We start from the raw sequence: 55,861 nt of genomic DNA on the forward strand, positions 1-55,861 counted from the left end.
ACGCAGCGCCGCGCTCCTTCAGCGATGCGCTGCAGAGCCGGGCCCCATCTCTCAACAGTGTACCGTGTCGCCCGTCTGGGTCCCGGCTCTGCGCCGCATCGCTTTCGCGCTGCGGCTTGTCCGGGACACGAGGTTTACTTCTTCTTCCGGCTGTCGAGTGCCGCCTTGCAGGTCGCGCTGAGCTGGTCGCGTTTGGCGTTGAGGCATGCGACGATGCCGCCGCCCGGCGAGATGCCGGCGCAGAACTTGTCGTAGTCCGCCTTGCACGCGCCGCGCGTTTCGGCCGACTGTGCCGTGGCCCCGGAGTACGCGACGACGAAGGCGATGGCGGCAAAGCTCAATTTGGACATTGTATCTCCGGAGACGGAAGGCAGGAGCCGGTAGCTCTACATGAAGATCGCGACATTCAACATCAACAACATCAACCGCCGCCTGCCCAATCTGTTGGCATGGATGCGCGTCGCAAAGCCCGATGTCGTCGCGCTTCAAGAGTTGAAGGCAAGTGATGGCGAATTTCCGGCGGCTGCGATCGAAAAGGCCGGCTACGGTGCGGTCTGGTGTGGACAGAAGACATGGAACGGCGTCGCCATCCTGGCCCGCAATGCCGAGCCCATTCTCACCCGCGACCGCTTGCCGGGAATGCCTGGCGATCGCGAAGCCCGCTACATCGAAGCCGCCGTGCGCGGCATCATCGTCACCAGCATCTACTTGCCCAACGGCAATCCGCAGCCGGGGCCGAAATTCGACTACAAGCTCGACTGGTTCGCGCGGCTCAAGCGCCACGCCAAGACGTTCATCAAGCAGGATCTGCCCGTGGTGCTCGCCGGCGACTACAACGTCGCGCCAACCGAGATCGACATCTACCTGACGCGCTCGTGGGACAAGGATGCGCTGATCCAGCCGAAGAGCCGCGCGGCCTTTGCATCGCTGGTCGAACAAGGCTGGTGCGACGCGATCCGCGAGCTCCATCCAAGCGAGCGCATCTACACGTTCTGGGACTACAAGCGAAACCGCTGGCCGCGCGACGCAGGCCTGCGGCTCGATCATCTCCTGCTCAGCCCTGCCCTCGCCCTGCGCCTGGCAAAAGCCGGCGTCGACAGGAAGATCCGCGGCGAGGACGGCGCCAGCGATCACGCGCCGGCGTGGGTGGTGCTGCGGTGAGCCAAGTGGCCGTCAGCAGCGGGTAGCCCGACGAAAACATGAAAAACAACCCCATGCACAGTAGCCGACCCCTATCCGGTCAATGGCTTACGGATAACCCGAAATCAAAGTTGATCTGTCGGGCAAAACACTGGCATGATGTCACCATCGAAGGCGTCCACGTCGCCGCCGAGGGCTCTTCAGATCGCCCCTTCATCGGGAATATTGAGAATCTTGCCACAGGCCTTGCAATGCACGGCGTCGGCGTCATGCCTCTGGAGCCCGCAAGCCGGACACGGAAATCGCACCTTGTTGGGACTGAGGAGCGCGCGGGCGAGATTGAAGAACAGCGTTACGCCGAAAATCATGATCACGACGGTTATCAAGCGACCGACCGTGCCCGACAGGGTAATGTCGCCAAAGCCGGTCGTCGTCAGCGCCGTGACGGTGAAATACAGGGCGTCGGCATAGTTCCTGATCTCGTCGTTGCGAAATTTCTGAGTCTCGTAAACGATCCCGGTCATGACGAATATGAAGACTGCCAGGTTCGTGACGGCGAAGATGACGTCTTCGTTGCGACGAAAGAACGGAGAATCGACGCGCAACCTCACCAGCATCTGGTAGTCACGAAGCAGCCCCAAGGTTCGCAGGATCCGGAGAAAACCGCCCGCCTCGCCGGCAAGCGGCGCCAGGAAGGATACGATTGCAACCATGTCGGCCCACGTTGCGATTTCAGTGAATTTTCGAAACGGATGCCGAGCGACGAGGAGCCGAGCCGAGAAGTCGGCAAGCAGCATGACGCCGAACAGGACATCGAGCGTTTCAATGATCTCACTGGGCTGCAGGAACGAGGTTGCGATGATGAACAGCACCGTCACGATGTCGAAGACGAGCAGCGCATAGCGGAAGCGCACGCCGCTCGACGTCGCACCCTCGTAAAGGTCGCGCACGTTGCTTCTGAGAGACGTGAGGGTCACGGCATCATGATCCCGGTTCGCACCGATGATTGCAATTCGAAAAGCCCGCGGCAAGCACAGGTTCCCTCGCCCGGCGCGAATCGCCGGTACCGCTGCCAGGCGCTAAACTCTCCCGATTCGTGGAGACTGTCTTGGCCTTTCTCTTCGTCCTCAGCGTCGGCCTCGTCGCCGGCACCATCTCCGGCATCGTCGGCACCGGCTCGTCGATCATGCTGATGCCGGTGCTGGTCTATGCCTATGGGCCGAAGGAGGCCGTGCCGATCATGGCGGTCGCCTCCGTGATGGCGAACTTCTCGCGGATCCTGGCCTGGTGGCGTGAGGTCGATTGGCGGGCCTGCGCGGCCTATTCGGTCACGGGCATTCCCGCCGCAGCGCTCGGTGCGCGGACGTTGCTGGCGCTGCCCTCGCACGTCGTCGATCTCGCCATCGGTATCTTCCTGATCGCGATGGTGCCGGTGCGGCACTGGCTGGCGCGGCACGACCTCAAGGCCAATCTCTGGCATCTGGCTGTCGGCGGCGCAGTCATCGGCTATCTCACGGGCATCGTGGTCTCGACCGGCCCGCTCAGCGTGCCGCTGTTCCTGTTCTACGGGCTCAGCAAGGGCGCCTTCCTCGCCACCGAAGCGGCCTCTTCGCTCGGCCTCTACTTCGCGAAATCAGTGACCTTCGAGCGTTTCGGCGCGCTGACGGCCGATGTGTTCTTGAAGGGCCTGATCGCGGGCTCCTCGCTGATGTCAGGTGCCTTCATCGCAAAACGCTTCGTGCTGCATCTGAGGCCGGACGTGTTCCGCCTGGTGATGGACGCGATCATGATCGCAGCTGGCCTTTCGATGCTCTGGAGCGCAGCCCAGCCGTAAGACAGCCGCGTTCAGGCGGCGAATTCCGGCGCGATCGATGGGCTCCCGGTGGTGCCACTTCTCGGCGCCGCCGGCTGGCTGTTGAGCCATTGCAACAGGACCTCGAGCGGCTGCGGCCGCTGATAGAGGAAGCCCTGCCCCAACCTCACGCCCATATCACGCATGGCCTCGGCCTGCTCGGCGCGCTCGATGCCTTCTGCGACCAGGGTCAGCCCCAACGTGTCGGCGAGCGAGGCGATCACGCCGACGATGGCCTTGTCCTCCGCGCTCTCGGGAATCTCCCGGATGAACGCCTTGTCGATCTTGACCTTGTCGAGCGGGAAGCGCCTGAGGTGAGCGAGCGAGCTGTAGCCGGTGCCGAAATCGTCGAGCGCGATCGTGGCACCTAAGCGCCGCAGGCGGTGCAACGTCTCGGTGGCGCTGGCGATGTTGTTGATCAGCGATCCCTCGGTGATCTCGAGTTCGAGAGATGAAGCCGCAACGTCGAAGCGCGCACAGGTCGCGCGCAGCTCGGCGGCGAGCGAATGGTCGGCGAGCTCTGACGGCGGCAAATTGATCGCGATCCGGATCTGCGGCCTGCCGGCGGCGGCCAACCGTTGCAAGGCCCAGCAGGCATCGGTCAGCACGTAGCGGGTCAGCCGCGCATTGTTGCCGCTGCGCTCGATCAGCGGCAAGAATTCGCCGGGGCCGATCACGCCATGTTCAGGATGGCGCCAGCGGATCAGCGCTTCCAGACCGACGATGTCGTGGGTTTCGAGATCGACCTGGCTCTGGTACCAGACCTCGAACTGCCCCTCGGCGAAGCCGGTGGGAATGGCGAGCTCGAGATCCCTGCGGCGGCGGTAGTCGCGCTGGAGCGCTTCGTCCAGCACGGCGACCGTGCCCGGCGCTTTGCTCTTGGCATGATAGAGCGCGATGTCGGCGAGCGTCGGCAGATGCGACAGCTCCGGATCGTCGGCGCGGCGCACGGCAAGGCCGATGCTGGCACGCGGCACCACTTGCTTGTCGTGGAGGCGGATCGGCTCGGAAATGGCCTCCAGCACATGCTGAGCGAACGCGTGCGCCGCCTGCTCGTGGCTCACCTCGGGACGAATGACGACGAACTCGTCGCCACCGAGCCGTGCAACCCAGTCCTCCGCTTCGACCGCGCTACGAAGACGCTCCGAAATCTGAACCAGGAACTTGTCGCCGGCCTCGTGACCGAAGGTGTCGTTGACGCCCTTGAAGTCGTCGAGATCGATGAAGCAGAACGCGACCAGCGTATCCGGCGAGCCTCCGTCCCGGCTCGCCACGGCCAGGCGCTCGGTCAGGGAGCGCCGGTTCGGCAGTCCCGTGAGCGGATCGTGCGTCGCCATGTGCCCGAGCCGGTCCAGCGCGCCTGACGTCGTGTGCTGCATGGCGTTGAAGGCGCGCGCGAGCTGGCCGAATTCGTTCGAGGACGTGACGTCCGCCGGATAGGCGCGGCCATCCTGCTTGCTGCGCTGTATCGCCGACATCATGGCCGCCAGCGGCCGGCCGATGAAGATGTTGGCGGAGATCCGCATGGCGATCAGGGTCGCAAACGTCGCGAGCAGGCCGACCACCAGCAGCAACACCAGGCGGCTGCCCGCATCCGCGTACAGCGTCGCACGCGAATAGGCAATGGCGATGCGGCCGGCCTCAACGGCCATGTTGCCATTGCTGTAGTGGATCGGGCGCGAGACTTCCGCGACCGCCTGGTCTTCGGCCCGCGCGACCACGCGGGCAATGGCGGCGCCGGTATCGTCATAAACCGCCGCCGCGGCGATGGTCTCGTCGTGCATGATCTCGTTGAGCACGCCGGTGACCTGGTCGTAACGCATCTTCCACAAGGGCTCGGCGATCAGCTCGGCTCGGCTCTCGGCGACGCGAGCGATGCGGGCGTCGAGCTGCCTGACCTGCGACCAGAAGCTCGATGCCTCGACGCCGGCGGAGGCGAGTAGTTGCACCAGCAGCAGAACGGGCACGGTGGCCCAAATCATCGCGTGGACGACCGAGCCCAGGCGTGCTGGCGCCGCCTGCTCGTTGCGATCCGGCTCAGTCACCGCCTCATCGTTCCGCATCAGTCGGCAACGCCTTCGGGAAGCGGCAGCGACGAGATGAGCGCATCGAGGGAGAAGTCATATTGGCCGCAGCGTCCGGCCTTCGCCCTGAACCGCGCAAAGTCGATCCGATCGAACGTTCGCGTCCTGATGAGGTCGCCAATCGAAGCGAGGTTGTCGCGCGTGATCGCAGACGTCTTGACCTCGACGCGGGGGGAAACGGCTGCGAAATCGCAGCCATCGGCATAATCGCGCAGGAGAACGATCGACCAGCCGCCGAGCAGGAAATGCCCGCCGTCGGTCAGGAGCAGACGACCCGCCTTGATCTCGCGCAGGGCGTCCTCGGACCAGTTGAGACCCACCACCTGGATGTTTCGACCGGGCACAAGGCCGGCAGCGATCGCCGCGCGGAGCGCGCCGAGCGCCATCGGATCGTTTCCGGCCCATATGCCGGCGGGCCGGATTCCCTTGCGAGAAGCCCAGCCCAGGTAATTCGCCGTGACCCGCTCGGCCTCCGACTGCGTCCAGTTGGCGAACAGCAGCCGGTCCACCACGACGTCAGGCGCGGCATCCACGGCCAGCTTGAGACCGGCGTTGCGGGCAATCGAGGCCGGTGTGATCTCGTCGCCGCCGATTCCGAGAATGTGGATCTTGCCGTCGGGGCTCTGCGATTTCTCGGCACGCGCCACCCCGATCAGCGCATTGGCCATCCGTGCACCCGCAGTCTGCAGATCGGTCGTGATGTCGCCGAGCCAGGTCTTGAGCTTCTCGCGCGGCGGTCCAAGACGCGCCGCATCCTCGCCGATCAGCGTGTTCGAGAGCAGCAGCGTCTTGACGCCCGCAGCCTCGGCCGCCTCCAGGATCGGGACGGCGGCGGACTCCTCGTTCGACAGGATGAGGAAATCGGGCTTGTCGGGACGTGCCACCACGCCGAAGCCGAGCTCCTGCATGGTGCGGTAATTCCGCTCGCTGGTCAGCACCTCGACATGCGCGTCGAGCCGGCGGCCGGCGGCCTGCATGGTCTGCGCGACCATGTCCCAGTAGACCTCACCGGTCTTGCCGGGATTGACGAAGACGATGTCGAGGGGCTTTGCAAGGCTCCCGCCGGCATACGCGAAAATGCTGCAGGCCATGCCCGCAGCGAGCAATATTCGTCGGAATCTCGGCATTTCCATTCCCACCCCGATCGGTTCCGAGGTTGGACGCGCGTCGGCTAACACTTTGCAAAATCAACCTGGCCACAGCGGCATAGAGCTAATGAACGGTATATCTGTCGTGTCGGATTGAGATAATCGAAGCGTTGGCGATCAGGCGCCCCTTCCGTGCCCTCAGCCATCGCTGGGTGGCCGCGAGCTCTCAGGCGTGCCACCTTGATCGACGCTCCGTGCACGATCGCACGATCTGATGTTCGACCGGGGAGATGTGTCTTGAGCGCACTGGCGGAAGCGGCCGATATCACAAATCTCCGAACCAATGCGGCCGGGCGAGCCGATGCCAAGCAAGACACCCTGAAGTTCGCCGAAGCTGCCCTTGCCGACAGCAAGCGAGATGGCCTGCTGCTGGCCGTTCGCGCCCGCTGGGCCGCGCTCGCGGTCACTGCCATTACCCTGCCGATCATCGCACCGAACTGGGACGTCATCTATTACATCCTGATGCTGGGGCTTTTCGCCGTCATCGGCTGGGCGCAATTGAAGGTCGGCAAGGTGGGCCGCTCGCGTCCCGAGCTTTTCCTGATATTTTGCGACCTGGCGCTGATGACCTTCCTTAGCGTCGTGCCCAATCCCTGGACCAACGTTCACTGGCCGATCGGAATGCAATTCCGGTTCGACGGCTTCATCTATTTCTTCATTTTCCTCGCCACCGCCACCCTCGCCTATTCCTGGCGAACGGTACTCGCGATGGGCATGTGGACCGGAGTTCTCTGGGCCATTGCCGTCGGCTGGGCATATCTGCAACCGGAAACCCATGCCGCGCTGTCTGAGCGCGTCAGGGAGGCGATCGGGGCGGATATTCGCATGTTCAATATCCTCGATCCCTCGTCGATCGGTTTCGGCGAGCGTTTCCAGCAAGTGATCGTATTCATCATTGTGGCCGCTATCCTGGCGCTGGCGGTGCGCCGTTCCAATGCGCTCTTGATCAGTCACGCCGGACTCGAGCGCGAACGTGCCAATCTGGCGCGTTACTTCTCCCCCAATGTGGTCGATGAACTCTCCGGCAATGACGAGCCCCTCGCGAAGGTCCGAACGCAGGACGTCGCGGTGCTGTTTGCAGATATCGTGGAATTCACCGCCTATGCCGATGGACGCGACCCGAAGGACGTCATCGAGACGCTGCGGCAATTCCATGAGCGAATGGAACGGGAAGTGTTCCAGCACGGCGGAACGCTCGACAAATATCTCGGGGATGGACTCATGGCGACTTTCGGCACGCCGTTCGTCGGCGATTCCGATGCGCTGAACGCCTTGCGTTGCGCGAGGGGCATGATCGCCTCGATCGCCAAGTTGAACAGAGAGCGTAGCGATCGCAACGAACCGCCGATCCAGGTCAGCGTCGGCCTGCACTACGGGCAAGTGGTGCTGGGCGATATCGGCCTCAACCGGCTCGAATTCGCCGTAATCGGGACCACCGTGAATGCGGCGAGCCGCCTCGAAGCGCTGACCCGCGAATTCGGATGCGCTATCGTCGTCAGCGACGCGCTGGTACAACAGGCCCACGCCGAACCGAATCACTCGAGTACCGATTTCGCAGCGCTCGTCGAGCGGCCGGCACAGACCGTTCGCGGCCTCGAGCGACCCGTCGGCATCTGGACATGCGCCAACGTCGACCCTTGAAGCTTGCGGTGGATGCATCGGCACCCATCGCCCTTATTCGTGCTAAGAACCGCTCGCCCGCCACACCGAGACCGCTATTTCCCCCATGGCCAAGAGCACTCTCTCCTTCGTCTGCCAGAACTGCGGCGCAGCCTACAACCGCTGGCAGGGCAAGTGCGAATCCTGCGGCGAGTGGAATACGCTCGCGGAAGAAGACACCAGCGGCAGCGTGCCGGTGTCGATCCGCTCCAAGCGCAAGGGCCGAACGTTTGCGCTGGAGAGCCTTGCCGGGAAAAGCCCCGATGCGCCGCGCCTCTCCTCAGGCATGACCGAGCTCGACCGCGTCACCGGCGGCGGCTTCGTCCGCGGCTCGGTGCTGCTGGTCGGCGGCGATCCCGGGATCGGCAAGTCGACGCTGCTGACGCAGGCGACCAGCCTCTTGGCGCGCGCCGGCCACCGCGTGGTCTACATCTCCGGCGAAGAGGCGGTGGCCCAGGTGCGCCTGCGCGCCGAGCGGCTCGGGCTGTCGGACGCGCCGGTCCAGCTCGCCGCCGAGACCTCGGTGGAGGACATCGTCTCGACGCTGTCGGAAGGCGCGGTGCCGCGGCTGATCGTGATCGACTCGATCCAGACCATGTGGACCGACACGGTGGAATCGGCGCCCGGGACCGTGACACAGGTGCGCGCCTCGGCGCAGGCGCTGATCCGCTTCGCGAAGAAGACGGGAGCCGCCATCATCCTGGTCGGCCACGTCACCAAGGACGGCCAGATCGCCGGCCCCCGCGTGGTCGAGCACATGGTCGACGCGGTGATGTCGTTCGAGGGCGAAGGCTCGCAGCAATTCCGGATCCTGCGCGCCGTGAAGAACCGCTTCGGCCCGACCGACGAGATCGGCGTGTTCGAGATGACGGGCCTCGGGCTGCGCGAGGTCACCAACCCCTCCGAGCTGTTCCTGTCCGAGCGCGATCTCGGCACGCCCGGCACCGCAGTCTTTGCGGGCATCGAGGGCACAAGGCCCGTCCTGGTCGAATTGCAGGCGCTGGTGGCGCCGACCTCGCTCGGCACCCCGCGCCGCGCCGTGGTCGGCTGGGACCCGAGCCGGCTCTCGATGGTGCTGGCGGTGCTGGAGGCGCATTGCGGGGTCAAGCTGTCCGGCCATGATGTCTATCTGAACGTCGCCGGCGGCCTGCGCATCCACGAGCCTGCGGCCGACCTCGCCGCCGCCGCGGCGCTGGTGTCGTCCCTGGTTAATGCGCAGTTACCCACCGATGCCGTTTATTTCGGCGAAATCTCGCTCTCCGGCGTGGTGCGTCCGGTGGCGCAGACCCCGGCGCGGCTGAAGGAGGCGGCAAAACTCGGCTTCCAGCGCGCCGTGCTGCCCGAATCGGCCCGCGGCGAGACCGGCGGCGATGCCGGATTGTCGCTTAATGCGGTGAACAGCCTGACGACATTGGTGGCCGAGATCGCCGCCCGCGGCTCCCGCCGAGGCGAATCGAACGCCGCGGCAGAGAAAAATGCCACACCGGCAAGATTCCGCCGCGGAGAGGGTTAGGTGGAGGTGACGCCGGGGGCCCCCGCCGCTATACAGCCGTCACAAAAGCAGCATGGGATTGCGTGGTTGCGGCCTTGCCGGGAACGCCGTCTGCCCTTCTTTTAGGGCAGCGGCCAAACACCGATTCGCTGAGCGCCTTTGACAGTACGAGCGGACCAGACCAGCCGATGCCAGTTACACTCCTCGACCTGATCCTGCTCGGTGTGATGCTGATCTCGGGCCTGCTCGCGATGGTCCGCGGCTTCATGCGCGAAATCCTGTCGATTGCGGCCTGGGGCGCGGCGGCAATCGTGACCTTGTACTCGTTCTCGAAGCTGCTGCCGACCGCCAAAACCTATTTCAACAACGACACGGTCGCGAGCGTGGTCGTCGTCGCCGGCGTGTTCGTGGGCACACTGGTCGTGGTCTCCGTGATCACGGTCCGGATCTCCGACATGATCCTGGATTCGCGGATCGGCGCGCTGGACCGCACCCTCGGCTTCCTGTTTGGCCTGGCTCGCGGCCTTTTGATCGTCGTGGTCGCTTTCCTGTTCTTCACCTGGCTGGTTCCGGACAAGCAGCGTCCGGACTGGGTTTCGGGGGCCAAGTCCCGCGTGGTGCTCCAGGGAACCGGGGACTGGCTGATGGCCCTCTTGCCTGACGACCCCGAGAACACCATCTTGAAGAGATTCAAGAAAAACAAACCAGATGATGACCAAGCTGAATCCGAGCAGCAGCCTTCGGGCAGTGGCGACGGATACAGTAAACCTGCTCGTGACAGCCTGAAAAAGCTGATCGAGAAACCTGCGGCGCGTTGATTGAGCCCTAAAGAGAGGCGCGGACGAGATGCGACACCCTGACCAGGACGCCCAACTTGATCTCGATCCCGACGCCGGTCCCGGCCCGGCCGCGCTGGAGCTTCAGGACGATCTGGAGGGGGATACGCTGCGCGAGGAATGCGGCGTGTTCGGCATCTACGGTCACCCCGATGCGGCCGCCATCACCGCGCTCGGCCTTCACGCCCTCCAGCACCGCGGCCAGGAAGCCGCCGGCATCGTCTCCTACGACGGCAGCCGCTTTCACTCGGAACGCCGCCTCGGCCTCGTCGGCGACACCTTCTCCCGCCGCGAGGTGATCGACCGCCTGCCCGGCAATGTCGCGGTCGGCCATGTCCGCTATTCCACCACCGGCGCCACCATCCTGCGCAACGTGCAGCCGCTGTTCGCCGAGCTCAATGCCGGCGGCCTCGCCGTCGCCCATAACGGCAACCTCACCAACGGCCTGACGCTGCGCCGCGAGCTGGTGCGGCATGGCGCGATGATGCAGTCGACCACCGACACCGAGGTGATCCTGCACCTGGTCGCGCGCTCCAAACGCGCTCGCTTCATCGAGCGCTATATCGACGCGCTGCGGGAGATCGAGGGCGCCTATGCGCTGGTCTCGCTGACCAACAAGAAGCTGGTCGGCGCGCGCGATCCGCGCGGCATCCGCCCGCTGGTGCTCGGCGATCTCGACGGCTGCCCGATCCTGACCTCCGAGACCTGCGCGCTCGATATCATCGGCGCGCGCTTCGTCCGCGACATCGAGCCCGGCGAGGTCATCGTGTTCGACGAGAACGGCCAGGACATCCACAAGCCGTTCCCGCCGATGGCACCGCGTCCCTGCATCTTCGAATACATCTACTTCTCGCGGCCGGATTCCATCGTCCACGGACGCTCGGTGTACGAGGTGCGCAAGGCCTTCGGTGCGCAGCTCGCGCGCGAGAGCCACGTGCCGATCGACGTCGTCGTTCCGGTGCCGGATTCCGGCGTGCCCGCTGCGGTCGGCTACAGCCAGCATTCCGGCGTGCCGTTCGAGCTCGGCATCATCCGCAACCATTATGTCGGCCGCACCTTCATCCAGCCGACGCAGGCGATCCGCGAATCCGGCGTGCGCATGAAGCATTCGGCCAACCGCGCCGCGATCGAAGGCAAGCGCATCATCCTGATCGACGACTCCCTGGTGCGCGGCACCACCTCGAAGAAGATCGTGCGCATGATGCGCGATGCCGGCGCCAAGGAAGTCCATTTCCGCCTCGCCTCGCCCCCGATCCTCTATCCCGACTATTACGGCATCGACCTGCCCGACCGCGGCGGCCTGCTCGCAGCGACGCATTCGCTGGAGGAGATGCGCGAGATCATCGGCGCGGACTCGCTCGCCTTCCTGTCGATCGACGGCATGTACCGCGCCATGGGCGAGCCCGGCCGCGACCCCGCCAACCCGAAATTCTCGGACCACTGCTTCACCGGCGCCTATCCGACCCACCTCACCGACCAGACCCAGACCGAGCCGCAACCGCGGCAACTCTCGCTGCTGGCCGAGGCGAGCTGACGAAAGGGCGTCCCGGGGAGCTCGTCAGAGGCTGCCTTTTTCGTCATGGCCGGGCTTGTCCCGGCCATCCACGTCTGTAATACCCGCCGCAAAGAACGTGGATGCCCGGGACAAGCCCGGGCATGACGGAAGTATTCGACGATGACAAAGTCCCTCGCTGATCGCATCGCTCTCGTCACCGGCGCCTCGCGCGGCATCGGCTTCGCCGCAGCCAAGGCGCTGGCCAAGGCCGGCGCGCATATCGTCGCGGTGGCGCGCACGCAGGGCGGGCTGGAAGAGCTCGACGACGAGATCCGGAAAGATGGCGGCAGCGCCACCCTGGTGCCGCTCAACCTCACCGATTCCGACGGCATCGCGCGGCTGGGGGCCAGCCTGCACGAGCGCTACGGCAAGCTCGATATCCTCGTCGGCAATGCCGGTGTGCTCGGCCCGTCCTCGCCGCTCGGCCATATCGAGTTGAAGACGTTCAACGACGTGATGGCCGTCAACGTCTCCGCGAACTTCCAGCTGATCCGCTGCATGGAGCCGCTGCTGAGGCAGTCCGACGCCGGGCGCGCCGTGTTCGTCACCTCCGGCGCCGCCAACAAGGCGACCGCCTATGTCGGCCCCTATGCGGCGTCCAAGGCCGCGCTGGAAACGCTGGCCCGCGCCTGGGCGCAGGAGACGGCGAATACGAAGCTGCGCGTCAATCTGTTCAATCCCGGTCCGGTCCGTACGCGCATGCGCGCAACGCTGATGCCGGGCGAGGATCCGGCGACGCTGGACACCCCCGAACAGGTCGCCGAATTCATCGTGCCGATGTGTGGGCCTGACTGGACCGAGACCGGCAAGTTCTACGACTACAAGACCCGCACCCTGATGAGCTTCCGCGCGCCCGCCTGATGGACACCATGGCGATTGATGTCAAGGGTAACGCCTATACCGCCGAGGCCGACACCGGAAAGCGCATCCGGAAATTCAAGCTGACATCGGCCGCGCTCAAATAGCGTCTCAACGCATTTTGCCCAAAAGTTAACCGACGGATGACGCTACGACGCAGCGCCATCCGGCTTTAGGCGCATTGCCGCCGGACCTGGGACAGGCTAGAGCCATCAGCCGGAACAAGGCTCCGCAAGAGAGTCGTCCGCATATTTGACAGTGGAGGAAATCTTTCATGACGACGACGTTCGTACGCCGCTCCGCGGCCCTTCTGGCCTGCGCCGCTTTCGGTTTTGCCACATCCGCCTACGCCCAGGACAAGACCGTCAAGATCGGCGTGCTCAATGACATGTCGAGCCTCTATGCCGACATCGGCGGCCCCAATTCCGTGGTCGCCATCAAGATGGCGGTCGAAGACTCCGGCCTGCTCAAGAAGGGCTGGAAGATCGACGTCATCAGCGGCGACCATCAGAACAAGCCCGACGTCGGCGTCAACATCGCCCGGCAGTGGATCGACAACGAAAAGGTCGACGCGATCGCGGATACGCCGAACTCCGGCGTCGCGCTGGCGGTCAGCAATCTCGTCAAGGAAAAGAATGCGGTGCTGCTGAACTCCGGCGCCGCCTCTGCCGACCTCACCGGCAAGGCCTGCACGCCGAACACGGTCTCCTACACTTACGACACCTACATGCTGGCCAACGGCACCGGTAAGGCGCTGACCAAGGCCGGTGGCGATACCTGGTTCTTCCTCACTTCCGACTATGCCTTCGGCCATGCGCTGGAGCGCGACACCTCGGCCGTGGTCGTAGCCAACGGCGGCAAGGTGCTCGGCAGCGTCAAGCATCCGATCAATACCGCGGACTTCTCGTCGTTCCTGCTGCAAGCGCAGTCTTCGAAGGCCAAGGTGGTCGGCCTTGCCAACGCCGGCGGCGACACCACGAACTCGATCAAGCAGGCCGCCGAATTCGGCATCGTCTCCGCGGGCCAGAAGCTCGCCGCGCTGCTGCTGTTCATCAACGACGTGCACTCGCTGGGCCTGAAGACCGCCCAGGGCCTGACCTTCACCGAATCCTTCTACTGGGACTTGAACGATCAGACCCGCGCCTGGTCGAAGCGCTTCTCGGCGCTCGCCAACAAGAATGCGATGCCCTCGATGACCCAGGCCGGCAATTACGCCATGGTGCTGCATTATCTCAAGGCGATGGAAGCGCTCGGCGGCAATCCGCATGACGGCGCCAAGGTCGTCGCCAAGATGAAGGAACTGCCGACCGACGATCCCCTGTTCGGCAAGGGTCCGCTGCGCGCCGACGGCCGTCGCCTCATCCCGGCCTATCTGTTCGAGGTGAAGAAGCCCGAGGAGTCGAAGGGTCCGTGGGACTATTACAAGCTGGTCGCCACCATCGCGCCGGAGGACGCGGCCAAGCCGCTCAAGGACAGCGATTGCCCGCTGGTAAAGAAGTGACCGCGTAGCGGTTACGCGACGTCACACAAATCATGCCCGGGCTCGTCCCGGGCATTGGCGCTTCAGGCCGTCTTCGTCGCCGCGAGCGACCCGCCGCGCCGGGCCGGCGCTGCGTGCTGCACCACCGCCTCGCCGGCGCCGTCGCTCACGACGGCCGCTTGCGCTTGTGAGCGAAGGGATTGGCCTTCTCGCGCAGGGTGATGCGCACCGGCGTGCCCGGCAGTTCGAAGGTCTCGCGCATGGAGTTGGTGAGATAGCGCAAGTAGGATTGCGGCACCGCGTCCGCGCGCGAGCAGAACAGCACGAAGCTCGGCGGGCGCGCCTTGTTCTGCGTGATGTAGTTCAGCTTCAGCCTGCGGCCGGACACCGCCGGCGGCGGATTGGCCTGGATCGCCTGCTCGAACCAGCGATTGAGCGCGGAGGTCGGCACGCGCCTGTTCCAGACCGCGTAGGCGTCCTGGATCGCCTGCATCAGGCGGTCGATGCCCTCGCCCATCAGGCCCGAGACGGCGACGATCGGCACGCCCTTGAGCTGCGGCAGCCAATGGTCGGCATCGCGGCGCAGGCCCGAGATCGCGCCGCCGCCCTTGGTCTCCATCAGGTCCCATTTGTTGACGGCGAGCACGACCGCCCTGCCCTCGCGCTCAATGAGATCGGCGATGCGCAGGTCCTGCTCCTCGAAGCGGTTCTGCGTGTCCATCATCAGCACGACGACCTCGGCAAAGCGCACCGCGCGCAGCGCGTCCGCGACCGAAAGCTTCTCCAGCTTCTCCTCGATGCGCGAGCGCCGGCGCAGGCCTGCCGTGTCGAAGACGCGAAAATCGCGGCCCTTCCAGTTGATCTCGACCGCGATGGAATCGCGCGTGGTGCCGGCCTCCGGGCTGGTCAGCAGACGCTCCTCGCCGAGCAGATGATTGATCAGCGTCGACTTGCCGGCATTGGGCCGACCGACGATGGCCACCCGAATCGGACGTGTCGCGGCCTCCTCCTCCGAGATCGGCGCGTCGTCCTCGCCGTCGTCGTCCTCGTCGACGGGCTCCGGCATCAGCTTGGCCAGCGCGTCATAGAGCTCGCCCATGCCCTCGCCATGCTCGGCCGAAATCTGGATGGGATCGCCGAGGCCGAGCGCAAAGGCCTCCATCGCGCCGGCATCACCATGCTTGCCCTCGCTCTTGTTGGCGATCAGCAGCACCGGCTTGTTGGCCTTGCGGGCGAAATCGGCGAAGGCGCGATCGGTGGGCGTGAGACCGATGCGGGCATCGACGACGAAGAACAGCGCGTCGGCTTGCGCGATCGCGGTTTCGGTCTGCTCCTGCATGCGCGCGGCCAGTGAGCCCTTGGCGCCCTCGTCGAGGCCGGCGGTATCGATGATGGTGAACTGGAGGTCGCCGAGCCTGGCCTCGCCTTCGCGGCGGTCGCGGGTGACGCCCGGCAGGTCATCGACGAGCGCGAGCTTCTGTCCGACCAGGCGGTTGAACAGCGTCGATTTGCCGACATTGGGCCGGCCGATGATGGCGATTGTGAAGGACATCGGTCATTCGTGCGCTGCTGGGGCTGCGCCTGTCAATGCAATGAAGAATATCAGCGCGAGAAGCTGCCACTCGGCAGCGGCGCCGGGAAAGCGCTTTGCGATTGCTGCTGGGTGGTCTGGGCCGGTTGCGCCTGCTGGACGGGCTGATCCGGCGGCGGTGCGGTGGTGCGTTTGCGAACGATCTTGTGCTTGGGCGGCGGAGCGGCCATGGGTGGCGCAGCCTCCGGCTGGGCCTCGCCGTCGATCTCGCCGGCGGGCACTTCAGCCGGCGCTGCGGCTGACTGCCTCGCCTTGGCACCCTTCGCGGGCTTGGCGGGTTCCGGCGGGGGTTCCGCGGGCAGAGCCGCGACGGCAGGCGCGTTCGGATCAGGCTGCTGCTGCGCGCCCTTGTACATCTCCTTCGGCACGCCCTGCTCGAGGCCCGGCACGCCCTCCGGGAAGACCGGCTTGCGGTCGCCCGGCAGCTTCTTCTTGGTGTCGAGGAAGTCGAGCATGTCGCTTGGATCGAAGCTGGAGCAGCCGCCCAGCACGCCCGTGAAGGCGATCAGGACGGCGGCTGCGATCAAGCGTGGCGTGCGGCGCATCTTGTGTCTCGTCTCAAGTCAGAAGGCCGTCGTCAGCTCTTGGCGACGGGCGGCAGCAGGGCCTGGAGCGCCTCGGCGCGCGAGCGCAGGCCGGGCGGCGTTTCGCCGTCTCCCTCAATCGCGTCGAGCCATTTGCGGGCTGCGGTCAAGTCGTTGTTACGCCAGGCCGACAATGCCAGCATCTCACGGGCGCTGTGGCGGAAGGTCGACTTCGGCGCGGCGGACGGCTCCAGCCGCTGCTGCATGTCGGCGTAGCTGGCGCTGTCGAGCAGCAGGCCAGCGGCGCGGATCTTCGCCAGGTCCTGCCACTCCCCGCCGACGCTGCGATCGACGGCAATGTCGTCATACATCTTCGCGGCGGCCTTGGGATCGCGGCTCGCGGCCTCGGCGGCGGCACGCAGCCGCGCCAGGGTACGATAGCCGGACGGAGCCGTGGCGGCGAGCTCGGCGAAGGCCTTCTCGGCGTCAGCGTGCTTGTCCTGCTCGGACAGTTCGACGGCCTTTTCGAAAGCGGCGCCGGCCTCGGCGGCCTTCCTGGCCTCCAGATATTGGTAGCCGCGCCAGCCACCGACGGCGGCCACGACCAGCACCATCAGGGCGATGAAGTAGATCGAATACTTGTCCCACAGCTTCTTGAGCTGTTCGCGACGTACTTCCTCGTCGACTTCGTTAAATAATTCAGACACTTATGCCAATCCCATGCCCGTCCGGGTGCGCGCGCCGAAGCGTCCACGTCAGGAATCCCGTCCCCGCTTGGCGGCGAGGTACCCTAACGATATGGCGGTGGCAAGGCAAAGCGAGCCCGATCAAGGCGTTAACCACCCGGATGGCCGCTGCCCGGCTCAAGCCCCCAGGAGCTCCCGGAGCTGACGCTTCAGCACCTTGCCGTTGGCATTGCGCGGCAACGGGTCTGCCGTGATCGCCATGGTTTCGGGCACCTTGTAGTCCGACAGCCGCTCCGCGCACCAGGCCCGCAACTCGGTGTCCGCGACCGAGCTGCGCGTCACCACGACGGCGTGGACGCGTTCGCCCAGCACGGGGCACGCTCTGGCAATGATCGCGCTCTCGACCACGGCCGGATGCCCCGCCAGCACGGATTCGACCTCGGCCGAATAGATCTTCAAGCCTCCGCGATTGATCATGTCCTTCTGCCGGTCGAACACGCGAACGAACCCGTCCGCATCCACCGAGCCGAGGTCGCCCGAGTGCCAGAACCCGCTGGTGAAGCTTTCGGCCGTGGCTTTGGGGTTGTTCCAATAGCCCTTGATGACGGAGGCGCTCTGGATCCAGAGCTCGCCGATCTCGCCAGGAGGAAGCTCCCGCCCGTCCGATCCCATGGCGATGATGCGCGCGCCGGGACACGGCAGGCCGACGCTGTCGATGTGGCTCGCCGTCAATTCGCCCGGCATGATCGTCGACGGCGATGTCGTCTCGGTCGCGCCGTAGCAATTCATCAGCTTCAGGCCGGGAATCTTCGCCTTGAGCTTCTCGATGGTCGCGACCGGCATCGGCGCGCCGCCAAAGCCGCCGATGCGCCAGCTCGACAGATCGTGGCCGTCGAAATCGGGCTGCAGCAGGCAGAGATTGTACATCGCCGGCACCATCACCGTGTAGGTGACGCGCTCGCGCGCGGCGAGCTTGAGGTAATCGGCGGCCTTGAACTCCGGCATGATGATCAGCGCGCCGCCGCAGCGGATCATGGTGGTGATGTTGGCGACGACGCCGGTGACATGGCCGAGCGGCACCGCTGCGATGGAACGGTCGGCTTCCGTCAATTGCAGACAGGAGACGAAGACCATCGAGGAATGCACGATGTTGCAATGGGCCAGCATCGCGCCCTTCGGCTTGCCCGTTGTCCCCGAGGTGTAGAGGATCATCGCGGTGTCCTCCTCGCCGACATCGACAGGCGCCGCTGCCGACGGGTTGTCGGCGAGCACCGCGAAACGCGACAGAGCCGGATCATCGTCGACGGCGATACGGTGCATCACATCGGGCACATCCTGCGCATCCGGCAGCCGCTCGGCGAGCGCCGCTTCGTGGATCAGTATCCTTGCGCCGCAATCGGTCAGCACATAAGCGATTTCCGGTTTCTGTTGGCGCGTGCCGAGCAGCACCGTCACCAGCCCCTCATGCGCGGCGGCAAACAGCAGCAGGGGAAACTCGACGCGGTTACCGAGCAGGATCGCGATACGGTCGCCGCGCTGCAATCCGAGCCTGCGAAATCCCGCGGCAATCCGTGCGGCCTGCTCCACGGCCTGCTGCCAGCTCAGGCGGACATTCCCCGCGATCAGCGCTTCACCGTCGGGATTGCGGGCGCAGGCTTCCGCGATCATCGCCCACAGGCTCGCCGGCCGATCCCGGAAGGCGGGCACGACCCGATCGCCAAAGCGCGCCTCGTACCGCATCGGCGGGATCTGCGAATGCGACCAATCCATCGAAGGCCCTCGGCTTGTTGCTCTTACTAGCTTCCGCGCATGGACATCGGGGTCTCGTCTTGTGCTGACCGGCTAGACGCCGATGACGGGAACACCGATCACGACGGGATGGAATGCGAACGCCAGCGCCAAATAGGCGACGATGCCGACCGCAACTGCGATCAGATCGTTGGTGATGCCGCCGACCGGAATCGGCGGGCCGCCGGCGTCGGTGCGATGCTTGAGCGAAATACGGTCATACACCGCCCAGCCCAGGAACGAGCCGAACAGGATGATGGAGCCGAGATCGCCATTGGCGAGCAGGTGCGCGGCGGCCCACAGCTTGATGCCGGCCAGCATCGGGTGCTTCAATGTCGCATAGATGCGGCCGCGCAAGTAAGAGGCGACCACCAGGATGACCGCGGGCAGCATCAATGCGAGCGTGATGTGCTTCATGGCCTTCGGCGGATACCAGACGTCGATCCAGCCGGTGGCGCGATAGTGCGCATAGCCCCAGATGATCATCGCGAGCCCCGCCAGCGAGATGAGCGAATAGAGGATCTTGTAGGACCCCTCGCCCAGCCTTGCGATCGCCTCGGCGCGCATCTCGCGTTTGGTGGTGAACACATGCGCCGCAAAAAACAGCGCAAGCCCCAGGATCATGACCAGCAGACCCACGACATCCTCCCCTTTTGACCAGCGCCCCAGCCTCTGAGGTATCATCGATTGGCTCGCGGTCGCAACTCTTCCTCCTCATGGTGAGGAGGCGCATCAGCGCCGTCTCGAACTATGCAGGCCCGGCTGCGCGACAGCGGGGCCTTTCATCCTTCGAGACGCGCGCAATGCGCGCTCCTCAGGATGAGGAGACGGAGCGGTGCTACTTCGCAAGCTCGCGATTGTCGACATAGCGGATCGCGATCGGCTTGCCCGCCAGCGCACCGCCAAAGCCGCTGGTGAATTTCAGCGGCAGGCAGGCCTTCAACGATGCGTTGATGGCATTGAGATAGGTCGCGCGTGTGTCGGCGGGGACGCCCGCGGTCGCAAATGTCATGCGCGGCGGGCCGATCAGCCCGCCCGATCGGTTGAGGCTGAACCGCACCGACATCTGCATGTCCGCCCGCGCCTGGTCAGCGGGAGGAGGTGACCAACACGAACGCAGTTCGGCGAAGAGGTCGCCGATCGTATCAAGGTCATGATCGGGTCGCCGGTACTTCGCAATGTCGGCTTGCGACGGAACGCTCTCGACCGTGAGCTGGAGAGTCTCGCCGAATGGAAATGGAATTTCGGTGATGCAAGGTCCCTGAAACGGCCCGCCGCACGGCTCATACGAGAACGGCTCCTCTTCGAGAGGGCGGCTCCGCGCGTCGGCGACGGCCGAGATTGTTACCAGCAACAGAAGAACATGAATGCAGCGCCACATGCGTCGAGACCGAAATGGTATTTGCAATAAGTGGCAACGGCTGTGAAAGGTTCAAGGCTGGCCGCGATGGTTCGCTTCACTCGATAATCTGATCCGCTTGTGCCACCAGCGTGGGCGGCAAACTCAGCCCCAGCGCGCTGGCCGTCTTGAGATTGAGCAGGAACTGGAATTCGTTCGGCTGCTGGACTGGTAAGTCCGCAGGACGGGCCCCTCTCAAGATGCGGTCGACATAGTCCGCCGAGCGACCGACAAGATGCGAGATCGAGACTCCATAGGACATCAGCCCACCGTCCGTGACGAAGAAAGGGAACGGATACATCGCCGGCAGACGGTGCGCAGCCGCCAAGTCGAGAATCAATCGCCGGTGAACGATTGGAAATGCGTCGGGAAAGATCAGCAACCCGCCGTATGGCTCCTCCGCAAAGCGGGAGATTGCCTGTTCGAGCTCGGCGGCATTGTGCGCCGGCGCCGGAACAAGCTGGAGCTGGACTGCCGGAATGAACGCCTCCACGGAGGGCATCAAGATCATGGGTGCTGTTCGCGGATTGAAGACCGCGGCGACCCTTCGTATCGCCGGTGCCGCCTGCTTGAGCAGTTGCAGCCACTTGCCGGCCATGGCGGGCTCGAACGTCGTGAAGCCCGTAATGTTTCCACCCGGCTTGCCGAGACTTTGCACGAAACCGGCACCCACTGGATCGGCAACGACCGTGAAGACAATCGGCAAGGTCGGCGCACGTCGCCTAAAGACTTCCACCGACGGAGTACTGATTGCCAGAAGCACGTCCGGCCGCATATCCACCAGTTCGGCCGCCTGGGCATCCGCCAGATTCGGATCGCCGGCCCACCAGCGATATTCGATATGGATGTTACGTCCCTGCTCCCAACCGAGTTCACCCAGACGCTGTCTCAGTTTTTGGTAGCTGGCCTGGCTCTCCGGATCGCTGGCCTTGCCTCCCGCCAGCGCACCGATTCGCCGCACATCACCTTGCGCGGATGCGCCAAGTGGGGAGGTCGCCGCGCCTGCAGCGAGCATGATGAATTCGCGCCGCCTCATGACCGTCTACCTCGCTGTGCGTTGCCGTCCAGCATCACGGAGAACGTCCGGGAAACACTACCCCTTCTTCTTGACGTCCTTGACGTTGCTGAACTCGATGCCCTCGGCGCGCTCCCGAGTGTAGCCGAGATAGAATTCGTTCCGGGCGAGATACACGGGATCGCCGTCGACATCGTCGGCGATGCTGGAAGTGTTGGCAGCGATGAAGGCGTCGAGCTTCTTGCGGTCCTCCGAGGAGACCCAGCGCGCCAGCTGAAATTCGCTGACCTCGAACTCGACCGGAAGCGAATATTCCGCCTCGAGCCGCGCCTTCAGCACGTCGAGCTGGAGCGCCCCGACCACGCCGACCAGCGCCGGGGCGCCGTCGCGCGGGCGGAACACCTGCACCACGCCCTCTTCCGACATCTGCTGCAGCGCTTCCTTCAGCTTCTTCGCCTTCATCGCGTCGGTGAGCCGGACGCGGCGGACGATTTCCGGAGCGAAGCTCGGCACGCCGACGAAGTTGAAATCCTCCCCTTCCGTCAGCGTGTCGCCGATGCGCAGCGTGCCGTGGTTGGGTATGCCGACGACGTCTCCGGCGAAGGCTTCGTCCGCGACGGAGCGATCCTGCGCGAAGAAGAATTGCGGGCTCGACAGCGGCATGCTCTTGCCGGTGCGCACGAGCTTGGCCTTCATGCCGCGGCTGAGCTTGCCGGAGCAGAGCCGCGCGAAGGCGATGCGGTCACGGTGGTTCGGATCCATGTTGGCCTGGATCTTGAACACGAAGGCGCTCATGCGCGGATCTGTGGCCTCGACCTTGCGCTGGTCGCTGTCCTGCGCACGCGGCTCAGGCGCGAACTTGCCGAGACCTTCCAGCAGGTCGCCGACGCCAAAATTGCGTAGCGCGCTGCCGAAATAGACCGGCGTCAGATGACCTTCGCGGAACGCCCCGAGCTCGAACGGCTTCGACGCCGCCGTGACGAGCTCGAGCTCGTCCTTCACGGCAGCGACGTCGAGATTGGCGTTGAGCTTGGCGAGTTCCTCGATCTCGATCTGCTGCGCCGCACCGGTCTTGGCGCCGCCGCCTTCGAGCAGGCGCACGCCGCCATTGACGACGTCATAGGTGCCGAGGAAATCGCGGCCGCGACCGACCGGCCAGGTCATCGGCGTGGTATCGAGCGCCAGCGTCTTCTCGATCTCGTCGAGCAGCTCGAAAACGTCGCGGCTCTCGCGGTCCATCTTGTTGATGAAGGTAATGATCGGGATGTCGCGCAGGCGGCACACCTCGAACAGCTTCCGGGTGCGCGCCTCGATGCCCTTGGCGGCGTCGATCACCATGACGGCGGAATCGACCGCGGTGAGCGTGCGATAGGTGTCTTCCGAAAAGTCCTCGTGGCCCGGTGTGTCCAAGAGGTTGAAGACGAGGCCCTCGAATTCGAAGGTCATCACCGAGGTCACAACCGAGATGCCGCGCTCGCGCTCGATCTTCATCCAGTCCGAACGGGTGTTGCGCCGCTCGCCCTTGGCCTTGACCTGGCCGGCGAGATTGATGGCGCCGCCGAACAGCAGCAGCTTCTCGGTCAGCGTGGTCTTGCCGGCGTCTGGATGGGAGATGATCGCAAAGGTCCGCCGCCGCGCCACTTCAGCGGCAAGCGGGGAACGGGCCGGCGATTCGGCTGTGGTGATGGCGATGTCGGACATGGCGGGAGCGTGTGGCAGGGAAAACGGGCCTGATCAAGCCTCATTTGGTGATTGCGGAGCCATTCGGCCAGCCCCATATCGGCTTTCGGGAAGGACGGCCTTCCGTTTCTCAGCACCTCAGCCGCGGGGACGACCCTGCCTGAAATGGAGGGGTCGTCATGGCCTGGAGCATCCTGTTTGTCGCCGGACTTCTCGAGATCACCTGGGCGATCGGCCTGAAATACACTGAGGGGTTTACCAGGCTTGTGCCGTCGGTGATCACCCTGGTTGCCATGGCCGGCAGCGTCATCTTGCTCGGATTTGCGCTCAAATCCCTGCCCGTCGGAACCGCCTATGCGGTCTGGACCGGCATCGGCGCGGTGGGCACCGCGACGCTCGGCATCGTCCTGTTCGGCGAGCCGGCAACGGCCATGCGCCTTGCCAGCATCGCCCTGATCGTCGCCGGGATCATCGGACTGAAGCTCGTCACTTGACGAAGATCTGGACCAGCCACCACGTCAGCGCCGCGACGATGGCCGAGGCCGGGATCGTGATCACCCAGGCATAGACGATCGAGCTCGCGACGTTCCAGCGGACCGCCGAGACGCGGCGGGCGGCGCCGACGCCGACGATGGCGCCGGTGATGGTGTGAGTGGTCGAGACGGGAACTCCGAGATAGGTCGCCATGAACAGGGTCGCGGCGCCCCCCGTTTCGGCGCAGAAGCCCTGCATCGGCGTCAATTTCGTGATGCGCAGGCCCATGGTGCGGACGATACGCCAGCCGCCCATCAGCGTGCCAAGCGCCATCGCGGCCTGGCAGGACAGCACCACCCAGAACGGCACCGAAAACTCGCTGCCGAGATGCCCCTGCGAATACAGCAGCACCGCGATGATGCCCATGGTCTTCTGCGCGTCGTTGCCGCCATGACCGAGCGAATAGAGCGAGGCGGAGGCGAATTGCAGGATGCGAAAGGCGCGATCGACCGCGAACGGCGTGGAGCGCACCGAGGCCCAGGAGACGATCGCCACCAGCATCATGGCGAGCAGGAAGCCGACCAGCGGCGACAGCACGATTGCCAGCACCGTCTTGGACAGGCCGCCCCATACCGCGGCCGAAATCCCCGCCTTGGCCATGCCGCCGCCGACGAGGCCGCCGATCAACGCGTGCGACGACGAGGACGGGATGCCGAGCGCCCAGGTCACGAGGTTCCAGACGATCGCGCCGACCAGCGCTGCGAAAATCACCTGGGCGTCGACGACCGCGGGATCGATGATGCCGGTGCCGATGGTCTGGGCGACGTGCAGTCCGAACACCATGAAGGCGATGAAGTTGAAGAAGGCGGCCCAGAACACCGCGAATTGCGGCCGCAGCACGCGGGTCGAGACGATGGTCGCGATCGAATTGGCGGCGTCGTGCAGGCCGTTCAGGAAGTCGAACAGCAGCGCGACGGCGATCAAGCCGACCAGGATGGGAAGACCCAACGCGGCATCCACGGCGGCCTGCCTTACACCTTGCGCACGATCTCCGCGCAAACGCGCTTTGCGTTTGTCGCGAAGGAAAACCGCAGGACACTTTTCCGGATCATGCGTTACACCTGCTCGATGACGATGCTGTTGATCTCGTTCGCGACGTCGTCGAAGCGATCGGCAACCTTCTCGAGATGGTCGTAGATCTCGGCGCCGACGATGAAGTCCATCGCATTGCCCTCGCGATGCTTCAGGAACAGCTCCTTCAGGCCGATGTCGTGGAGATCGTCGACCCGGCCCTCCAGCTTGCCGAGCTCTTCGGTGATGGCGGTCAGCATGGCGACGTTCGGGCCGATCGATTGCATCAGCGGCAGCGCACGCCCGACCAGATTGGCGCATTCGATCAGGAGCCCGCCGATCTCGCGCATGGGCGGCTCGAAGCTGCGGACCTCGAACAGCATGACCGCCTTGGCCGTCTGCTGCATCTGGTCGATGGCATCGTCCAGCGACGTGATGAGGTTCTTGATGTCGCCGCGGTCGAACGGTGTGATGAAGGTGCGCCGCACCGCCGTCAGCACCTCACGGGTGATGTTGTCGGCGTCGTTCTCGAACTGGTTGACGCGCTGGCAATAGACCGGCGTCTCCTCGCCCCCATTGAGCATGCCCTGGAGCGCGATCGCGCCCTGGATCACCGTCTGAGCATGCCGGTCGAACAGATCGAAGAACCGTTCTTCCTTGGGAAGGAACGCACGAAACCAACGCATCATGGGGATAGGCTACCGGTTGGAAATGGTCAGGCCCGGAGGTCTGTCATAAAACTGTCATAGACCATTTTCGAGCCGCGCGCGTGTCATCTCACGCCCACGGAGCCGGGTCATCCACCGCTTTCACGCACCAATAAAATTGGCGGAATTTCAATTACTTAGAGCGACCGGCGGAAGTAATGCGCGATTTCTCCGACGACACCGCGGCGGAAGGTGAGCACGCAGATCACGAAGATCGCGCCCTGGATCACCGTCACCCACTGGCCGAAGCCTGCCAGATATTGCTGCATGGCGATGATGACGAAAGCGCCGACCACGGGGCCAAAAATGGTGCCGAGACCGCCGACCAGCGTCATCAGCACGACTTCGCCCGACATGGTCCAATGCACGTCGGTGAGCGAGGCGTTCTGCGCCACGAACACCTTCAGCGAACCGGCAAAGCCCGCCAGGGTGCCGGAGAGCACGAAGGCGAGGAACTTGTACTGGTCGGTGCGGTAGCCGAGCGAGATCGCCCGCGGCTCGTTCTCGCGGATCGCCTTCAGCACCTCGCCGAACGGCGAGTTGATGATGCGGAAGATCAGGAGGAAGCCGGCAAGGAAACCCGCCAGCACGACATAATAGAGCACCGTGGGCTTGGTGAGATCGAGGACACCGAACATCTGCCCTTGGGGTATGCCCTGGATGCCGTCCTCGCCGTGGGTGAACGGCGCCTGAAGGTAGATGAAGTACAGGAGCTGCGACAGCGCCAGCGTGATCATCGAGAAATAGATGCCCTGGCGGCGGATCGAGATGTAGCCCGTGATGATCGAGAGCACGAAGGCCGCGGCGATGCCGACGAGAATGCCGAGCTCGGGCGGCAGCGCCCACACTTTCAGCGCATGCGCGCTGCAATAGCCGGCCGTACCCAAGAACATCGCGTGGCCGAACGACAACAGGCCGCCGTAGCCGATCAAGAGATTGAAGGCGCAGGCGAGCAGCGCAAAGCACAGCGCCTGCATCACGAAGAACGGGTAGACGCCGGTGAACGGTACCACGGCCAGCAGCAGCGCCATCAGCACGAACACGATCATCTCGTCGCGCATCGCGCGCGGGGTTGCCGGCAGCGTGTCGTCCGTCAGGGTTGTCATCTCAGGCCGCCCTTCCCGTCAATCCCGTTGGCTTCACCAAGAGCACCAGCACCATCAGCACGAACACGACGGTGTTGGACGCCTCGGGGTAGAAATATTTGGTCAGGCCTTCGATCACACCGAGCGCGAAGCCGGTGATGATGGAGCCCATGATCGAACCCATGCCGCCGATCACGACCACCGCGAAAACGACGATGATGAGGTCGGCGCCCATCAGCGGCCGCACCTGGTTGATCGGCGCCGAGAGCACGCCGGCAAGCGCGGCAAGGCCGACGCCGAGACCATAGGTCAGCGTGATCATGCGCGGCACGTTGATGCCGAAGGCACGCACCAGCGTCGGATTTTCGGTGGCGGCGCGCAGGTAGGCGCCGAGCTGCGTCTTCTCGATCAGGAACCAGGTCGCCAGACATACGACCAGCGAGAACACGACGACCCAGCCGCGATAGACGGGCAGGAACATGAAGCCGAGATTCATGCCGCCCCTGAGCTGATCCGGAATGGCGTAAGGCAGGCCGGAGGAACCGAAATAGTTCTGGAACACGCCCTGCACGATCAGCGCGATGCCGAAGGTCAGCAGCAGGCCGTAGAGATGATCGAGCCCGGTCAGCCATTGCAGCATGGTCCGCTCCAGGATCATGCCGAAGGTGCCGACGATGATGGGCGCGAGCAGCAACGCCCACCAGTAGTTGATGCCGCCGAGGTTCAACAGGAAATAGGCCACGAAGGCGCCCATCATGTAGAGCGCGCCATGGGCGAAATTGATGATGTTGAGCATGCCGAAGATCACGGCAAGCCCGAGACTGAGCAGCGCGTAGAACGAGCCGTTGATCAATCCCACCAGTAGCTGAGCGTAGAGAGCCTGCATCGATCCCGCACCCGGTCCCTTCTATTCCTCAACAACAGGCCGGCGCCGTTGCGCGCCGTCCTGCATCGTTCACGGTTACTTCTTCACCAGCGGACAGGCGCTTTCCGACAGCGGCCGGAAGGCCTGGTCGCCGGGGGTCGTGCCGACCAGCTTGTAATAGTCCCAGGGCCCCTTGGATTCCTCGGGCTTCTTGACTTCGAACAGATAGGCGGGATGAAGCTTGCGACCGTCCACGCGGATCGTTCCCTTGCCGAACAGCGGATCGTCCGTCGGCATCTCCTTCATCTTGGCGACCACCTTGGCCCCGTCATGCGGGTTGCCACCCATCGCCTCCAGCGCCTTGAAATAGTGCAGCAGACCCGAGTAGACGCCGGCCTGCACCATCGAGGGCATCGCCTTGTTCTTCATGCGCTCGGAAAAGCGCTTGGAGAACGCGCGCGTACCGTCGTTCATGTCCCAATAGAAGGTCTCGGTGAAGTTCAGGCCCTGCGCCACCTTCAGGCCGAGCGAGTGCACGTCGGTGATGAAGAGCAGCAGGCCCGCAAGCTTCTGGCCGCCCGAGACGATGCCGAACTCCGAGGCCTGCTTGATGGTGTTGGTGGTGTCGCCGCCGGCATTCGCCATGCCGATGATCTTGGCCTTGGAGGCCTGCGCCTGAAGCAGGAACGACGAGAAGTCGGCAGTGTTCAGGGGATGCTTGACATTGCCGATCACCTTGCCGCCCGACTTCACCACGACCGCGGCGGTGTCGCGCTCGAGGGCGTGGCCAAAGGCGTAGTCCGCGGTGAGAAAATACCATGTGTCGCCGCCCGCCTTCACCAGCGCCTGCCCGGTACTGTTCGCCAGCATATAGGTATCATAGACCCAGTGGATCGTGTTCGGCGAGCATTGCGCGTTGGTGAGATCCGACGTCGCCGCGCCCGTGTCGATCAGGATGGAGTTCTTCTCTTTGACGATGTTGTTCACCGCCAGCGCAACGCCGGAGTTCAGGACATCCATGAAGATGTCGACCTTCTCGACGTCGATCCATTGCCGGGCAATCGTGGAGCCGATGTCGGGCTTGTTCTGATGGTCGGCGGAGATCAGGTCGAGCTTCCAGCCCTTGGCAGCGAGCCCGGAATCCTCGATCGCCATCTGCGCGGCGACGGTCGAGCCAGCGCCACCGAGGTCGGCATAGAGTCCCGAATTGTCGGTCAGCACGCCGATCTTGATGTTCTTGTCCTGCGCGATTGCGCCACCTGCCGCGCCGAGCGCCAAGGCCGTCCCGAGCAACATTGCCGAAATGCTGTGCTTCATAATCCGCCTCCCAATATCCCTTTGATAGTCGCTCTTGATCGTCCGGCCTGCTCGGCTAAACACCGAGATAGGTGTGGAGCTTGTCCATGTTGGCGGCAAGCTCCGCGTTGGAAAACCCGTCAATGATCTTGCCGTGCTCGACCACATAGTAGCGGTCGGCCACGGTCGAGGCGAAGCGGAAGTTCTGCTCGACGAGGAGGATCGTGAAGCCCTCCTTCTTGAGCCGCGCAATGGTGTGGCCGATCTGCTGGATGATGACGGGCGCAAGGCCCTCGGTCGGCTCGTCCAGCATCAGGAAGCTCGCGCCGGTGCGCAGGATGCGCGCGATCGCGAGCATCTGCTGCTCGCCGCCCGACAGCTTGGTGCCCTGGCTACCCAGCCGCTCCTTCAGGTTCGGAAACAGATCGAAGATCTGATCGAGCGGCAGTCCGCCCTCGCGGACGACCGGCGGCAACATCAAATTCTCCCGCACGTCGAGGCTGGCGAATATTCCCCGCTCCTCCGGGCAGAACGCGATGCCCATGCGCGCGATCCTGTCGGAGGTCGCGCGGATGATCTCCTGGTTGTTGAACTTCACCGAGCCGGTGCGCTCGCCGATGATGCCCATGATCGACTTCAGCGTGGTGGTCTTGCCCGCGCCGTTGCGCCCGAGCAGGGTGACGACCTCGCCCGCGTTCACGTCGAAGTTGATCCCGTGCAGGATGTGAGACTCGCCGTACCAGGCTTCGAGGTTGCGGACCTGGAGGATAGGTCCGCCGGTCGCAGCCCTGGCCGGGGCCTCGGCGATCGCAGTGTCAGGCATGACCGGCTCCCAGATAGGCTTCCTTGACGCGCTCGTCCTTGGTGAGCTCGGAGTAATGGCCCTGCGCGAGCACCTGCCCGCGCGTCAGCACGGTGATGATGTCGGAGAGATTGGCCACGACGCTCAGATTATGCTCGACCATGAGGATGGTGTATTTCGCCGAAATGCGCTTGATCAGTGCCGCGATCTTGTCGATGTCCTCGTGGCCCATGCCGGCCATCGGCTCGTCGAGCAGCATCATCTCCGGGTCGAGCGCCAGCGTGGTTGCTATCTCGAGTGCGCGCTTGCGCCCGTAGGGCATCTCGACCGCCGGCGTGTTTGCAAACTCGCTGAGGCCGACATCGCTCAGCAGCTCGCGCGCGCGATCGTTGAAGCGGTTGAGCACGGACTTGGAGCGCCAGAAATCGAACGAAGAGCCGTGCTGACGCTGAAGCGCGACACGGACGTTCTCCTGCGCGGTGAGATGCGGAAACACCGCCGAGATCTGGAACGAACGCACGAGGCCCATGCGGGCCACATCCGCCGGCGCCATCGCGGTGATGTCCTGCCCCTTGTACAGGATTTTCCCGGCCGACGGCTTGAGGAACTTGGTCAGAAGATTGAAGCAGGTCGTCTTGCCGGCCCCGTTCGGGCCGATCAACGCATGAATGCTCCCACGGCGAACCTTGAGCGCAACGTCGCGGACGGCAAAGAAGCCCGCGAACTCCTTGGTCAAGCCTTCCGTTTCGAGAATGAACTCATCGGCCAAACAGATTTCCCCCTGCCCGCGCGAGGCGCGTGGCTGTCCTTGTTGCTTCGGCTGTCCGGAGGACTTGCAGCCCACCCGGAGCGCCGCCTCCGGGCGCGGAATATGCCGGAGGTGACGGGGGTTAGGCAAGGCGGAAAGCTGAGCAGGTCAGGCCTCCGGCTGGGATACAAATGCTCCCTTAGTCGGAGATCTCTGGATGTCGTGCCTGCCCGGCCTCCCGGTTCGCAAGGCACCGGCCATCAAGCCGTCGTTAACGGTCTTTCGTTCCGTGCGCCAGCCTTCATCGAAAATTTTCCCACAAGCGGGATCATGCGCGCGTCTTCACGTGCGGAGAATATTGCTTTGGATTTTGCAACCGCCGCTCCCTCCGTCGTCAAATCGATCCGGCAACGCGATCTCCTGAACACGTGGCTGCGACTTTATACGCGCCAGCAGATCGCGCCGGCGATCTGGGAGTATCAGCCCGCGCGACTCGAGGAAGAGCTCTCGGATCTCATCTACTATACAGTCGAATTTCCGACGCCGACGCCGCGCCTCGTCATCCAGAGCGAAGGCACGCGCATCTCGCGTGCCTATGGACATACCGGCAAGGGCGTTCTGCTCGACGATTATGTCGGACCGCGGCTCGCCCCGTTCGTGATGCCGATCTATCATGAATGCGTCGCGCGCGGGTTGCCCGTTTACAGCGTCGCCAATGTCGAGGACGTCTACGGGCGCATCGTCGCCTATGAGCGGCTGCTGCTGCCCTTCCAGACCGACGGCAAGATCTGTCATGTCATCGCGTCGATCAAGACGTTCTGCGAGGACGGCGGCTTCGAGATCAAGAACCTGATGCGCGGAAATGACGCGCTGCCGCGTCCAAAGCTACGCGCTGTGATCGATCGGGAGCTGTTTCATCGCGCCCCTGCCCGCATCGCCCCCGCAGAGACGGTCGAGTTCTCCGACCAGCCAGAGCCCGGCATCACCGCCGAGATCATCGAGCTGAACTAGCGGTCAGCGCCCTTTGGCGCCGACCTCCTTGGCATAGACATCCGGCTTGAAGCCGACCAACAGCTTGCTGCCGATTTCCAGCACCGGCCGCTTGATCATCGATGGTTGCGCTAGCATCAATGCCAATGCCTTCTTCTCGCTCAAGCCCTCCTTGTCGGAGTCCGGGAGCTTCTTGAAGGTCGTCCCGGCGCGATTGAGCAGCGTCTCCCAGCCGACCGTGTCGCTCCACTGCTTGAGCTTGTCCTTCTCTACGCCCGCCGCCTTGTAGTCGTGAAACTCATAGGGCACGCCATGAGCATCGAGCCAGGCGCGGGCCTTCTTCATGGTGTCGCAGTTCTTGATGCCGTAGATGATGTTGGACAAGACGTTTCCTCGCGCATGCGTGATGCTTCGGTTGCGGCGTTGTACGAAACTCCGGTTCGCGCGACAATATTGCGGACCACCCCAACTCTCCGAGCGGACATCCCATGCACGTTACCCACGATCCCGCAGCTACCGCCTCACCGACGATCGACTTCAACAGCTTCCTCGCGGTCGATGTCCGTGTCGGCACCATCGTCGACGCCAAGCCGTTTCCGGAGGCGCGCAAGCCGGCCTGGCGGCTGTGGATCGATTTCGGCCCCGCCATCGGCGTGCGCAAGAGCTCGGCCCAGATCACCGAAAACCACCCGCTCGAGACCCTCGTTGGGCAACAGGTCGCGGCCGTCGTCAACTTCCCGCCGCGCCAGATCGGCCCGGTCGTGTCCGAGGTGCTGACGCTCGGCTTCCCCGATGCAAATGGCAAGGTCGTGCTGGTGCAGCCGAGCAAGCCCGTGCCGAACGGCGGACGCCTGTTCTAGGGACGGTCACGGCCGCTTCGGAATGTTCAGCCCGCGCTGCACCGCCGGACGCGCCAGCCCGCGTTCGAGCCAGGCGCCGACCGCCTTGAACTGGCCGAACCCCACGAGATCGCCGGCGCCGTAGAACCCGATGAGATTCCGCACCCAGCCGAGCATGGAGATGTCGGCGATGGTGTAGTCGTCACCCATGAACCATTGGCAGCCGGAAAGATGCGTCTCCATCACGCCAAGCAGGCGTTTGGACTCATTGACGTAACGCTCCAGCGGTCGCTTGTCCTCGAAATCCTTACCGGCGAATTTGTGGAAGAAGCCGATCTGGCCGAACATCGGTCCGACGCCGCCCATCTGGAAGTGCAGCCATTGCAGCGTCTGATAACGTCGCGCGGCATCCTGCGGCAGCAGCTTGCCGGTCTTCTCCGCGAGATATTGCAGGATCGCCCCGGACTCGAACAGCGCCAATGGTTTCCTGTCGCGGGGACCGCTGGGATCGAGGATCGCCGGAATCTTGCCGTTGGGATTGAGCGAGAGAAATTCCGGTGTCTTCTGGTCGTCCTTGCCGAAGTCGATCAGATGCACCTCATAGGGCAATCCGATCTCCTCCAGCATGATCGAGACCTTGACGCCGTTCGGCGTCGGCAGGGAATAAAGCTGGAGCAGCTCGGGATGTTTCGCAGGCCAACGCTTGGTGATCGGAAAGTTGGAGAGATCGGACATCGGGACTTTGGAGCTGATGTTGAAGCGCCTAATCTAAGTGAGGCGCGCAGGGGTGCAAGGTTCAATTAGAGCAGTCAATAATTGATCTCCATCCGCAGGCCGCGCGGATCGAGCTTGCCGTCGCTGACAGATTGCGTGCTGTCGCGCGCTGCGACGGCGCAGGCGCAGGCGTCGATGAGATCGTCGCGGCCGATGCCGGTGCCGTGGCGTAGCTTCAACCATCGCTCGATCCTGGTGAAGCCGCGGTCTCTCAGCAGCGCCATGCGCTGCTCGCGGCCGCGCGGCGAGGTCTTTGGTTCGAGCCGTACGCGCCCGGCCAGATTCCAGAAGATCAATTCGGGATGCGCTTCGCCGATCGTCGCCTGCCGTGCCGGCGTCATGACCTCGTCGACCTCTCTGATCTTGTCCCTGATATTCCAGAGCTGCGCCGATACTCCCCTGCCCTTGCCTTCATGCGTCCAATAGAAGCGGTTGGCCGCCGCCATGTCGGGAAAATTCCAGAGGTCGCGGCGCGCACCGAGAAACACGGCGGGGCCAATCAGCTCGCGGGCGCGCAGATCGCAAGCGCGGTAGCCACTTGGATTCAAGCCGATCGGCATGTCGATCATCGCACGCGCATGCGGCAGCGCGAGCAGACGCGTCAGGCCCGGCGAGTAGTCGAAGCCGTGATCGCCACGCTCGTCGATCCAGGCGGCGACCCAACCGAAGCGAAATCCATCGAGGCCGAGATAGTTTGGCACCTCATGCGTCCGTCATTGCCAATTTCTTCGCGCGCGTCGCTTGACATCCGCAGGTTGCGGGCGTATGTCCCGCGCCCTCGCAAGCACTTCCGTTTGCGACAGACACCATGAACCGAGCGATGTCGTACCGCTACGAAAGAATTGTCCGCATGCCGAATAGCCCAAAGCTATTCGATTGCGCATGCCCGGCTCATGGGAGCGATCTTGCCTGACCGCAAGATCGGCAGTCCGCTTCTCACGGACCCTCCCGAGCCTGCCGCTCCGGAGGGTTTTTTATTGCCCGCCGCGCGGCTCCTCAGAACATCCCGGCCATGGCCGGAACGAGAGACCCGGATCTCGGGGCTCGCGCTGGAGAGGCGCGCGCCCAAGTGCGCGGGGCCTGCCGGAGGGAACGAGGCGATGAGCCGGACACCGATGGCAGAGCGAACCCGAAGGGTTCGCAAGATGCGGCGCGTCGACAGCGCCGCGATAGAACTTTTGTAACTCGGTTTGCCGCGATCATCGCGGCTCAACCGACGCTGGTGGTGAAGATGTCGGATACTTCTCCACACGGCGAAGCGGGTATGCCTCCCGCCTTTGACACACGCACCGGGATGCGGCCTCGGAAAAGGTACGCACGCGGCCCGGCGCAGGTCCATCCGCAAGGACGGTCCTGTGTTGTCGTCACTGAAGCCGATATCGCCCGTTCCCCAGCGTACCCCTCAACGGCCGGTGCGAAAGCACTGGCCTGGCGGTGGTGAAGATGTCTGTTACTTCGTGGTAAAGGCGCGAAAGCGCCGAGCAGGTTCGAGCCCTGCGCGCCGAAAGGCGGATCGCCCGCAAGGGCAGCAACAGCATCGATCGTTCCCCGCCAACCCCATCACGATCCGTGGTGAAGATTTCTGTTACTTCGCCTGCAACGCGAGAGGTCGCGGGTTCGAATCCCGCCCGGTGTCCCATGCACCGGTAGCTCAGAGGATAGAGCGCTTTCCGGCAAGCTTGCGCTTGCCGGGTCACAGCAATCGCCTGTTCCCGGATCGTGTCCCCTAAGCCACCGCCGGTGGTGAAGAGCGCTGTTACTTCGGTGTCGGAGGTTCGAATCCTCCCGGACGTCAGTCCGTAGCTCAGCGGGTAGAGCACGAACAGCCTCGCTTGTTCCCCGGCACCCGTTTCAATCCCCGTCAACCCAAGAGGAGGCCATCATGGTCAGGCTCAACAAGATCATTCGCGCCTTCACGCGGGAGGGCGCGCGCGCCGTGCGCTTCACGCCCGAGATGGAGCTGAAGCGCGCGCTGATGAACTGCCTCCTGTGGGAGGACCAGTTCTATGAGGACGGCGTCGCGATCGCCGACCGCATCAAGGCGCTCGTGCCCAAGGTCGCGCCCGCCAAGGTCGCGCAGCTTGCGATCGAGGCGCGTGAGGTGATGAAGCTGCGGCACGCGCCGCTGCTTGTCATCCGCGAGATGGCGCGGAGCGAGAAGCACCGTACCCTCGTGGCCGACACCCTCGCCCAGGTGATCCAGCGGCCCGACGAGATGACGGAGCTGCTCGCGATCTACTGGGCGGATGCGCTGGGGCCGATGCAGCAGCGCAAGCGTCAGCCGGTCTCCGCGCAGGTCAAGAAGGGTCTTGCCCGCGCGCTGACCAAGTTCGACGCCTACCAGCTCGCCAAGTGGGACCGCGACGGCGCGGTGCGGATCAGGGACGTGCTGTTCCTGGTCCACGCCAAGCCAAAGGATGCCGAGCAGGAAAAGGTGTGGAAGCAGCTCGTCGACGGCGAGCTCGCCTCCCCCGACACTTGGGAGGTTTCGCTCTCGGCCGGCAAGAACAGGCGCGAGACCTTCGAGCGGCTGATCGCCGAGAAGAAGCTCGGCGGCCTGGCGCTGCTGCGCAATCTGCGGCTGATGCAGAACGCGCAGGTCCCGCGCGAGACCATCGCAGGCGCGATCGAGGCGATGCGGACGGATCGTATCCTTCCCTATCGCTTCATCACGGCGGCGCGCTATGCGCCGGACTTCGAGCCCGAGCTCGAGGCTGCGATGCTCAAGTCGATCAAGGACCATGTGCGGCTTCCGGGCCGCACGCGGCTCCTGATCGACGTCTCGGGCTCGATGTTCGCGACGCTCTCCGCGCAGTCGGAAATGACGCGCGCGGAGGCGGCGTGTGGTCTTGCCATCCTCGCGCGCGAGATCTGCGACGAGGTCGAGATCTTCACCTTCTCCAACGAGGTCGTGAAGGTCCCGCCCCGCCGCGGCTTCGCGCTCAGGGATGCGATCATCAACTCGCAGCCGCATGGCGGAACCTATCTAGGCAAGGCCGTGACGGAGATCGACCGCAAGGGCGATCGCCTCATCGTCTTCACCGACGAACAGAGCCACGACCAGGTGCCCGAGCCCAGGGCGCGCGGCACCATGGTCAACGTGGCCTCGTATCAGCACGGTGTCGGCCACGGCGCCTGGACCCGCGTCAACGGCTTCTCTGAAGCCGTGGTCGCGTGGATCGCGGCGTCGGAGACGACGTTGAACTGACGCGCAACAACAGCGGCCCCGGACGCGAGACGCGCCCGGGGCCTTTCAAAATCTCTGAAATGATCCGCCGCCCCGGTTAGGGTGGGGGTGGAATGACAAGGACTCACGACCATGCGACGACCCGATCCCTACATGGAACGCGCCCGCGAGCTCTGCCTCGCCGCCGGTGTCGATCCCGACTCGCGCGTCGGCGAAGGACGCGGCCAGCCCGCCTGGTGCTTGTACAAGGACGCCGCGCGCAAGGAGCATCTGGCCCGCGAGGCCAATGCAACCGCGAGCTCGATCGCCGCGTTCCGAATGCAGGACGCCCGCTTCCAGAATGCACCGCTGAAGGTGTTCGGTCCGCACGAGGACGCGACGATCGCGCAGATGCGCAACTGCATGGCGGTCGGCAACGTCGTCTCCGGCGTGATCTGCGCCGATGGCCATCTCGGCTATGCGCAGCCGGTCGGCGGCGTCATCGCCTATGAGAAGCAGATCAGCATCTCCGGCGTCGGCTTCGACATCGGCTGCGGCAACATGGCGGCCCGGCTCGACACGCGCTTCGACGACATCGCGGGCCTTGTCCCGACGATCATCCGCGACGTCGCCAAGACGATCTCGTTCGGCGTCGGCCGTGCCAATGCCGAACGGGCCGAGCACGCGCTGTTCGACGACGGCGATGCCTGGCGCGAGAGCGACATGGAGGCCTACCGTCAGAAGGCGGTGAGCCAGCTCGGCACGGTCGGATCAGGCAACCATTATGTCGACCTCATGCGCGACGAGGAAGGCTTCGTCTGGATCGGCGTCCATTTCGGAAGCCGGGGTCTGGGCCACACCTCCGCGACGCGCTACCTCAAGGCCGCCGGCGGCAAGGACGGCATGAACGTCCCGCCCGCCGTGGTCGACGAGGACAGCGAACTCGGTCGCCGCTACATCGCGGCGATGCAGCTGGCCGGGCGCTACGCCTATGCGGGCCGCGAATGGGTCGTCGAGCGCGTCCGCCAGATCATCGGCGGCAGCGTGACCGAGAGCGTGCACAACCACCACAACTATGCCTGGCGTGAGAACCACGACGGCAAGGATCTGTGGGTGGTGCGCAAGGGCGCGACACCGGCGTTTCCCGGCCAGAAGGGATTCGTCGGCGGCTCCATGGGCGACGACGCCGTCATCCTCGAAGGCGTCGACAGCCCGGAAGCGAGGGCCTCGCTCTACTCGACCGTGCACGGCGCCGGCCGCTTGTTCGGACGACGGGAAGCAAAGCGCCGCTTCTCGCGCGCGGAGATGGACCAGTGGCTCAACGAGCGCGGCGTCACCTTGATCGGTGCCGACCTCGACGAGAGCCCGATGGCCTATCGCCGCCTGCCGGACGTGCTGGCGCAGCACGCCGGAACCGTGAAGGTGCTGCACACGCTGCGACCGTTCGCCGTCGCCATGGCCGGCGAAGGCGAGTTCGATCCTTGGAAGGACTGAGGACAGCATCGCGAGCGGGAGGCAACGCCTTCCGCTCGCTTTGCTTTGTCGCGGCAGAGCTCGATGACCGGGCCGCCGCGTTCCGCGTCAGCCCGCGCCGACCGCCTGATAGGCCAGGCGCTTGAACTCGAAGAAGAACGGATTCCAGAAGCCCATGTAGCGCTGGGCCATCAGCACGCCGGCGGTATTGGCTTCGGGGCAAATCCACCAATGGGTGCCGGCAAGGCCGCCCCACTGGAATTCGCCGGTCGAGTTCGGCGGATCGAACGGTGTCGGAGCGAAGGTGACAGCGCCGCCGAGGCCGAATCCCTTGCCGGGGATCGGGCCGAGATTGGCGAAGCGGATGGTCTGCCCCGCGGGCAGCTGGTTCGTCATCATCTGCCGCAGCGTGTCCGGCTTCAGCAGCGTGTCCGAACCGGGCAGCAGCGCGCGGACCAGCGCCAGCATATCGGGTAAGGTCGAGACCAGACCGCCACCGCCCGACAGCCGCGGCAATTGCCGCCGATAGGCTTGCGGATAAGGCAGATGGTCCGCCCGGGTGAGGCCGGGCTTCATGGGATCGAGCACATCAGCGCCATTGTAGAGCGCGACCAGCCTGCCCTGCTGCGCCTCCGGCACGTGGAAGCCGGTATCGGTCATGCCGAGCGGATCGAAGATGCGCAATTTCAGAAAGACATCGAGCGCCTGGCCGGAGACGACCTCCACGAGACGGCCGAGCACGTCCGTCGCCACCGAATATTCCCAGGCCGTACCAGGGTGATAGGACAGCGGCAGCTCGGCGAGCTGGTCGATCAGGTCGGTTAGCGGCGTCAGCGGATTGAGCACGCGCGCCTCGTTGTAGCCTTTGAACAGCACCGTGCCGGGATCGAAGATGCCGTAGCTGAGACCGGAAGTATGGGTCAGGAGCTGGCGGATCGTGATCGGGCTCTTCGCCGGCTCGACGTCCGAAAGACTTGCCGCACCCTGCTTGAGCACCTTGCGATTGCCGAGCTGCGGCAGGAATTTTTCGACCGGATCATCGGGCCCGATGCGGCCTTCCTCCACCAGCAGCATGATCGCGCAGGTGACGAAGATCTTGGTGTTCGAAAACGCGCGGAAGATATGGTCGGGCCGCAGCGTCGTGTTCGCCTCTCGGTCGGCAAAGCCGACGCATTGCTGATCGACCACCTCGCGGCCGCGCAGCACGGCCCAGGATACGCCGGGAATGATCTCCTGATCGACGTAGCGTTGCATCGCCGTCCGTACGGCGGAAAAATCAGGTGTTCTGGCGTCCATGTGCTCCCCCCAATTGTGGTTGGAATCGATATAGCGCGATTTCGCAGGATATGAAGCCCACCCCGCGGGTCATCCCTGCTTCATCAGCACGGTGACCTGCAGCCGACGCCGAATCCGCATGCCCTGCCGCTGGTACAGCGCAATCGCAGAGCTATTGCTCGAAAACACGTGCAGGAACGGAATCTCGCCGCGCGCCTCGATCCGGCGCGCGACCGCCGCGAGCAGCGCCTGCGCATAACCGCGTCCACGATAGTCCGGATGCACGCAGACGGCCGTCATCTCGACGAACTTTCCCGGCTTCATCCGCTCTCCCGTCATCGCAACCAGTTCGCCGCCGGCGCGAATTCCGAGGAACGTGCCGAGTTCATGGGTACGCAGCGCGAATGGACCGGGCTTCGTCAGCTCGGTCAGCGCCATCATCGCGGGAACGTCGGCAGCACCCAATGTGACGATCTCGGCATCACGAAGCAAGCTGTCGGCCGGCGAGCCGATCATCTGCTCGCCGGGCTCGGCGAGCAGCACCTTGAAGCCGGCGGGAATTTCGACCGGCTCGGGCGTGAACAGCACCGCGACTTGCGAGCCCGACATGAGATCGCCGAGCGCCGCAAAACTTGCCTCGGACATGTCGACCATGTCGGCAAACGGCGTCATGTCGATGGGATAGCGCCGCGCGAGCGGGCCACCCTCGGCCAAGTGCTTGTGGCTCGTCGTCAGCGCGCTCCAGATCGGACGATCCAGCAGCGCCTCATCGCTATCGGACATCGGCCTAGTCCTTGTCGAAGCTGACGATGACGGCGGCGTTGGCGATGAGAATGGGGTCGTTGGCCACTTCCGTGGCCGAGGGGATCTCCAGCCCGCCCTTGACCGCAGTGACGGTCACGGTGCCGTAGGGCAGCTCTTTCGCAACCGCTTCCTTGTCCACCGCCTCGGGGTTGGGCACGCCGATCGTGACGTCGACGAACATGTCGTTGGCCGTCTTGCCGATCATCCGGAAGAAGCCGAGGCTGGAATGCCTGATGGCATCCGACACTGCACGCTTGGCCGCCTTGGTGGCATCCCTGCCGTGAACGTCGACGCCCATGCCCATCTCGGTGACACAACGAACGCGAGGCATTTGATATTCCTGTGGTTGGTGTGGTGATTGAATGATTGTGTGTCGGCGATTGGAGACCACGACATAAGTTAGGTTTCCTCTCGTGTCCCGGACGCGCTGCAACGCCATAGCGTGTCGAAGACGCGCGTAAACGCGCTTGTGGCGTTGCTGCGCAGAGCCGGGACCCGGGAAGCCACAGAGCTGGCTGATGGATGGGCCCCGGCTCCGCAGCGCACCGCCAAGGGGCGCTGCGCTGCGTCCGGGGGACGAGACTGTTTCACTCTTTCGCCTTCTCATGTGCCCGCAACTCGTCGACCAGCACCCGCACGTTCTCCGAATAATCGATCGGGATTGAGACCAGATGCACGCCGCCTTCCCTGAAAGCCGCGTCGAGCGTCGGACCAAAACTGTCGATGCTCTCGATGCGATGGCCCTTGGCGCCATAGGCCTTCGCGTAGAGCACGAAGTCCGGATTGCCGAACGTCATGCCGTAATCCGCAAAGTGATCGACGGCCTGCTTCCAGCGGATCATGCCGTAGGCGTTGTCCTCCAGCACCAGCACGACCAGATTGAGCTTGAGGCGGACCGCAGTCTCCATCTCCTGGCTGTTCATCATGAAGCCGCCGTCGCCGGCGACCGCAAGCACGCGGCGGTCGGGATAGAGCATCGCGGCCATCATTGCCGACGGCAGGCCGGCACCCATGGTCGCCAGCGCATTGTCGAGCAGCAGCGTGTTGGCGACGCGGGTGCGGTAGTTGCGCGCAAACCAGATCTTGTACATGCCGTTGTCGAGCGCGACGATGCCGTTCTCGGGGATCACCTGGCGGATGTCGTGCACGATCCGCTGCGGCGTCGGCGGCCAGCGCGCCTCGGTGGCGCGATCGGCGATGTGAGCAAGGATTTCCTCCCGCAACGGCAGCAGCGCTGCCGCCTGCGGCAGCTTGCCTTCGAGCCGATCGGCCAGCAGCTCCAGGCTCGGGCCGACATCCCCGACGACCTCGGCATCCGGAAAGTAGACCTGCTCGACGCTGGCCGAGGTATAGCTGACGTGTATGACCTTCGGCCCTGACGGTCCCATGATGAAGGGCGGCTTCTCGATCGGGTCGTGGCCGATCGCAACGATCAGGTCAGCGGCGTCGATGGCGTCATGGACGTAATCGCGCTCCGACAGCGCAGCCGTGCCGATGTAGAGATTGGTGCCGCCGGGCACGGTGCCTTTGCCCATCTGCGTCGTGAAGAACGGAATGCCGGTGCGTCGCACGAAACTCGCAATGCCGTGGGTCGACCGCGGCCGGCTGGTCGCCGCACCCATCATCAGCAGCGGGCGCCTGGCCGCCATGATCATCTCGGCGGCGCGGTCGAGCGCCGCACGATGGGCGACCGGGATCTCGATCGGATGGACCTGGATCACGGGGACCGCAGGCACCTCGTCGCCCGCGATGTCCTCGGGCAGCTCGAGATGCACCGGCCCGGGCAGCTCCTCCATGGCGACGCGAAAGGCGTCGCGCACCACGGTCGGAATGCTGGAGGCGCTGACGATCTGCCGCGACAGCTTGGTCAGCGGCTTCATGGTCGCCACCACGTCCACGATCTGGAACCGGGCCTGCCGGCTGCTCATGATCGGCTTCTGGCCGGTGATCAGGATCATCGGCATCGCGCCGAGATGCGCATAGGCGGCGCCGGTCGACAGGTTGAGCGCGCCGGGGCCGAGCGTCGACAGGCAGACGCCGGGCTTGCCGGTCAGCCGCCCGTGCGTGGCGGCCATGAAGGCCGCGGCCTGCTCGTGGCGGGTCAGGATCAGCTCGATCCTGGAGGCGCGCAGCGATTCGACCAGATCGAGATTCTCTTCGCCGGGAATGCCGAAGATGCGATCGACGCCCTCGTTCTCCAGCGCGGCGACAAACAGGTCCGATCCTTTCGTCTTGCGTTCCTGCCCGCTCATGCCGCCTCCCGCCCATGCTCGCTGCCGTGTTCCACGGCAGTCGGCAGATCGTAGCGGCTCGCGGCTTCGGCACAACTCACAAAGAAAGGCGCGGCCGGATCAACCTCGTCATGGCGCGCGCAACGAGGCGGTACGGACCAGCGGCTTCCTCCACGCTTCATCGCGGCGGCGGGCCGCCAGATTTCCCCACGCGATTGACAGGCCAATGTCTCTGACTATAGTCAGATATCATGCTGGACCCGATCTCGCGCGTCCGCCGCTTCAACCGTGCCGTCACGTCCGCCGTCGGTGCGCTCGACAATTCCTTCCTCGGGCGCAGTCGGCCGCTTGGAGCGGCGCGGGTGCTCAATGCGATCGGGCACGGGCGCTCGGACGTGGCGGAAATCCGCGACTATCTCGGTCTCGATTCCGGCTTGATGAGCCGGCTGCTCCGCAGCCTCGAGGACGAGGGGCTGATCGAGACCACCGCGCGCGAAGACGATGCGCGCCGGCGCATGGCAAAGCTGACGCGGGCGGGCCGTCGCGAGTTCGCGGCCTACGAGGCGCTGTCGAACGCGCAGGCGGAAGGCTTCCTCGCGCAACATTCGCAGCGCGAGGCGCTGCTGGCGGCGATGGACCTGATCGCCTCCGCGCTGACGCGCGAGCGCGTGGCGCTGGAAGAGATGGATCCGCGGTGCGAGGAAGCGCGCTACTGCCTCGGCGAGTACTATGCCGAGCTCGGCCGCCGCTTCAAACACGGCTTCGACGTCTCATTGTCGCGCGACCCCGACGCCAAGGACATGCGCCGGCCGCGCGGCACATTCCTCGTCGCGATGTCGGACACGCTGCCGATCGGCTGCGTGGGCTTGAAGGGAACCGATCACGGCTATGCCGAGATCAAGCGGCTCTGGGTGGCGCCTGCCGCGCGCGGATTGCGGCTCGGCCGCCGCCTGATGGATGCGGCCGAGAGCGCGGCGCGGGAACTCGGCATCGCGCTGCTGCGGCTCGACACCAACAGCGCGCTGCCCGAAGCCGGTCAGCTCTATCGCAGCACGGGTTGGCGCGAGATCCCCCGCTTCAACGACGATCCCTATCCGGACCTGTTCTTCGAAAAGCGGCTGTGAGCTGGACCGGTTCGCGATCCCGGTACGTTATGGTCGAAGCCGCAGGAGCTTCGCTATGAGAAGAGACGAGCTTGCCGCCATCTATCGCGACTACATCGGCTGTCTCAATCGGCGGGACTGGCCGGCTCTCGGACAATTCGTGCATGAGAAGGTCGTCCACAACGCGCGGCCCCTTGGGCTGGCCGGCTATCGCGCGATGCTGGAGCGGGACGTTCGGGAGATCCCGGATCTGCAGTTCCACATCGAGACGCTGATCCCCGATCCTCCCCGCATCGCGGCCCGGCTGAAGTTCGATTGCACACCAGCCGGAACATTCCTGGGTCTTGCGGTCAATGGAAGGCGCGTGACCTTTTGCGAGAACGTGTTCTACGAATTTCAAGACCGAAGGATCCGGCAGGTCTGGTCGGTGATCGACAAGGCGGCGATCGAGGCGCAGCTCTGACGCCCCGCCTCGATCCGGAACTCACGCCGCCGCCGGCGCCGCCTCGCCTTGCGGCTTTGCGAATGGGCGGAACGTCATCGCCATCAGGAAGGCACCCAGGCCCATCGCCCAGGAGGCGATATAGAGCCAGGCATAGCTGGAGAAGGCGTCATAGATCAGGCCTCCGGCGAGCGGGCCGGTGGCCATGCCGAGGCTGCCGGCCATCGCCGTGCCGCCGATCACCGTACCCATCATCTTGAGCGGAAAGTTCTCGCGGATGAGCACGGCGTAGAGCGGCATGGTGCCGGCATAGATGAAACCGAAGATGGCGCCGACCGCATAGAACGTCGTGAGCTGATGCGCGAAGACGTAGGCGAGCGCGCCGAACGCCTGCAGCAGCAGGCCGGAGACCAGCACGCGCTTGGCGCCGAAGCGGTCGCCCATCAGGCCGAAGGCGATGCGTCCGCCGAGGCCGGCAAACCCCTCGATGCTGTAGATCGTCACCGCCGCGACCAGCGGGATGCCGCAGCTCACGGCATAGCTGACGGTGTGGATGATCGGGCCGGAATGGGTCGCGCAGCAGAAGAAATTGGTGGCAAGCAGAATGAGGAATTGCGGCGAGCGCAACGCTTCGCCCATCGACATCTCGCTTTGCGCTGCGCCCTCGCCCGCCGGCGCGGCCGCGGCCTGCGCGAGCGCCGGCGGACGGCGCACCAGGAACGAGACCGGGATCATGATGGCGCCGACCACCAGCGCGACGATCTGCATCGAGGTGCGCCAGTCGTGGCCGGAGACGAGCCAGGCCGCCAGCGGCGACATCGTCATCGGCGCCATGCCCATGCCGGCGGAAACCAGCGACACGGCGAGGCTGCGATTTGTGTCGAACCAGCCGGTGACGGTCGCCATCATCGGCGCGAAGATCGCCGCACAGGCGGCGCCTACCAGGAGGCCGAACACGACCTGGAACACGAGGAGCGAGGTCGCGTGGCTCGCCGCGAACAGGCTGAGCGCAAGCACGGTCGATCCCGTCAGCACCACCGGCAGCGGCCCGAACCTGTCCGACGCCGTGCCCCAGGCCATGCTAGTGAAAGCCATCGCCAGAAAGCCGATCGTCATCGCGCTGGAGATGCCCGTCACCGACCAACCGGTGTCCTTTGCGATCGGCTGCAGGAACACCGGCAGCGAAAACATGCCGCCGATCGCGACGCAGCCGAGCAAACCGCCGGCGGCGACGATCACCCAGCGATAATTCGAAGAAGGCATTTCGGTCTCCGGTCAGATCTGTCTCGCCTGGAAGACGAACAGGAACTGTGCCGACCGACAGGCTGATGCCATTTTTTGTCGTAGGGTTTCCCGACCCGAACAAAACACGAAAAACAACCCCATGCACAGTAGCGGGCCCTCGCGAGATCAATGACTTGCGAGAACGGTCATCTCGGCGGGGCCACGATTGACACGTCGGGCAAAACACCGGGACGATGGCATCGTCCCATGAGAGCATCGCGCTCAGATGAGCGAATTTGGACGGCCCGTTCGTGCACACGGACGATACCCCGGCCCGCGCTCAATCCACCGCCAGGACAACCTTTCCAAACCCGCCGCCGCGCTCCACGCTGCGATGGGCATCGGCGGCGCGCTCGAGCGGAAACACCCGGTCGACCAACGGTTTCAGGCCTCCCGACGCGAACAGCGGCAAAAACCCTTCAGCGAAACGTCGGACCATCGCCCGCTTCTCGTCCATGCCTCGAGATTTCATGACGGTGCCCACCAATCGCAAATGGTTGTGGAGCAGCAGATTGAGCGGAATCGAGGTGGCGTGCTGGCCGCTCAAAATACCGACCTGAACCAGGATTCCGCCTGGCCGAAGGCTGCGAAGGTTGCGCGGCAGGTAGTCGCCGCCGACGAAATCGATCACGGCGTCAACGCCGCGATGATCGGTAAGCCTCGCGACAACGCCTTCAAAATCGTCGGCACGATAGTCGATCACAGCGGCGGCGCCGATGCTGCCGACGTCCGCCAACCGCGAAGCGCTCGCCGTTGCGTAGACGGTGGCGCCCAGCGCATGGGCGACCTGCACGCAGGCGGAGCCGACTCCGCCCGCGGCACCGTGAACCAGGACGGTTTGACCTTGCCCGACGCCTGCAACATGTGAAACCGATTCGACGGCCGTGACGAATGATTCCATGATCGCCGCGCCCTCGACGAACGAGAGATTGCCGGGAATCCCGATCGCCATGCGACGGTCGACCCGGGCGAATTCGGCATACGCCCCTCCGCCGACGATCGCCATCACACGCTGCCCGATCGAGACGTCGTCGACTTCGCTGCCGACGCCAACGACTTCGCCGGCCAGTTCGAGGCCAAGCAGGGTGCTCTCGCCAAAGCTCTGGTTGCCGTAGGCGCCGTTTCGCTGGAGAATATCCGCGCGATTGACGCCTGCCGCCTTCACACGCACCAGCAGGTCGTGGGGACGAATCTGCGGCCCGGGCACTTCGGCCAGGCGGAGAACCTCCGCCGGACCGAAGCCGTCATAGACGATGCCTTTCACTTTGCCTGCTCCTGTACATGGGCCTTGGCGCGCCGCGCGATGCTGGCGGCGAACAACGGCGTCTCGCGGCGATTGTGGTCGCTTCCGGCCGCTTGGCGGGCGTTGGCGGCGTCTTCGAAGGAAATGCCGTGCTTGTCCAGGAATGCCATGAAGACGTCGGTCGGATGTGCCGTGACGCTGTTCGTATAGCGTGTGCGCCCGTCATCGATGGCTTCGGCCTTCAGCTCCCAGATCACGTTGACCTGGGTCCGGCCATTTGTCGTAAACACGTCCGAGATTGAATTCATGCGGCAGTAGGTCTTGCCGGCCTCTTCCGCGACGTAGTGTTGGATGACCAGCCCGGTGCCGATCTGCTCGACGTTGATCATCATGCGGCGTCCGTCGTCTGTGGTGCTGACACCGGCCGCAATGTGATCAGGCGGGCAGCAGCGCAGATATTCGGCTTCGGAGAGCGTGAACAGCCATTCGGCGATGTCCACCCGGTCGAGCGGCACATCAATGACCGCGGTATAGGCCGATTGCGACAGGATGCGATCGAGAACCTTCATGATAATCTCCTTCCATTCAATGGCTTAGGCCGATAAGGCCCGCCTTCGAGAGAGGAGATACGGCCTTTGAGGGTTGATGATAATGAACGTTGAGCTCGAAACCCTTTTGCGAAAGGCGCAAAGATGAAAGACCCGCGTTTTGCGGAACATCTGGCCATCTATGTTGACGTGGTTCGTGGCAGGAGCTTCTCCAGCGCCGCACGTCATCGCGGTGTGACACCCTCGGCCATCGTCAGGCAGACCGACGCGCTGGAGCACAGCGTCGGGGTGCCCCTGCTGGTGCGCTCGACCCGCGCGCTCGCGATGACCGACGCCGGAGAACGACTGTTCGAACGCGCACAGCGGTTACTCGACGACCTGGCCGACACGCACGCCGAGATCGCCGCTTTCGATGGTGCGGTCACCGGCGTTCTTCGCCTTGCCTGCTTTCCCACCTTTGGCAAGCGCTACGTGATCCCCACCCTGGAAACGGTGATGCGGGATCATCCCGGCCTCACGGTCGAGCTCGATCTCACGGAAAGGCTCGCTGATCCCGTGCTGGAGCGGCTCGATGCCGTGATCCGGATCGGCGAACTTGCCGACAGCACTCTCATCGCGACCAAGCTGGCATCGCAGAACAGGATGCTGGTCGCCGCTCCCGCCTATCTTGATCGTCACGGCACACCGACCGAAGCGAAAGACCTCACCGGCCATCGGCTGATCGACAAATTGCACGGCGCCGACCTGCTGGGCTGGACGGACGTGCTTGGTCACCCCGCGGGCGCAGCGCCCGGGCCGCAAGCCGTGTTTCGGTGCGACGACTTCGAAGCGATGCGGCTCGCGGCGCTCGCCGGCATCGGCATCGCATTCCTGGCAGACTGGGTTGTCGGGACGGATGTCCGCGCCGGTTCATTGACACGAATCCCGCTCGACGACGAACGGTGAAATGAGGCGAAGGCCGGCGTCTATCTGTTGCGTGCCCTGGTCCAGCCGTCAGCCAAACTGACGATCCTGACTGCCGCCTTGCGGGATTCAATCGGGTCGCCGCCGGTGTGGGCTTAGTTGCCAACGCCAATGACATCATGACCATCCGCCCCATCATCAGTGCCTGAAATTGCAGGAGACCCCTCCATGCCAAAGATCGACATTGCCGTCGTGCCGGCCCGCAAGGGCTCCGGCTACCCCGCACCATTCGATGCTGCCTGTGCCGAGCGCATCCGGCAGCGGCTCGGCGATGCCGGGGGCTTGTCGGATTTCGGGGTCAACCTGATGCGCCTGCCGCCGGGCGGCTGGTCGAGCCAGCGGCACTGGCATTCGCACGAGGACGAATTCGTCTACATCCTCGATGGCGAGGTGACGCTGATCGAGGATGGCGGCGAAACCGTGCTGCGCGCCGGCGATTGCGCGGCCTTCCCCAAGGCAAGCGGCAACGGCCATCACATGATCAACAGGTCGAATGCGACGGCTGTCTATCTCGAGGTCGGCTCGCGCTCGCAAGCCGACCTCATCACCTGCTCCGACATCGACATGATGAGCCCGGCATCCGACGGCCGCTTCCTGCACAAGGACGGCACGCCTTATCCGGACGCGTGAAGCGTCTGGGAGCAACGCCTCACATGGCCGCGCTGCGGCGCCACGTGCTGACGGTGAGCCAGGCCGCCGAGACCAGGAAGTAGAGCGCGCCGACCGCAGCATAGCCCGCGACGTTCGCGATCGATGGCACCGCAGGCATCGAGGCCTGAAAGATGAAGAAGCCGCCCGCCAGCGCCGACTGGCCACCGCTGAGCACCATGGCCCATTGCGCGCCGAAACGCCTCCAGCGCCGCACGGCCGTGCCGAGCTGGAGCAATCCGGACAGGATCGCCCATGCCCCGAAGATTCCGAGCACCCAGTTCATGCTCACCTGCAAGGCCAGGATGACCGCGATGGTGGTCGCCAGACTGACCAGCACGTTCACGCCCTGCGTGCGGTTCTGGTTCAAGCCGCCGCTGGAGAGCGCGTCGAGATAATTGGCGGCTGCGTCCCAGGCCGGATAGGCGACGAGCAACGCCGCTGCGATCACCGCGGACGTTGGCGCGATCACGAAGGCCGCAATGACCCAGGCGACGGAAAACGCGGCACGCAGGAAGTAGTATTGCTTCAGCCATTGCGCCTGGTCGGCCGCCTCCAAAGCGAGCTCACGATCTTTCATTTCTTTTCTCCTTACCTACTAGTTGGTAGTTTGCATAGAATGCGGAAACGTCGTGCCGCCCTGACCGGCATGGCCTGTGTCGATCTCGTCAGTGCCTGGTGGAAAGCCGGTCCAGCAGCGGCCGGGTGATGGTTCCGAACATCTTGGGATCGCCATAAGCGCGCGCCGACAGCATCGCGCCGTGAACGGTCGCCATGAATCCCTCCGCCTCGACCCGTGGCGTGCTGGCGAGATGGAGCCGTCCTTGCCGCTTGCCGCGCTCCAGGACCGATGTCAGCCAGGATGCCAGGAAACGGAAGTGCGCGCGGACTTCGAGCGCCACCTCCTCAGGCAGGATCGGAAGCTCGCTGGCCAGGAGCGCACAGACGCAGAAGGGAGCCGTCGCATCCTTGATGCACGCCTCCCAATACCCCACGTAGTTCCTGAGCTGGTCGGCGGGATCAGTGACATTGCGTTCGAGCGCCGACAACCCCGCCTGGGCCTCCTCGCGATAGCGCGACACGAGGGTGCGGACCAGATCGACCTTGCTGGCGAAATGGTGGTGAACGCTCGGCTTGCGGATGCCCACGACATCGGCGATGTCGGCGTAACTGAAGCCATTATAGCCACCCGCGATGATCAGCGTGCGGGCGCAGGCAAGAATGTCGTCGGCGGTCGAGGAAACGGTGCTCATGGCGCCTAGCTACCTTCCAGTAGGTAGGCAGTCAAGCCGGGATGCTTCAATGATCCGTGAGTGAGTGGTAGGAGCCTGCATGACCATCCGCCCGATCGTGCGCTATCCCGACCGCCGGCTCGCGCTGCCGGCCCACCCCGTCAGCGCCTTCGACGGCGGCTTGCGCGATCTCGCGAACGACCTGCTCGAGACCATGCGTGCCGCGCCCGGCATCGGCATCACCGCGCCTCATATCGGCGTGCCCTTGCGAGTCGTGGTGCTGGAGCTCGACGCCAAGGACGGCGCGCGCACTTACGTCAATCCGGAAATCACGTGGGCCTCGCCCAAGATGATCCTGCACCGCGAGGGCAGTGTCTCGATGCCTGGGGTCACCGACGAGGTGCAGCGCCATGCGCAGGTGCGCATCAGCTATCAGGATCTCGATGGCAATATGCAACATGAGGAATCGGACGGCTTGCGCGCGGTATGCCACCAGCACGAGATCGATCAGCTCGACGGCATGTTCTGGCTCCAGCGGCTGTCGCGGCTGAAGCGCGAGCGGCTGGTGAAGAAGTATGAGAAGATGTCGCGGGGCTCGTAGGGTGGATTAGCGATAGCGTAATCCACCAATCAGAGCGCGGCCTAACGAGGGAACGGTGGATTACGCCGGCGGACTGCGCTTCGCGCAGCCTTCGGCTAATCCACCCTACACGCTCAGATCATCCCGCGTTGCCGGGTACGGGCGTGTTGAGCAGCTGCTGCTCCCACAGGAACGCGATGCCGCTACCGCCGGCATGTTGGGTGATCACCTTCGTCAGCGCGGCAGCTTGATCGGTCCGAGCCCAGTCGCGCTGCCATTCGGCGGCGAGCGCCAGCCAAGTCATCATGTTCACGCCCGCCGCGATCATGCGCTGGATTGCGACCTGGTGGGCCTCCACCGAAACGGCGCCAGAGGCGTCGGTGATCACCGTTACATCCCAGCCTTCGCCACGGGCTTGAATAGCCGGCATCGCAACGCAAACTTCGGTCCACAGGCCGGCAATGATGAGCTGCTTGCGGCCCGTTGCCTTGACTGCGTCCACAACCTTTCGATCCTCCCAGGTGTTGATGTACGTCCGGTCGATGACTTCCTGGCCAGGGAAAACGTCCGTGATCTGAGGGAAAAGGAGACCTCCCCGTTCAGCGATCACCGTGGTCAGGATCGTGGGAACGCCGAAGGCTTTGGCGGCCTTGGCCAGACCGGCGGTGTTGTTGATCACCATCTGCGGTTCATGGCTGTTCACGTTCGCAAGCTGGTAAGGCTGGTGGTCGATCAGAACGAGCACCGAATCTTCGGGACGAAGAAGCGAAGCAAGGCCGTTACGAAAAGTCATCGTTGCATCCTTTACTGCCGTCGTGAGCGGCACTGGTTTTTCGAAGACGTACGCCAGCAGGGACGTAGCCGACGCGGAGATTGGTGTTCCCGGACGCGACACGGTAGTCTCGCAGTGAGGTACACCGTGTCGCGGAACGAGGGACGCTGAATTGGATATTGAAGACATACGGACGTTCGTCGAAATCGCCGACGCCGGGGGAATCTCGTCCGCCGCGGCCCGGCTGGGCGTCGCCAAATCGATCGTCAGTCGTCGGCTGCTCCGGCTTGAAGCGGAACTTGGCGTCCAACTGCTTGCAAGAACGACCCGCGGGGCTGCGCTCACGGAAGCCGGCGTCACTTTCCGAGACCATGCCGCCAGAGTCAGCGCCGAGATCGACGCAGCGATGGAGGCAGTTCTACCCGCCGGAGACTTGCGCGGCCGCTTGCGAGTTGCAGTGCCGCTTTCTTTCGGCCCGATCCACTTCGCGCCCATCCTTGCGGAGATGGGCCGGCGCCATCCCCATCTTCAGATCCAAACCTGCTACAGCGACCGGTTCGTCGATCTCATCGCAGAAGGATATGATTGCGCGATAAGAGTTGGCTATCTTCAGGACTCCGATCTGATCGCAAGACGCGTCGGACCCGTCTATGGGAAGCTTGTCGCGAGCCCGGACTACATCAGGGCCCATGGGTCGCCTGAATCGCCTGAGGAACTCCTCACCCATGAAGCCCTCATGCAGGGCACCGAAGCGTGGCAACTCATGGATGGCGACAAGATCGTCACGGTTCGTCCGCAGGGGCGCTTCAAGGCCGACAACGGCACAGCTCTGGTTTTCGCTGCGCTGGCAGGACTTGGAATCGCCTATCTTCCCGACAGGCTCACCCATGAATACGTGACCTCCGGCGCGCTCGTGCCGGTCATGACACGATATCCCCCGGCTCCGGCGGGTGCCTATGTGATCCGCCCGCCGGGCCAGCATCCCGCACGCAAGATACGGGTCCTCACCGAGTTGCTGATCGAGTATTGCGAGCCGGCTCCGCAGCCCGCGTAACCTCGCTCATCACTCCCAATTCGCGATCACCTCAAGCTCTTTTCCCGCTCCTTTTGGTGAGCGGCGCGTTGCGACGCTCACGTTTGCCGCGCGCGATCTCGGTTGCCAGCGCGTCCAGCTTCGGCTCCCAGAAATTCCTGAACTGACCGATCCAGGCATCGACCGCTTGCAGCCCCGCCACGTCGACCGAATAGAGGCGCCGCTGCGCCTCCGCCCGAACGGTTGCGAAACCGCTCTCTCGCAGCACCTTGAGATGCTGCGAGACCGCCGCCTGGGTAATCCCGAATTCGGCCCCGATCGCTTCGACGACCTCGCCGGACGCCATCTCCCCGGGCGCAAGCAGCTCGAGGATGCGACGGCGCACGGGATCGGCTAGGACTTCGAAGGCGTGCATCAGCTTCCTGTGCCGGGATGTGCGATGCCCGGCGGCATCTCACCGCGATAGAACGCAATGGTTCGGTCCGAGCGCTGCTTCGCCGTGTCGGGATCGACCCCGCTCGCGACATGCGCCGCACGCCAATATTCGCCACTTGCCGTCATGAAGTCCTTGCCCTCGGGCGAGACCATCCAGGCCTCGGCCGTCTCGTGGTCGACCGACGCCCCGGTCGCAAGATATCGCTCGAGTCCCGCAAGAGCGAGGTCCCAGCCGATGCCCACCGCACCGGGGCCGAACTGATTCCAATGATCCTCGATGATCGCGGTGTGCTCAAGCGTCAGGCGCGCCTGGCTTCGTTCTGCGCTCAGCTTGACGTCGATCCAACTCGTCGCGCCACCGAATTCCCATGTCGCCGCGAAATGCGTCGGCGGCGTACACGCCGTAATGGTGCCGCCCGCATTGCCCTTGAGCTGGTACTTGCCGCCGAGTTGGAGGTCTCCCTCGACCGGCAGAAACCAGCGCGGGATGCGCTCCCTGCTGGTCACGGCGTCCCAGAGATCGTCGAGGCCGGTGTCGTAGAGACGCGTCAGCGTCACCGCGCTGGCCGGCTTCCCGTCCTTCTCAAAGCTCCTCACCGAGCGCGTCACAAGCCCCAAGACCCTGGCGACGTCGATCTGCATTGCGCTTCTCCCTGTTTCTTTCGCAGATGAATATCAATCGCTACTAATATAAGTCAACACTTATATTAAGCCGCGCCGCTGCGTCAAACCGCCTCGTGAGGCGATGCGAACAAAATGCCTGCCCAGGCGTCTATCGGTGCCCACCCCACCAGCGCGCACAAGACGGAATGAATTCATGAAAGTTCGCAAATTCGCCATCTCCGATGCTTCGCTCGAGCGCTCGCCGGGACAGGACGGCGATATCTTCGTCGGCAACCTGGTCGACCAACGTCACGGCGGACCGATCACGATCGGCTTCGCGCGTTACGCACCGAACCAGACTCTCGAGGAGACGATGAGCGTCGACGATGTCATGATCGTGCTCGCGGGGAAGCTCTCGGTCACGAGCGACGGCGACACCGTCAGCGCGGGTCCCGGCGAGATCGTCTACATGCCGAAAGGTGAGATGGTCACGATCCGCTCGCATGAGCAAGGCGCTCTCACGGCCTACGTCACCCATCCGCATTGGCAGGAGGCGCGCGAGTGAGGCGCGGGCCCGCCCGCGCCCCATCCTGACGCGGAACTGGTGGTTGCGCCTTCCCGTGCTCCGCCTGCCTAGTCGGTGCCTGCGAACGCACGCATCAGGTTCGGCGTCGACCACGTTGCAACGCCCGTGCCGGCAAAGTCGCGATCTGTCGTCCACACGTCAGCCTCGACGCTCCAGGCCAGTGCCAGCACATGGGCGTCGCGCTCAGAACCGTTGCGACTCGGCACCGCGTCACGAAGCGTCTCTTCGCATCGGGCGAGCAGAGGCTCCAGCGCGGCCACTGGAACGATCGTGAGCAACTCCACGAGCGCGTCGAGCACCTCGATCAGCTCAGGTCGCTTCAATCCCAGCGTGATGCGCCGCCGCGCTTCCTGGACCACGCGGTCCGTCGTCACGAGGATCGCGCCTGCAGCAGCCCTCGAGAGCGCGCCCGAGCTTCGGCCCCGCACGGCGGCAATCAAAATGGCGGGATCGATGACAATCGTGGCCGGCGGCCGTCTCATGCCTTCGACTTGGCCGTCAGAGCCTTCACGGCCGAGACCGACCAATCGACCGGATCGACGTCGCCGAATTCAGCCAGCGCGGCGTCGTCCGCGGCCACGTCGCGCCGCTTCGCGAGCTTCTCGGCCCGCGCCAGCACCGCAGCAAGCCGATCCGGATCGGTTGCCCTGAGAGGGATGAGCAGCCCGACGGTGCGCTCTCCCGATTTTACAGGCGTCGGACCGGGCAAGGCGCCAATCGCCTCGCCGGAGATCTTCTGCAGATCGCGAATGCTGATGTGGCTCATAGCTCCTTACATACACCCATATGTAACAGCTTGCAAGGCGATCGCGCCGGTCTGGCACCTCCTGCGCGCCCTACCCGCCCGCCATCAGTGCCTTCGCCAGCGCCATGTAGGCCGGCAGCGTCACGGGGTCGTTGGCGGCGTTGCCCGCCATTGGGTGCGAGGCGTAGCGGGCGATCACCATCTCGGCCCTGGGATCGATGTAGATGCCCTGGCCATAGACGCCGCGCGCCATGTAGGCGCCGTGGGCGTTGTGCGTGACCCACCATTGGTTGCGGTACGACGCGCCCGGCAACGTGGTGTAGCCGGCCGGCTTGAATTTCTCGGGGTCGCCACCGCGCGCGATGTCCTCGACCACCTGTGACGGCACGATCTGGCGGCCGTTGAAGCGCCCGTGATTGCGCATGGTCTCGCCGAAGCGGGCGAGATCGCGCAGCGTGGTGGAGAGACCGCCGCCGCCGCTCTCGGTGCCGATCCGGTCGACGTGATAATACGCATCCTCCTCCGCACCCATCGGCTGCCAGATGCGCTCGGAGAGCAGGTCGGACAGCGTCATGCCGCTGGCGCGCCGGATGATCCAGGCCAGCACGTCGGTGTTGACGGTCTTGTAGGCGAAGGCCTTGCCGTGCTCACCCTGCTTCTTCTGCGCGATGAGGAAATCGAAGATGGTGGTCGGGCCATCATAGTCAGGCGGAATCGGCGCCATGCCGTTGGCGCGCCGCAGGCCCCACACGTCCGAGTTCTTGTCGGTGTAGACCTCGGTGTAGGCAAGCCCCGTGGTCATATCCATGACCTCGTGCACGCGCGCGTCGCCGAACGCGCTTGCCTTCAGCTCCGGCACGTAGTCCGCGACCTGTGCCTGCGGATCGATCTTGCCCTCGGCGACCAGAATGCCGGCGAGCACGCCGGTGAACGACTTCGTCACCGACATCCCGATATGCGGCTTGTGCGGCTGCAACGCGCCGAAATAGCGCTCATAGATCAGCCTGCCCCGATGCAGCACGGCGATGCCGTCGGCATAAGTCTCCTCCAGCATCTTTGCGAAGGTCATGGGCCGGCCGTCCATCGTGGTCGAAGCCACCGCGCCGATGTCGTGATCCTCCCGCGGCAGCACCGATGCGGGCCCTGCCCCGCGCCAGACGTTCACCGTCGGCACCAGCTGGCGGATGTTGCTCCAGGCCCAGCGCAGTTCGGGGAAATTGCGGAACGAGCCATCCTGGAAGGTGATGGTGCGGTCGGGCGCCGGCGGGAAGCCGCGCATCCAGCCGAGGGTTTCGGGGTCGGTGGCAGTGGCAGTGGCGGATGACTGGCTGGCAGCAGTAGCGACGGACATGAAGGCGAGCTCCGGAGGGGACCATACGGATCACGTATCACGGGAGAACGTGACGGACATCCGACGTTTGCGCCGGGGCGCTACGCGCGGTCCTCTTGGCCCCGCTGCGACGCTTCGCAGCGGGTTGTGCTCACATGGACGGGCCCAGGAACTTGAATGGCTCAGCCGCCTCGAATTTCGCGGTCGCATCGCCGGAGAAGATGCGCGACTGTTGGGACCCCAGATCGAGCTTCTTCACTTTTCCCTTTTCAGGTGAGAAATCGATCGCCTTGAGATCCACCCAGAATATGTTCGGGGTCAGCACGGATTCGAAGAAGTACAGCCTGCGCTGATGGTCCGCGACGGTGCGCCACCGCGTCGAGGAAATGTTCGGCTGGTCCGGCGTTGAAATGCCGAACGGCACGGACACGTTGCGGATCACGCTGAAGACGCTGGCGACGGCGCGGTCGGGATCTTCATCTTTCGGAATCGCGTCGACGTAGAAGGACGCACGCGCGAACCGGTCTGCGGCACGGTTCGTGCCCGGCAGCATCACCGTGCCGCCGATCTCCTTCCAATACTCGTTCAGCGCCAGTTGCTGTTCGAAGATCGGGGAATTCGTCATCACCTGATACTTGCGGTCGTGATGGATGACCGGCCGGCCATTGATGTATTCGATGATCGCGCTGTCACCCGTGGCATCCGAAAGCGACAGGTGAAGCGTGGTGAGCAATTTCTGTCCGGGCACGTTGTCGGTGACGATCGTGAAAGGATCGGTCTCGAGGACCGCAACCGCATCCCGGACGGTGGCGAAATTGTCGAGCACGTATTGGGCCCAGGCGGCAATGGACAGGCCGCGTTTGGCGGAATCCAGCTTCGGGTATTCGGATTCGGTGAGCCAGAGGACGTTGGCGACGAGTCCTGCCT

Annotated in this window: 58 protein-coding genes (1 of these 58 only partly in view); 20 read left to right on the forward strand and 38 right to left on the reverse strand. The window is 64.4% G+C overall.

Features of this window, described 5'->3' with window-relative positions; genetic code table 11:
* Positions 1-134 precede the first annotated feature (134 nt).
* Positions 135-350: a hypothetical protein gene (locus EDE08_RS25235; RefSeq protein WP_131871532.1), complete on the reverse strand. Its 216-nt coding sequence runs from the start codon at positions 348-350 to the stop codon at positions 135-137.
* Between the two features lie 40 nt (positions 351-390).
* Here EDE08_RS25235 and EDE08_RS25240 point away from each other — a divergent pair, with 40 nt between their 5' ends.
* The gene (locus EDE08_RS25240; RefSeq protein WP_131871531.1) at positions 391-1,161 is read left to right on the forward strand and encodes an exodeoxyribonuclease III; all 771 of its coding nucleotides are present in this window, start codon (positions 391-393) and stop codon (positions 1,159-1,161) included.
* Between the two features lie 179 nt (positions 1,162-1,340).
* Here EDE08_RS25240 and EDE08_RS25245 read toward each other — a convergent pair whose 3' ends face one another.
* Positions 1,341-2,117, reverse strand: a complete 777-nt coding sequence (locus EDE08_RS25245) for a potassium channel family protein (protein WP_131871530.1) — start codon at positions 2,115-2,117, stop codon at positions 1,341-1,343.
* A 131-nt stretch (positions 2,118-2,248) separates the two neighbouring features.
* Between EDE08_RS25245 and EDE08_RS25250 the strand changes: the two genes are divergently transcribed.
* A complete protein-coding gene (locus tag EDE08_RS25250) occupies positions 2,249-2,974 on the forward strand; it encodes a sulfite exporter TauE/SafE family protein (RefSeq protein ID WP_131871529.1) in 726 nt (241 codons plus the stop codon).
* An 11-nt stretch (positions 2,975-2,985) separates the two neighbouring features.
* Here EDE08_RS25250 and EDE08_RS25255 read toward each other — a convergent pair whose 3' ends face one another.
* Positions 2,986-5,055 (reverse strand): putative bifunctional diguanylate cyclase/phosphodiesterase, encoded by a 2,070-nt coding sequence (locus tag EDE08_RS25255; protein WP_131871528.1) that lies wholly within the window; start codon positions 5,053-5,055, stop codon positions 2,986-2,988.
* Complete coding sequence (locus EDE08_RS25260; RefSeq protein ID WP_502700640.1) at positions 5,055-6,203, reverse strand: ABC transporter substrate-binding protein; 1,149 nt, start codon at positions 6,201-6,203, stop codon at positions 5,055-5,057. Before EDE08_RS25260 ends, EDE08_RS25255 begins: the two co-directional genes overlap by 1 nt.
* A gap of 258 nt (positions 6,204-6,461) precedes the next feature.
* Here EDE08_RS25260 and EDE08_RS25265 point away from each other — a divergent pair, with 258 nt between their 5' ends.
* The 6 genes from EDE08_RS25265 to EDE08_RS25290 all read left to right on the forward strand — a co-directional run bounded on the left by EDE08_RS25265 (position 6,462) and on the right by EDE08_RS25290 (position 14,125).
* Positions 6,462-7,865, forward strand: a complete 1,404-nt coding sequence (locus EDE08_RS25265; RefSeq protein ID WP_131871526.1) for an adenylate/guanylate cyclase domain-containing protein — start codon at positions 6,462-6,464, stop codon at positions 7,863-7,865.
* Between the two features lie 85 nt (positions 7,866-7,950).
* Positions 7,951-9,396, forward strand: a complete 1,446-nt coding sequence (gene radA / locus EDE08_RS25270) for a DNA repair protein RadA (protein WP_131871525.1) — start codon at positions 7,951-7,953, stop codon at positions 9,394-9,396.
* A 167-nt stretch (positions 9,397-9,563) separates the two neighbouring features.
* Complete coding sequence (locus tag EDE08_RS25275) at positions 9,564-10,193, forward strand: CvpA family protein (RefSeq protein WP_061876699.1); 630 nt, start codon at positions 9,564-9,566, stop codon at positions 10,191-10,193.
* 28 nt (positions 10,194-10,221) lie between these two features.
* Positions 10,222-11,745: an amidophosphoribosyltransferase gene (purF, locus tag EDE08_RS25280; protein ID WP_131871524.1), complete on the forward strand. Its 1,524-nt coding sequence runs from the start codon at positions 10,222-10,224 to the stop codon at positions 11,743-11,745.
* A 141-nt stretch (positions 11,746-11,886) separates the two neighbouring features.
* Positions 11,887-12,627, forward strand: a complete 741-nt coding sequence (locus EDE08_RS25285; protein ID WP_131871523.1) for an SDR family NAD(P)-dependent oxidoreductase — start codon at positions 11,887-11,889, stop codon at positions 12,625-12,627.
* Positions 12,628-12,898: 271 nt separating this feature from the next.
* Complete coding sequence (locus EDE08_RS25290; protein WP_131871522.1) at positions 12,899-14,125, forward strand: ABC transporter substrate-binding protein; 1,227 nt, start codon at positions 12,899-12,901, stop codon at positions 14,123-14,125.
* A gap of 145 nt (positions 14,126-14,270) precedes the next feature.
* On the opposite strand, the gene der is transcribed toward EDE08_RS25290, so the two are convergent.
* The 8 genes from der to EDE08_RS25330 all read right to left on the reverse strand — a co-directional run bounded on the left by der (position 14,271) and on the right by EDE08_RS25330 (position 22,808).
* On the reverse strand, positions 14,271-15,656 hold the full coding sequence (der, locus tag EDE08_RS25295) for a ribosome biogenesis GTPase Der (RefSeq protein ID WP_131871521.1): 1,386 nt from the start codon (positions 15,654-15,656) through the stop codon (positions 14,271-14,273).
* 50 nt (positions 15,657-15,706) lie between these two features.
* The gene (locus tag EDE08_RS25300; protein WP_131871520.1) at positions 15,707-16,240 is read right to left on the reverse strand and encodes a hypothetical protein; all 534 of its coding nucleotides are present in this window, start codon (positions 16,238-16,240) and stop codon (positions 15,707-15,709) included.
* Between the two features lie 32 nt (positions 16,241-16,272).
* Positions 16,273-16,926, reverse strand: a complete 654-nt coding sequence (locus EDE08_RS25305; protein WP_131871519.1) for a tetratricopeptide repeat protein — start codon at positions 16,924-16,926, stop codon at positions 16,273-16,275.
* Between the two features lie 156 nt (positions 16,927-17,082).
* Positions 17,083-18,675 (reverse strand): class I adenylate-forming enzyme family protein, encoded by a 1,593-nt coding sequence (locus EDE08_RS25310; protein WP_131871518.1) that lies wholly within the window; start codon positions 18,673-18,675, stop codon positions 17,083-17,085.
* Between the two features lie 72 nt (positions 18,676-18,747).
* Complete coding sequence (locus EDE08_RS25315) at positions 18,748-19,332, reverse strand: NnrU family protein (protein ID WP_124158857.1); 585 nt, start codon at positions 19,330-19,332, stop codon at positions 18,748-18,750.
* 199 nt (positions 19,333-19,531) lie between these two features.
* Positions 19,532-20,074, reverse strand: coding sequence for a UCP034077 family protein (locus EDE08_RS25320; protein WP_131871517.1), 543 nt, complete (start codon positions 20,072-20,074; stop codon positions 19,532-19,534).
* A 76-nt stretch (positions 20,075-20,150) separates the two neighbouring features.
* Entirely contained in the window at positions 20,151-21,128 is a 978-nt protein-coding gene (locus EDE08_RS25325) for an ABC transporter substrate-binding protein (RefSeq protein WP_131871516.1), read from the reverse strand.
* A gap of 57 nt (positions 21,129-21,185) precedes the next feature.
* The gene (locus EDE08_RS25330; protein WP_131871515.1) at positions 21,186-22,808 is read right to left on the reverse strand and encodes a peptide chain release factor 3; all 1,623 of its coding nucleotides are present in this window, start codon (positions 22,806-22,808) and stop codon (positions 21,186-21,188) included.
* Positions 22,809-22,966: 158 nt separating this feature from the next.
* Here EDE08_RS25330 and sugE point away from each other — a divergent pair, with 158 nt between their 5' ends.
* Positions 22,967-23,281, forward strand: coding sequence for a quaternary ammonium compound efflux SMR transporter SugE (sugE, locus tag EDE08_RS25335; RefSeq protein ID WP_061876712.1), 315 nt, complete (start codon positions 22,967-22,969; stop codon positions 23,279-23,281).
* Here sugE and EDE08_RS25340 read toward each other — a convergent pair.
* From EDE08_RS25340 to EDE08_RS25370, 7 genes are all read right to left on the reverse strand, one after another.
* Positions 23,274-24,281, reverse strand: a complete 1,008-nt coding sequence (locus EDE08_RS25340) for an inorganic phosphate transporter (RefSeq protein WP_131871514.1) — start codon at positions 24,279-24,281, stop codon at positions 23,274-23,276. The two genes, sugE and EDE08_RS25340, sit on opposite strands and share 8 nt — an antisense overlap.
* A gap of 95 nt (positions 24,282-24,376) precedes the next feature.
* Positions 24,377-25,021 carry a DUF47 domain-containing protein gene (locus tag EDE08_RS25345; RefSeq protein WP_131871513.1) on the reverse strand — a complete coding sequence of 215 codons (645 nt, stop codon included), beginning with the start codon at positions 25,019-25,021 and terminating at the stop codon, positions 24,377-24,379.
* A 155-nt stretch (positions 25,022-25,176) separates the two neighbouring features.
* Positions 25,177-26,145, reverse strand: coding sequence for a branched-chain amino acid ABC transporter permease (locus tag EDE08_RS25350; protein WP_131871512.1), 969 nt, complete (start codon positions 26,143-26,145; stop codon positions 25,177-25,179).
* Position 26,146: 1 nt separating this feature from the next.
* Entirely contained in the window at positions 26,147-27,010 is an 864-nt protein-coding gene (locus EDE08_RS25355; RefSeq protein WP_131871511.1) for a branched-chain amino acid ABC transporter permease, read from the reverse strand.
* Positions 27,011-27,085: 75 nt separating this feature from the next.
* Positions 27,086-28,306: an ABC transporter substrate-binding protein gene (locus tag EDE08_RS25360; RefSeq protein ID WP_165936160.1), complete on the reverse strand. Its 1,221-nt coding sequence runs from the start codon at positions 28,304-28,306 to the stop codon at positions 27,086-27,088.
* Between the two features lie 55 nt (positions 28,307-28,361).
* Complete coding sequence (locus EDE08_RS25365; protein WP_131871510.1) at positions 28,362-29,108, reverse strand: ABC transporter ATP-binding protein; 747 nt, start codon at positions 29,106-29,108, stop codon at positions 28,362-28,364.
* Positions 29,101-29,856: an ABC transporter ATP-binding protein gene (locus EDE08_RS25370; protein WP_131871509.1), complete on the reverse strand. Its 756-nt coding sequence runs from the start codon at positions 29,854-29,856 to the stop codon at positions 29,101-29,103. The genes EDE08_RS25365 and EDE08_RS25370 overlap by 8 nt, the downstream gene beginning before the upstream one ends.
* Before the next feature lie 309 nt (positions 29,857-30,165).
* Between EDE08_RS25370 and EDE08_RS25375 the strand changes: the two genes are divergently transcribed.
* Positions 30,166-30,846 carry a hypothetical protein gene (locus tag EDE08_RS25375; protein ID WP_131871508.1) on the forward strand — a complete coding sequence of 227 codons (681 nt, stop codon included), beginning with the start codon at positions 30,166-30,168 and terminating at the stop codon, positions 30,844-30,846.
* Positions 30,847-30,849: 3 nt separating this feature from the next.
* Here EDE08_RS25375 and EDE08_RS25380 read toward each other — a convergent pair whose 3' ends face one another.
* Positions 30,850-31,209, reverse strand: coding sequence for an ArsC family reductase (locus EDE08_RS25380; RefSeq protein WP_131871507.1), 360 nt, complete (start codon positions 31,207-31,209; stop codon positions 30,850-30,852).
* A gap of 104 nt (positions 31,210-31,313) precedes the next feature.
* Here EDE08_RS25380 and EDE08_RS25385 point away from each other — a divergent pair, with 104 nt between their 5' ends.
* Positions 31,314-31,685, forward strand: a complete 372-nt coding sequence (locus EDE08_RS25385) for a tRNA-binding protein (RefSeq protein WP_131871506.1) — start codon at positions 31,314-31,316, stop codon at positions 31,683-31,685.
* Positions 31,686-31,691: 6 nt separating this feature from the next.
* Here EDE08_RS25385 and EDE08_RS25390 read toward each other — a convergent pair whose 3' ends face one another.
* Together EDE08_RS25390 and EDE08_RS25395 are read right to left on the reverse strand one after the other, a co-directional pair.
* Positions 31,692-32,399 (reverse strand): glutathione S-transferase family protein, encoded by a 708-nt coding sequence (locus tag EDE08_RS25390; RefSeq protein WP_131871505.1) that lies wholly within the window; start codon positions 32,397-32,399, stop codon positions 31,692-31,694.
* A 74-nt stretch (positions 32,400-32,473) separates the two neighbouring features.
* Positions 32,474-33,139, reverse strand: a complete 666-nt coding sequence (locus EDE08_RS25395; RefSeq protein WP_131871504.1) for a DUF429 domain-containing protein — start codon at positions 33,137-33,139, stop codon at positions 32,474-32,476.
* 1,181 nt (positions 33,140-34,320) lie between these two features.
* Between EDE08_RS25395 and EDE08_RS25400 the strand changes: the two genes are divergently transcribed.
* Positions 34,321-35,646, forward strand: a complete 1,326-nt coding sequence (locus EDE08_RS25400) for a TROVE domain-containing protein (RefSeq protein ID WP_131871503.1) — start codon at positions 34,321-34,323, stop codon at positions 35,644-35,646.
* A gap of 111 nt (positions 35,647-35,757) precedes the next feature.
* On the forward strand, positions 35,758-37,098 hold the full coding sequence (locus EDE08_RS25405; RefSeq protein ID WP_131871502.1) for an RtcB family protein: 1,341 nt from the start codon (positions 35,758-35,760) through the stop codon (positions 37,096-37,098).
* An 87-nt stretch (positions 37,099-37,185) separates the two neighbouring features.
* Here EDE08_RS25405 and EDE08_RS25410 read toward each other — a convergent pair whose 3' ends face one another.
* The 4 genes from EDE08_RS25410 to EDE08_RS25425 all read right to left on the reverse strand — a co-directional run bounded on the left by EDE08_RS25410 (position 37,186) and on the right by EDE08_RS25425 (position 41,408).
* Positions 37,186-38,373, reverse strand: coding sequence for a serine hydrolase domain-containing protein (locus tag EDE08_RS25410; RefSeq protein WP_131871501.1), 1,188 nt, complete (start codon positions 38,371-38,373; stop codon positions 37,186-37,188).
* Between the two features lie 69 nt (positions 38,374-38,442).
* A complete protein-coding gene (locus EDE08_RS25415) occupies positions 38,443-39,135 on the reverse strand; it encodes a GNAT family N-acetyltransferase (protein ID WP_131871500.1) in 693 nt (230 codons plus the stop codon).
* Between the two features lie 4 nt (positions 39,136-39,139).
* Positions 39,140-39,487, reverse strand: a complete 348-nt coding sequence (locus tag EDE08_RS25420) for a Lin0512 family protein (protein WP_036000921.1) — start codon at positions 39,485-39,487, stop codon at positions 39,140-39,142.
* A gap of 256 nt (positions 39,488-39,743) precedes the next feature.
* Positions 39,744-41,408: an acetolactate synthase large subunit gene (locus tag EDE08_RS25425; RefSeq protein ID WP_131871499.1), complete on the reverse strand. Its 1,665-nt coding sequence runs from the start codon at positions 41,406-41,408 to the stop codon at positions 39,744-39,746.
* 230 nt (positions 41,409-41,638) lie between these two features.
* Here EDE08_RS25425 and EDE08_RS25430 point away from each other — a divergent pair, with 230 nt between their 5' ends.
* Complete coding sequence (locus EDE08_RS25430) at positions 41,639-42,511, forward strand: bifunctional helix-turn-helix transcriptional regulator/GNAT family N-acetyltransferase (RefSeq protein WP_131871498.1); 873 nt, start codon at positions 41,639-41,641, stop codon at positions 42,509-42,511.
* A gap of 55 nt (positions 42,512-42,566) precedes the next feature.
* Positions 42,567-42,953, forward strand: a complete 387-nt coding sequence (locus EDE08_RS25435; protein WP_131871497.1) for an ester cyclase — start codon at positions 42,567-42,569, stop codon at positions 42,951-42,953.
* 21 nt (positions 42,954-42,974) lie between these two features.
* On the opposite strand, the gene EDE08_RS25440 is transcribed toward EDE08_RS25435, so the two are convergent.
* From EDE08_RS25440 to EDE08_RS25450, 3 genes are all read right to left on the reverse strand, one after another.
* Positions 42,975-44,195, reverse strand: coding sequence for an MFS transporter (locus tag EDE08_RS25440; RefSeq protein WP_131871496.1), 1,221 nt, complete (start codon positions 44,193-44,195; stop codon positions 42,975-42,977).
* 301 nt (positions 44,196-44,496) lie between these two features.
* Complete coding sequence (locus EDE08_RS25445) at positions 44,497-45,480, reverse strand: NAD(P)H-quinone oxidoreductase (protein ID WP_131871495.1); 984 nt, start codon at positions 45,478-45,480, stop codon at positions 44,497-44,499.
* The gene (locus EDE08_RS25450; protein ID WP_131871494.1) at positions 45,477-46,028 is read right to left on the reverse strand and encodes a hypothetical protein; all 552 of its coding nucleotides are present in this window, start codon (positions 46,026-46,028) and stop codon (positions 45,477-45,479) included. Before EDE08_RS25450 ends, EDE08_RS25445 begins: the two co-directional genes overlap by 4 nt.
* 123 nt (positions 46,029-46,151) lie before the next feature.
* Here EDE08_RS25450 and EDE08_RS25455 point away from each other — a divergent pair, with 123 nt between their 5' ends.
* Positions 46,152-46,952, forward strand: coding sequence for a LysR family transcriptional regulator (locus EDE08_RS25455; protein WP_245524885.1), 801 nt, complete (start codon positions 46,152-46,154; stop codon positions 46,950-46,952).
* 186 nt (positions 46,953-47,138) lie between these two features.
* A complete protein-coding gene (locus tag EDE08_RS25460) occupies positions 47,139-47,600 on the forward strand; it encodes a cupin domain-containing protein (protein ID WP_061876736.1) in 462 nt (153 codons plus the stop codon).
* Between the two features lie 19 nt (positions 47,601-47,619).
* On the opposite strand, the gene EDE08_RS25465 is transcribed toward EDE08_RS25460, so the two are convergent.
* Both EDE08_RS25465 and EDE08_RS25470 read right to left on the reverse strand, forming a co-directional pair.
* A complete protein-coding gene (locus tag EDE08_RS25465; RefSeq protein WP_131871493.1) occupies positions 47,620-48,198 on the reverse strand; it encodes a DUF308 domain-containing protein in 579 nt (192 codons plus the stop codon).
* Between the two features lie 88 nt (positions 48,199-48,286).
* Positions 48,287-48,871, reverse strand: coding sequence for a TetR/AcrR family transcriptional regulator (locus EDE08_RS25470; protein WP_131871492.1), 585 nt, complete (start codon positions 48,869-48,871; stop codon positions 48,287-48,289).
* A gap of 79 nt (positions 48,872-48,950) precedes the next feature.
* Here EDE08_RS25470 and EDE08_RS25475 point away from each other — a divergent pair, with 79 nt between their 5' ends.
* Positions 48,951-49,451: a peptide deformylase gene (locus EDE08_RS25475; protein WP_131871491.1), complete on the forward strand. Its 501-nt coding sequence runs from the start codon at positions 48,951-48,953 to the stop codon at positions 49,449-49,451.
* 118 nt (positions 49,452-49,569) lie between these two features.
* Here the strand turns inward: EDE08_RS25475 and EDE08_RS25480 are convergent, their stop codons facing one another.
* Positions 49,570-50,223, reverse strand: coding sequence for a hydrolase (locus EDE08_RS25480; protein WP_131871490.1), 654 nt, complete (start codon positions 50,221-50,223; stop codon positions 49,570-49,572).
* 151 nt (positions 50,224-50,374) lie between these two features.
* Here EDE08_RS25480 and EDE08_RS25485 point away from each other — a divergent pair, with 151 nt between their 5' ends.
* On the forward strand, positions 50,375-51,256 hold the full coding sequence (locus EDE08_RS25485; RefSeq protein WP_131871489.1) for a LysR family transcriptional regulator: 882 nt from the start codon (positions 50,375-50,377) through the stop codon (positions 51,254-51,256).
* A gap of 31 nt (positions 51,257-51,287) precedes the next feature.
* Here the strand turns inward: EDE08_RS25485 and EDE08_RS25490 are convergent, their stop codons facing one another.
* Together EDE08_RS25490 and EDE08_RS25495 are read right to left on the reverse strand one after the other, a co-directional pair.
* Positions 51,288-51,650, reverse strand: a complete 363-nt coding sequence (locus tag EDE08_RS25490) for an ArsR/SmtB family transcription factor (RefSeq protein WP_131871488.1) — start codon at positions 51,648-51,650, stop codon at positions 51,288-51,290.
* Complete coding sequence (locus tag EDE08_RS25495) at positions 51,650-52,312, reverse strand: SRPBCC family protein (protein WP_131871487.1); 663 nt, start codon at positions 52,310-52,312, stop codon at positions 51,650-51,652. The genes EDE08_RS25490 and EDE08_RS25495 overlap by 1 nt, the downstream gene beginning before the upstream one ends.
* A 175-nt stretch (positions 52,313-52,487) precedes the next feature.
* Between EDE08_RS25495 and EDE08_RS25500 the strand changes: the two genes are divergently transcribed.
* Complete coding sequence (locus EDE08_RS25500; RefSeq protein ID WP_131871486.1) at positions 52,488-52,838, forward strand: EutQ-related cupin domain-containing protein; 351 nt, start codon at positions 52,488-52,490, stop codon at positions 52,836-52,838.
* 68 nt (positions 52,839-52,906) lie between these two features.
* Here the strand turns inward: EDE08_RS25500 and EDE08_RS25505 are convergent, their stop codons facing one another.
* The 4 genes from EDE08_RS25505 to EDE08_RS25520 form a co-directional block, all read right to left on the reverse strand.
* Positions 52,907-53,341: a PIN domain-containing protein gene (locus EDE08_RS25505; protein WP_131871485.1), complete on the reverse strand. Its 435-nt coding sequence runs from the start codon at positions 53,339-53,341 to the stop codon at positions 52,907-52,909.
* On the reverse strand, positions 53,338-53,625 hold the full coding sequence (locus tag EDE08_RS25510) for a hypothetical protein (protein ID WP_131871484.1): 288 nt from the start codon (positions 53,623-53,625) through the stop codon (positions 53,338-53,340). Before EDE08_RS25510 ends, EDE08_RS25505 begins: the two co-directional genes overlap by 4 nt.
* 70 nt (positions 53,626-53,695) lie before the next feature.
* A complete protein-coding gene (locus tag EDE08_RS25515; protein WP_131871483.1) occupies positions 53,696-54,955 on the reverse strand; it encodes a serine hydrolase domain-containing protein in 1,260 nt (419 codons plus the stop codon).
* 130 nt (positions 54,956-55,085) lie between these two features.
* Positions 55,086-55,861: the 3' portion of a linear amide C-N hydrolase gene (locus EDE08_RS25520; RefSeq protein ID WP_207913087.1), read on the reverse strand. 292 nt of this gene lie beyond the right edge of the window; the window shows 776 of its 1,068 coding nt (coding positions 293-1,068); its start codon lies beyond the right edge, outside the window; its stop codon occupies positions 55,086-55,088.

This window comes from Bradyrhizobium sp. R2.2-H, assembly GCF_004346455.1.
Lineage (GTDB): Bacteria > Pseudomonadota > Alphaproteobacteria > Rhizobiales > Xanthobacteraceae > Bradyrhizobium > Bradyrhizobium diversitatis.

Coding starts and splice junctions, on each gene's coding strand:
- EDE08_RS25420 (WP_036000921.1), bottom strand. CDS start 39,487: ATGCCTCGCGTTCGTTGTGTCACCGAGATGGGCATGGGCGTCGACGTT.
- der (WP_131871521.1), bottom strand. CDS start 15,656: ATGTCCTTCACAATCGCCATCATCGGCCGGCCCAATGTCGGCAAATCG.
- EDE08_RS25460 (WP_061876736.1), top strand. CDS start 47,139: ATGCCAAAGATCGACATTGCCGTCGTGCCGGCCCGCAAGGGCTCCGGC.
- EDE08_RS25285 (WP_131871523.1), top strand. CDS start 11,887: ATGACAAAGTCCCTCGCTGATCGCATCGCTCTCGTCACCGGCGCCTCG.
- EDE08_RS25345 (WP_131871513.1), bottom strand. CDS start 25,021: ATGATGCGTTGGTTTCGTGCGTTCCTTCCCAAGGAAGAACGGTTCTTC.
- EDE08_RS25455 (WP_245524885.1), top strand. CDS start 46,152: ATGAAAGACCCGCGTTTTGCGGAACATCTGGCCATCTATGTTGACGTG.
- EDE08_RS25390 (WP_131871505.1), bottom strand. CDS start 32,399: ATGTCCGATCTCTCCAACTTTCCGATCACCAAGCGTTGGCCTGCGAAA.
- EDE08_RS25490 (WP_131871488.1), bottom strand. CDS start 51,650: ATGCACGCCTTCGAAGTCCTAGCCGATCCCGTGCGCCGTCGCATCCTC.
- EDE08_RS25400 (WP_131871503.1), top strand. CDS start 34,321: ATGGTCAGGCTCAACAAGATCATTCGCGCCTTCACGCGGGAGGGCGCG.
- EDE08_RS25290 (WP_131871522.1), top strand. CDS start 12,899: ATGACGACGACGTTCGTACGCCGCTCCGCGGCCCTTCTGGCCTGCGCC.
- EDE08_RS25405 (WP_131871502.1), top strand. CDS start 35,758: ATGCGACGACCCGATCCCTACATGGAACGCGCCCGCGAGCTCTGCCTC.
- sugE (WP_061876712.1), top strand. CDS start 22,967: ATGGCCTGGAGCATCCTGTTTGTCGCCGGACTTCTCGAGATCACCTGG.
- EDE08_RS25320 (WP_131871517.1), bottom strand. CDS start 20,074: ATGTGGCGCTGCATTCATGTTCTTCTGTTGCTGGTAACAATCTCGGCC.
- EDE08_RS25515 (WP_131871483.1), bottom strand. CDS start 54,955: ATGTCCGTCGCTACTGCTGCCAGCCAGTCATCCGCCACTGCCACTGCC.
- EDE08_RS25500 (WP_131871486.1), top strand. CDS start 52,488: ATGAAAGTTCGCAAATTCGCCATCTCCGATGCTTCGCTCGAGCGCTCG.
- EDE08_RS25425 (WP_131871499.1), bottom strand. CDS start 41,408: ATGAGCGGGCAGGAACGCAAGACGAAAGGATCGGACCTGTTTGTCGCC.
- EDE08_RS25240 (WP_131871531.1), top strand. CDS start 391: ATGAAGATCGCGACATTCAACATCAACAACATCAACCGCCGCCTGCCC.
- EDE08_RS25475 (WP_131871491.1), top strand. CDS start 48,951: ATGACCATCCGCCCGATCGTGCGCTATCCCGACCGCCGGCTCGCGCTG.
- EDE08_RS25440 (WP_131871496.1), bottom strand. CDS start 44,195: ATGCCTTCTTCGAATTATCGCTGGGTGATCGTCGCCGCCGGCGGTTTG.
- EDE08_RS25510 (WP_131871484.1), bottom strand. CDS start 53,625: ATGAGCCACATCAGCATTCGCGATCTGCAGAAGATCTCCGGCGAGGCG.
- EDE08_RS25255 (WP_131871528.1), bottom strand. CDS start 5,055: ATGCGGAACGATGAGGCGGTGACTGAGCCGGATCGCAACGAGCAGGCG.
- radA (WP_131871525.1), top strand. CDS start 7,951: ATGGCCAAGAGCACTCTCTCCTTCGTCTGCCAGAACTGCGGCGCAGCC.
- EDE08_RS25350 (WP_131871512.1), bottom strand. CDS start 26,145: ATGACAACCCTGACGGACGACACGCTGCCGGCAACCCCGCGCGCGATG.
- EDE08_RS25385 (WP_131871506.1), top strand. CDS start 31,314: ATGCACGTTACCCACGATCCCGCAGCTACCGCCTCACCGACGATCGAC.
- EDE08_RS25430 (WP_131871498.1), top strand. CDS start 41,639: ATGCTGGACCCGATCTCGCGCGTCCGCCGCTTCAACCGTGCCGTCACG.
- EDE08_RS25465 (WP_131871493.1), bottom strand. CDS start 48,198: ATGAAAGATCGTGAGCTCGCTTTGGAGGCGGCCGACCAGGCGCAATGG.
- EDE08_RS25360 (WP_165936160.1), bottom strand. CDS start 28,306: ATGAAGCACAGCATTTCGGCAATGTTGCTCGGGACGGCCTTGGCGCTC.
- EDE08_RS25310 (WP_131871518.1), bottom strand. CDS start 18,675: ATGGATTGGTCGCATTCGCAGATCCCGCCGATGCGGTACGAGGCGCGC.
- EDE08_RS25450 (WP_131871494.1), bottom strand. CDS start 46,028: ATGAAGGTTCTCGATCGCATCCTGTCGCAATCGGCCTATACCGCGGTC.
- EDE08_RS25470 (WP_131871492.1), bottom strand. CDS start 48,871: ATGAGCACCGTTTCCTCGACCGCCGACGACATTCTTGCCTGCGCCCGC.
- EDE08_RS25365 (WP_131871510.1), bottom strand. CDS start 29,108: ATGCCTGACACTGCGATCGCCGAGGCCCCGGCCAGGGCTGCGACCGGC.
- EDE08_RS25435 (WP_131871497.1), top strand. CDS start 42,567: ATGAGAAGAGACGAGCTTGCCGCCATCTATCGCGACTACATCGGCTGT.
- EDE08_RS25260 (WP_502700640.1), bottom strand. CDS start 6,203: ATGCCGAGATTCCGACGAATATTGCTCGCTGCGGGCATGGCCTGCAGC.
- EDE08_RS25275 (WP_061876699.1), top strand. CDS start 9,564: ATGCCAGTTACACTCCTCGACCTGATCCTGCTCGGTGTGATGCTGATC.
- EDE08_RS25235 (WP_131871532.1), bottom strand. CDS start 350: ATGTCCAAATTGAGCTTTGCCGCCATCGCCTTCGTCGTCGCGTACTCC.
- EDE08_RS25410 (WP_131871501.1), bottom strand. CDS start 38,373: ATGGACGCCAGAACACCTGATTTTTCCGCCGTACGGACGGCGATGCAA.
- purF (WP_131871524.1), top strand. CDS start 10,222: ATGCGACACCCTGACCAGGACGCCCAACTTGATCTCGATCCCGACGCC.
- EDE08_RS25375 (WP_131871508.1), top strand. CDS start 30,166: ATGCGCGCGTCTTCACGTGCGGAGAATATTGCTTTGGATTTTGCAACC.
- EDE08_RS25495 (WP_131871487.1), bottom strand. CDS start 52,312: ATGCAGATCGACGTCGCCAGGGTCTTGGGGCTTGTGACGCGCTCGGTG.
- EDE08_RS25415 (WP_131871500.1), bottom strand. CDS start 39,135: ATGTCCGATAGCGATGAGGCGCTGCTGGATCGTCCGATCTGGAGCGCG.
- EDE08_RS25325 (WP_131871516.1), bottom strand. CDS start 21,128: ATGAGGCGGCGCGAATTCATCATGCTCGCTGCAGGCGCGGCGACCTCC.
- EDE08_RS25300 (WP_131871520.1), bottom strand. CDS start 16,240: ATGCGCCGCACGCCACGCTTGATCGCAGCCGCCGTCCTGATCGCCTTC.
- EDE08_RS25480 (WP_131871490.1), bottom strand. CDS start 50,223: ATGACTTTTCGTAACGGCCTTGCTTCGCTTCTTCGTCCCGAAGATTCG.
- EDE08_RS25355 (WP_131871511.1), bottom strand. CDS start 27,010: ATGCAGGCTCTCTACGCTCAGCTACTGGTGGGATTGATCAACGGCTCG.
- EDE08_RS25330 (WP_131871515.1), bottom strand. CDS start 22,808: ATGTCCGACATCGCCATCACCACAGCCGAATCGCCGGCCCGTTCCCCG.
- EDE08_RS25505 (WP_131871485.1), bottom strand. CDS start 53,341: ATGAGACGGCCGCCGGCCACGATTGTCATCGATCCCGCCATTTTGATT.